49 protein-coding genes, 1 rRNA gene and 1 pseudogene are annotated in these 57671 nt (G+C 73.2%); 10 read left to right on the top strand and 41 right to left on the bottom strand.

What is annotated here, in order from left to right; all coding sequences use genetic code 11:
* Positions 1-65: 65 nt before the first annotated feature.
* The 8 genes and pseudogenes from IG94_RS0124090 to IG94_RS0124055 all read right to left on the bottom strand — a co-directional run bounded on the left by IG94_RS0124090 (position 66) and on the right by IG94_RS0124055 (position 9638).
* Positions 66-1148: a S1 family peptidase gene (locus IG94_RS0124090; protein WP_031040837.1), complete on the bottom strand. Its 1083-nt coding sequence runs from the start codon at positions 1146-1148 to the stop codon at positions 66-68.
* A gap of 532 nt (positions 1149-1680) precedes the next feature.
* Complete coding sequence (locus IG94_RS0124085) at positions 1681-2583, bottom strand: S1 family peptidase (RefSeq protein ID WP_031040834.1); 903 nt, start codon at positions 2581-2583, stop codon at positions 1681-1683.
* Between the two features lie 206 nt (positions 2584-2789).
* On the bottom strand, positions 2790-3593 hold the full coding sequence (locus tag IG94_RS0124080; RefSeq protein ID WP_031040832.1) for a DUF1684 domain-containing protein: 804 nt from the start codon (positions 3591-3593) through the stop codon (positions 2790-2792).
* A gap of 3 nt (positions 3594-3596) precedes the next feature.
* On the bottom strand, positions 3597-4922 hold the full coding sequence (locus IG94_RS0124075; RefSeq protein ID WP_031040828.1) for an NtaA/DmoA family FMN-dependent monooxygenase: 1326 nt from the start codon (positions 4920-4922) through the stop codon (positions 3597-3599).
* Positions 4923-5026: 104 nt separating this feature from the next.
* A complete protein-coding gene (locus tag IG94_RS0124070) occupies positions 5027-6118 on the bottom strand; it encodes an LLM class flavin-dependent oxidoreductase (protein WP_031040825.1) in 1092 nt (363 codons plus the stop codon).
* A gap of 46 nt (positions 6119-6164) precedes the next feature.
* A pseudogene (locus IG94_RS38835) lies at positions 6165-6946 on the bottom strand (amino acid ABC transporter ATP-binding protein).
* Positions 6943-8784 carry an FAD/NAD(P)-binding protein gene (locus IG94_RS0124060; RefSeq protein ID WP_078892412.1) on the bottom strand — a complete coding sequence of 614 codons (1842 nt, stop codon included), beginning with the start codon at positions 8782-8784 and terminating at the stop codon, positions 6943-6945. The pseudogene IG94_RS38835 and the gene IG94_RS0124060 overlap by 4 nt, the downstream one beginning before the upstream one ends.
* Entirely contained in the window at positions 8781-9638 is an 858-nt protein-coding gene (locus IG94_RS0124055; protein ID WP_031040819.1) for an amino acid ABC transporter permease, read from the bottom strand. Before IG94_RS0124055 ends, IG94_RS0124060 begins: the two co-directional genes overlap by 4 nt.
* 474 nt (positions 9639-10112) lie before the next feature.
* Between IG94_RS0124055 and IG94_RS0124050 the strand changes: the two genes are divergently transcribed.
* Entirely contained in the window at positions 10113-11060 is a 948-nt protein-coding gene (locus IG94_RS0124050) for an ABC transporter substrate-binding protein (RefSeq protein WP_031040817.1), read from the top strand.
* Positions 11061-11112: 52 nt separating this feature from the next.
* On the opposite strand, the gene IG94_RS0124045 is transcribed toward IG94_RS0124050, so the two are convergent.
* Complete coding sequence (locus tag IG94_RS0124045; RefSeq protein ID WP_078892411.1) at positions 11113-12318, bottom strand: DUF5685 family protein; 1206 nt, start codon at positions 12316-12318, stop codon at positions 11113-11115.
* 287 nt (positions 12319-12605) lie between these two features.
* Between IG94_RS0124045 and IG94_RS0124040 the strand changes: the two genes are divergently transcribed.
* On the top strand, positions 12606-13043 hold the full coding sequence (locus tag IG94_RS0124040) for a cell division protein SepF (RefSeq protein ID WP_031040812.1): 438 nt from the start codon (positions 12606-12608) through the stop codon (positions 13041-13043).
* Between the two features lie 44 nt (positions 13044-13087).
* Here IG94_RS0124040 and IG94_RS0124035 read toward each other — a convergent pair whose 3' ends face one another.
* Together IG94_RS0124035 and IG94_RS0124030 are read right to left on the bottom strand one after the other, a co-directional pair.
* Positions 13088-14281 (bottom strand): acyl-CoA dehydrogenase family protein, encoded by a 1194-nt coding sequence (locus IG94_RS0124035; RefSeq protein ID WP_031040810.1) that lies wholly within the window; start codon positions 14279-14281, stop codon positions 13088-13090.
* Positions 14282-14483: 202 nt separating this feature from the next.
* Entirely contained in the window at positions 14484-16097 is a 1614-nt protein-coding gene (locus IG94_RS0124030) for an MFS transporter (protein WP_031040808.1), read from the bottom strand.
* Between the two features lie 323 nt (positions 16098-16420).
* On the opposite strand from IG94_RS0124030, the gene IG94_RS0124025 reads away from it, so the two are divergent.
* Together IG94_RS0124025 and IG94_RS0124020 are read left to right on the top strand one after the other, a co-directional pair.
* Complete coding sequence (locus IG94_RS0124025) at positions 16421-17608, top strand: glycosyltransferase family 39 protein (protein ID WP_031040807.1); 1188 nt, start codon at positions 16421-16423, stop codon at positions 17606-17608.
* Positions 17609-17860: 252 nt separating this feature from the next.
* Entirely contained in the window at positions 17861-18880 is a 1020-nt protein-coding gene (locus IG94_RS0124020; RefSeq protein WP_031040805.1) for a phosphatase PAP2 family protein, read from the top strand.
* 10 nt (positions 18881-18890) lie between these two features.
* On the opposite strand, the gene IG94_RS0124015 is transcribed toward IG94_RS0124020, so the two are convergent.
* Positions 18891-19106, bottom strand: coding sequence for an I78 family peptidase inhibitor (locus IG94_RS0124015; protein ID WP_031040803.1), 216 nt, complete (start codon positions 19104-19106; stop codon positions 18891-18893).
* A gap of 293 nt (positions 19107-19399) precedes the next feature.
* Complete coding sequence (locus IG94_RS0124010; RefSeq protein ID WP_031040802.1) at positions 19400-20245, bottom strand: hypothetical protein; 846 nt, start codon at positions 20243-20245, stop codon at positions 19400-19402.
* A 344-nt stretch (positions 20246-20589) separates the two neighbouring features.
* On the opposite strand from IG94_RS0124010, the gene IG94_RS0124005 reads away from it, so the two are divergent.
* Positions 20590-21393, top strand: coding sequence for a hypothetical protein (locus IG94_RS0124005; RefSeq protein WP_031040799.1), 804 nt, complete (start codon positions 20590-20592; stop codon positions 21391-21393).
* A 76-nt stretch (positions 21394-21469) separates the two neighbouring features.
* Positions 21470-21757 (top strand): hypothetical protein, encoded by a 288-nt coding sequence (locus IG94_RS0124000; protein ID WP_031040794.1) that lies wholly within the window; start codon positions 21470-21472, stop codon positions 21755-21757.
* A 72-nt stretch (positions 21758-21829) separates the two neighbouring features.
* Here the strand turns inward: IG94_RS0124000 and der are convergent, their stop codons facing one another.
* The 16 genes from der to pyrG all read right to left on the bottom strand — a co-directional run bounded on the left by der (position 21830) and on the right by pyrG (position 39311).
* Positions 21830-23311, bottom strand: coding sequence for a ribosome biogenesis GTPase Der (gene der, locus IG94_RS0123995; RefSeq protein WP_031040792.1), 1482 nt, complete (start codon positions 23309-23311; stop codon positions 21830-21832).
* Positions 23312-23387: 76 nt separating this feature from the next.
* Entirely contained in the window at positions 23388-24035 is a 648-nt protein-coding gene (locus IG94_RS0123990; protein ID WP_031040789.1) for a lysophospholipid acyltransferase family protein, read from the bottom strand.
* Positions 24032-24727, bottom strand: a complete 696-nt coding sequence (cmk, locus tag IG94_RS0123985) for a (d)CMP kinase (RefSeq protein WP_031040786.1) — start codon at positions 24725-24727, stop codon at positions 24032-24034. Before cmk ends, IG94_RS0123990 begins: the two co-directional genes overlap by 4 nt.
* A gap of 139 nt (positions 24728-24866) precedes the next feature.
* On the bottom strand, positions 24867-25952 hold the full coding sequence (locus tag IG94_RS0123980; RefSeq protein ID WP_031040782.1) for a prephenate dehydrogenase: 1086 nt from the start codon (positions 25950-25952) through the stop codon (positions 24867-24869).
* Positions 25949-26287 carry a chorismate mutase gene (aroH, locus tag IG94_RS0123975; RefSeq protein ID WP_031040779.1) on the bottom strand — a complete coding sequence of 113 codons (339 nt, stop codon included), beginning with the start codon at positions 26285-26287 and terminating at the stop codon, positions 25949-25951. The genes IG94_RS0123980 and aroH overlap by 4 nt, the downstream gene beginning before the upstream one ends.
* Positions 26288-26422: 135 nt before the next feature.
* Positions 26423-27442: an ADP-ribosylglycohydrolase family protein gene (locus tag IG94_RS0123970; protein ID WP_031040774.1), complete on the bottom strand. Its 1020-nt coding sequence runs from the start codon at positions 27440-27442 to the stop codon at positions 26423-26425.
* Positions 27439-28233, bottom strand: a complete 795-nt coding sequence (locus tag IG94_RS0123965; RefSeq protein WP_052410839.1) for an NUDIX hydrolase — start codon at positions 28231-28233, stop codon at positions 27439-27441. Before IG94_RS0123965 ends, IG94_RS0123970 begins: the two co-directional genes overlap by 4 nt.
* Positions 28234-28295: 62 nt before the next feature.
* Positions 28296-29459: a pseudouridine synthase gene (locus IG94_RS0123960; protein ID WP_031040768.1), complete on the bottom strand. Its 1164-nt coding sequence runs from the start codon at positions 29457-29459 to the stop codon at positions 28296-28298.
* Positions 29459-30112, bottom strand: a complete 654-nt coding sequence (gene scpB, locus IG94_RS0123955; protein WP_031040765.1) for an SMC-Scp complex subunit ScpB — start codon at positions 30110-30112, stop codon at positions 29459-29461. Before scpB ends, IG94_RS0123960 begins: the two co-directional genes overlap by 1 nt.
* On the bottom strand, positions 30109-31200 hold the full coding sequence (locus tag IG94_RS0123950) for a segregation and condensation protein A (RefSeq protein WP_031040762.1): 1092 nt from the start codon (positions 31198-31200) through the stop codon (positions 30109-30111). The genes scpB and IG94_RS0123950 overlap by 4 nt, the downstream gene beginning before the upstream one ends.
* 18 nt (positions 31201-31218) lie before the next feature.
* Complete coding sequence (locus IG94_RS0123945) at positions 31219-31785, bottom strand: hypothetical protein (protein ID WP_078535824.1); 567 nt, start codon at positions 31783-31785, stop codon at positions 31219-31221.
* On the bottom strand, positions 31770-32900 hold the full coding sequence (locus IG94_RS0123940; protein WP_078535823.1) for a ParA family protein: 1131 nt from the start codon (positions 32898-32900) through the stop codon (positions 31770-31772). The genes IG94_RS0123945 and IG94_RS0123940 overlap by 16 nt, the downstream gene beginning before the upstream one ends.
* Before the next feature lie 412 nt (positions 32901-33312).
* Positions 33313-34437 carry an alanine dehydrogenase gene (gene ald / locus IG94_RS0123935; protein ID WP_031040756.1) on the bottom strand — a complete coding sequence of 375 codons (1125 nt, stop codon included), beginning with the start codon at positions 34435-34437 and terminating at the stop codon, positions 33313-33315.
* A gap of 133 nt (positions 34438-34570) precedes the next feature.
* On the bottom strand, positions 34571-36607 hold the full coding sequence (locus IG94_RS0123930; RefSeq protein WP_043484417.1) for a tetratricopeptide repeat protein: 2037 nt from the start codon (positions 36605-36607) through the stop codon (positions 34571-34573).
* 298 nt (positions 36608-36905) lie between these two features.
* On the bottom strand, positions 36906-37541 hold the full coding sequence (locus IG94_RS0123925; protein ID WP_031040749.1) for an NUDIX domain-containing protein: 636 nt from the start codon (positions 37539-37541) through the stop codon (positions 36906-36908).
* Between the two features lie 102 nt (positions 37542-37643).
* Entirely contained in the window at positions 37644-39311 is a 1668-nt protein-coding gene (gene pyrG, locus IG94_RS0123920; protein ID WP_031040746.1) for a CTP synthase, read from the bottom strand.
* Positions 39312-39930: 619 nt separating this feature from the next.
* Between pyrG and IG94_RS0123915 the strand changes: the two genes are divergently transcribed.
* Both IG94_RS0123915 and IG94_RS0123910 read left to right on the top strand, forming a co-directional pair.
* Positions 39931-41733 (top strand): glycoside hydrolase family 15 protein, encoded by a 1803-nt coding sequence (locus tag IG94_RS0123915; RefSeq protein WP_031040743.1) that lies wholly within the window; start codon positions 39931-39933, stop codon positions 41731-41733.
* Positions 41734-42027: 294 nt separating this feature from the next.
* The gene (locus IG94_RS0123910; RefSeq protein WP_031040738.1) at positions 42028-43674 is read left to right on the top strand and encodes a PucR family transcriptional regulator; all 1647 of its coding nucleotides are present in this window, start codon (positions 42028-42030) and stop codon (positions 43672-43674) included.
* A gap of 168 nt (positions 43675-43842) precedes the next feature.
* Here IG94_RS0123910 and IG94_RS0123905 read toward each other — a convergent pair whose 3' ends face one another.
* The 5 genes from IG94_RS0123905 to IG94_RS0123885 form a co-directional block, all read right to left on the bottom strand.
* Positions 43843-44991: a glycosyltransferase family 4 protein gene (locus IG94_RS0123905; RefSeq protein ID WP_031040735.1), complete on the bottom strand. Its 1149-nt coding sequence runs from the start codon at positions 44989-44991 to the stop codon at positions 43843-43845.
* 502 nt (positions 44992-45493) lie between these two features.
* A complete protein-coding gene (gene recN, locus IG94_RS0123900; protein ID WP_031040732.1) occupies positions 45494-47236 on the bottom strand; it encodes a DNA repair protein RecN in 1743 nt (580 codons plus the stop codon).
* 163 nt (positions 47237-47399) lie between these two features.
* Positions 47400-48305, bottom strand: a complete 906-nt coding sequence (locus tag IG94_RS0123895) for an NAD kinase (RefSeq protein ID WP_031040730.1) — start codon at positions 48303-48305, stop codon at positions 47400-47402.
* Complete coding sequence (locus IG94_RS0123890) at positions 48302-49117, bottom strand: hemolysin (RefSeq protein WP_031040727.1); 816 nt, start codon at positions 49115-49117, stop codon at positions 48302-48304. Before IG94_RS0123890 ends, IG94_RS0123895 begins: the two co-directional genes overlap by 4 nt.
* Before the next feature lie 7 nt (positions 49118-49124).
* The gene (locus IG94_RS0123885; RefSeq protein WP_031040725.1) at positions 49125-49451 is read right to left on the bottom strand and encodes a hypothetical protein; all 327 of its coding nucleotides are present in this window, start codon (positions 49449-49451) and stop codon (positions 49125-49127) included.
* A 40-nt stretch (positions 49452-49491) separates the two neighbouring features.
* Here IG94_RS0123885 and IG94_RS0123880 point away from each other — a divergent pair, with 40 nt between their 5' ends.
* The gene (locus IG94_RS0123880; protein WP_031040723.1) at positions 49492-49839 is read left to right on the top strand and encodes a sterol-binding protein; all 348 of its coding nucleotides are present in this window, start codon (positions 49492-49494) and stop codon (positions 49837-49839) included.
* A gap of 71 nt (positions 49840-49910) precedes the next feature.
* Here IG94_RS0123880 and IG94_RS0123875 read toward each other — a convergent pair whose 3' ends face one another.
* The 4 genes from IG94_RS0123875 to IG94_RS0123860 form a co-directional block, all read right to left on the bottom strand.
* The gene (locus IG94_RS0123875) at positions 49911-50798 is read right to left on the bottom strand and encodes an ABC transporter ATP-binding protein (RefSeq protein WP_107060658.1); all 888 of its coding nucleotides are present in this window, start codon (positions 50796-50798) and stop codon (positions 49911-49913) included.
* Positions 50795-51886 (bottom strand): FecCD family ABC transporter permease, encoded by a 1092-nt coding sequence (locus IG94_RS0123870; RefSeq protein ID WP_107060657.1) that lies wholly within the window; start codon positions 51884-51886, stop codon positions 50795-50797. Before IG94_RS0123870 ends, IG94_RS0123875 begins: the two co-directional genes overlap by 4 nt.
* A complete protein-coding gene (locus IG94_RS0123865) occupies positions 51883-52929 on the bottom strand; it encodes a FecCD family ABC transporter permease (protein WP_031040715.1) in 1047 nt (348 codons plus the stop codon). The genes IG94_RS0123870 and IG94_RS0123865 overlap by 4 nt, the downstream gene beginning before the upstream one ends.
* 113 nt (positions 52930-53042) lie before the next feature.
* Positions 53043-54074: an HAD hydrolase-like protein gene (locus tag IG94_RS0123860; protein WP_031040712.1), complete on the bottom strand. Its 1032-nt coding sequence runs from the start codon at positions 54072-54074 to the stop codon at positions 53043-53045.
* 72 nt (positions 54075-54146) lie between these two features.
* Between IG94_RS0123860 and IG94_RS0123855 the strand changes: the two genes are divergently transcribed.
* On the top strand, positions 54147-55442 hold the full coding sequence (locus IG94_RS0123855; protein ID WP_031040709.1) for a DUF1015 domain-containing protein: 1296 nt from the start codon (positions 54147-54149) through the stop codon (positions 55440-55442).
* Positions 55443-55544: 102 nt separating this feature from the next.
* On the opposite strand, the gene IG94_RS43180 is transcribed toward IG94_RS0123855, so the two are convergent.
* The 3 genes from IG94_RS43180 to rrf form a co-directional block, all read right to left on the bottom strand.
* The gene (locus IG94_RS43180; protein WP_206269864.1) at positions 55545-56294 is read right to left on the bottom strand and encodes a tetratricopeptide repeat protein; all 750 of its coding nucleotides are present in this window, start codon (positions 56292-56294) and stop codon (positions 55545-55547) included.
* Positions 56186-57271, bottom strand: coding sequence for a hypothetical protein (locus tag IG94_RS43175; RefSeq protein WP_224326296.1), 1086 nt, complete (start codon positions 57269-57271; stop codon positions 56186-56188). Before IG94_RS43175 ends, IG94_RS43180 begins: the two co-directional genes overlap by 109 nt.
* A 99-nt stretch (positions 57272-57370) precedes the next feature.
* Positions 57371-57487 (bottom strand): 5S ribosomal RNA (gene rrf, locus IG94_RS0123840).
* Positions 57488-57671: the final 184 nt, after the last annotated feature.

Genomic DNA, 57671 nt, shown 5'->3' with positions numbered 1-57671 from the left:
GCGGAAGTCCCGCCCCTCGCGCGCGGGACGGGACTTCACGGGTGTGCGGGTGGTGCGGGTGTCGCTCAGCCGATCTCCGTGCCGGTGGCCTCCAGGGCCTCCGTCACCGGCTGGAAGAAGGTCTCGCCACCGGCGCTGCAGTCACCGCTGCCGCCGGAGGTGAGGCCGATGGCCTGGTCGCCCGAGAAGAGCGAACCGCCGCTGTCGCCGGGCTCGGCGCAGACGTCGGTCTGGATCAGGCCGTTGACGATGTCGCCGTTGCCGTAGTTCACGGTGGCGTCCAGGCCGGTCACCGTGCCGTCGTGCACCTGCGTGGTGGAACCGCTGCGGGTCACTTCCTGGCCGACGGTGGCCTCGGAGGCGCCCGAGATGGCCTGCGAGGAACCGTCGTAGAGGTTCACCTCGCTCGGGTGGTCCACGTCGCCGGTGTACTTGACCAGGCCGTAGTCGTTGTCCGGGAAGCTGGACGACTCGTTCTCGCCGATGACGTTCCCGGAGGAGTCCGACCAGCTGGAGATGGACTCGGTGCAGTGGCCGGCGGTGATGAAGTACGGCTCGCCGCCCTTGGTCACGTTGAAGCCCAGCGAGCAGCGCCCGCCGCCTCCGGTGATGGCGTCGCCACCCGCGATGAAGGGCTTGTACTCGCCCTTGGTCCGCTTGAGCTCGGCCTTGGCGCCCAGTCCGTCGACGACCTTGGTCAGCTTGGCCAGCTCGGCCTTGGAGACCGTGCGGTCCGCGGTGACGACGACCTTGTTGGTGGTCGGGTCGGTCGCCCAGGACGTGCCCGGGATGGTCGCGTCGTCGGTGAGGGTGGTGCGCGCGCTCTTCAGGTCGGCGAGCGAGTTCTCGACGATTCTGGCCTTGGCGCCGGCCTCCTCGACGGTCTGCGCGGCGCTCTGGTCGAGCACGTTGACGACGAGGCTCTTGGCCTGGGCGTCGTAGTACGTGCCCGCGGCGTCGGTGCCGAGGTCGCCGATCAGCGTGGAGGCGAGCTTTCCGGCCGCCGTGACCGACAGGGTCTCGGGGGCGGAGGTCGGCTCGGACTCACTGGCGTTCGCAGTCTGGAAGGTGACTCCCGCCGCGACGAGTGCGGTGATGCCCGCACCTACGACTGCTGCACGTCGCCTGGGTATGCGTCGGTGCTTCAACTCACGTCCTCCTGTGGGGGGTCGGTCCGAGAGGTTGTGGGGACCTCGCGAACCGGAAGGCTGGTTGACGAGCGCTAACTCTTCCGATTCCACAGGGAGCACACAAGGTCGACTTCAGGACGTGCGCACGACAACTCCAGCGCGGTCACACGTCCTTCACCACTCATGTCCCTTCCAGCGGGATTCGCGTCGCGGACGCACCAGCAAACGCTACGAGCGAGTAACCGAGGTCCGGCCGACGGGGACATGCCCTGTCCTGAATTCACCTCTTGCGGACCTGGCCCTCTACGTGCGTCTACGCGCGCTGGTGGCGTCGCGACCCGAACACACGACCCGAACACGCGGACCGGACACGCGACCCGAGCACGGTCGCACGCGGACCGAACACGGGAGAGCCCCCGCACCGTTCGGTGCGGGGGCTCCACGCGCTGCCGGCTGCGCGTGCCGTGCGTACTGCGCTTGCTCTACGCGCGTGCTCTACGCGCGTGCCATGCGTGCGTGCTGTGCCTGCGTACCTGCGTGCCGGGGACGACTAGTAGACGCTGACGCCGTAGGCGCTCAGGGCCTCCGTCACCGGCTGGAAGAACGTCGTACCGCCGGAGGAGCAGTTGCCGCTGCCGCCGGAGGTCAGACCGTACGCGGTGCCGTTGCTGCCGTAGAGCGGGCCGCCGGAGTCGCCGCCCTCGGCGCAGACGTTGGTCTGGATCAGCCCGGAGACTATGTCGCCGCTGCCGTAGTTGACCGTGGCGTTCAGGGCGGTGACCCGGCCGCTGTGGGTACCGCTGGTGGAGCCGTCACGGATGACGGTGGTGCCCACGCTCGGGGTGGCCGCGCGGGTGATGTCCACGCCGTTGGCGGTGCCGGGCCGGGAGACGGAGCCGGTGTACTGCACGATGCCGTAGTCGTTGCCGGGGAAGCTGGAGCCCGCCGTCTGGCCGATGACGGTGCCGCCGGAGCTGGAGCGCCAGGCGCCGGCGCCGTCGGTGCAGTGACCGGCGGTCAGGAAGTACTCGGCGCCGCTGCTGGTGCGGACGTTGAAGCCGAGGGAGCAGCGCCAGCTGCTCGCGTAGATGGCGTCGCCGCCCTGGATGAGCTTGTTGAGCTTGCCGGGGGTGCGCTTGATCGTGAGCGCGTCGGACTTGTCGCCCGCCTGCTCCTTGATCTTCGCGATCTCGGCCTGGGAGACCGTGCTGTCCACGGTGACGAGCACCTGGCCGGACTCGCTGTCGACGGCCCAGGCGGTGCCCGGGACGTCGGCCTGGAGCACAGCGCCGCTGGCGCTGCTCAGTTCCGCGGCACTGAAGGTGGCCGGGGTGGATGCCGCGTTGGCGCTGGGGATCGCCACGGCGGCGGCGGCCACGAGGCCGGTGGATACGGCGATCAGCCGAGTCCGTCTCGTGATGCCGCTTCGGGGGGTGGTGCGCTTGATCCTCACTTTTCGTTCCTCCACAGGGGAAGTCGGGGGCCCCTCGTGTGGGGTCGGGGCCCGTGAGGCGCAGCCAGGGACGGACCTCCGGGTTCCGGATACGTCGTGCCCCTGACAAGCGCTGAGGTTGGAGTATTCGGCCGAACGACCGGTCGGCGCAAGGGTGCCTTTCGGCCGTCACCCCGGGGGCGGCTTCCGCCAACCCCCGCCGGACCTCAGCGCAGTTCCCGCTCCCCCGCCTCCACGCGGACCGCCAGGGTGTTGCCCGGTGGCGGGAAGGGGCAGACGAAGTGGTCGGCGAACGCACACGGCGGCAGCAGCGCGCGGTTGAGGTCGACCGTCGTACGGCCCCCGGCGTCGGGCGCGGCCGGGCGCAGGAACCGGAAGCGGTAACTGGTGCTCCCGCTGGTGGCGTCGGCGAAGACCGCCCACAGCGAGCCGTCGTGCTCGACGCTCACCTGGAGTGTGTGCGTCCGGCCGTCGAGTGCGAAGGCCAGCTCCCCGCCGAGCGCCAGCCCGCGCTCGCGCCCGTCCGCGTTCGGCACCCGCACACTGCGCCGCCCGGTGTCGTACGGGGTGAAGCGGCCCGGCACCGACCAGCGCGGATCGTACGGCGTGGCCGCGACACCGCGGAACGCCCGCCGTGCGGGGGCGGCCGGGTCGAAGTCCCGTACGCCCCACAGGTCCTCGCGGACCAGGACGACCAGCCGCCGCTCGCCGTGGGCCACCCGGGCCTCGCCCGGCCCCGGGTCGGCCGTGAGCCGCGCCTCGCCGTCGAGGGGGCGCCCGTCCACGGTGAGGCCGTCCGCCGGACCTGCGCTCAGCAGCACCGCGTCGCCGGCCGCCGTCCACCGCCCGGGGGCGTCGGGGAGCCGCCCGTCGGGGTGGTCCGCCAGCCAGTGCGTGCCGGTCAGCGCGAGCGGCCCGTAGGGCGCCGAGACCGCGGCGACACGCTGCTCGTGCCAGCGCTTCCACGCGCCGGATGCGTCGTTCTCGCCGTCGGATGCGTCGCTCGTCATGGCTCAACCCTTCCACACCGGCTCGGCCAGACCGAGGTGCGCACGCAGGGTGGCGCCCTCGTACGCGGTACGGAACGCGCCCCGCTCCTGCAGCAGCGGGACCACCCGGTCCACGAACTCGTCCAGGCCGCCCGGGGCCGGATGCGGTACGAGGACGAAACCGTCGGCGGCGTCCCGCGCCACGGACTCCGCCAGTTCGGCGGCGACCGACTCGGGCGTGCCGACGAAGGACTGCCGGGCGCCCGCCTCGAACACGGTCTGCCGGATGGACAGCCCCCGCTCCCGCGCCAGGGCCCGCCACTTCTCGGCGGTCGCGACGCGGTCGCCGTGCCGGGCGCGGCCCGGGCCGAGCCGCGGGTCCGGCACCGGGTCGATGTCGGGCAGCGGGCCGTCGGGGTCGTGTCCGGAGAGGTCGACGCCCCAGATCCGCTCCAGCGCCAGCAGCGCGGTCTGCGGGGAGACCTGCTGCCACCGGATCTCCTCGGCCCGTTCGTGCGCCTCGGCGGCACTGTCCCCGAGGACGACGGCGGCATTGGCCATGATCTTGAGATCGCCGGGACCGCGGCCGTACTTCGCCAGGCGGCGCTTCACGTCCGCGTAGAAGGCGCGGCCGGCTTCCGGACAGCCCCCGGCCCACCGGCCGGAGAGGAGCACGTCGGCCGAGGACGCGGCGAACTCCCGGCCCTCCTCGGAGTCGCCCGCCCGGACGACCACCGGGTGCCCCTGCGGGCAGCGGGGCAGGGTGAACTCCCCCGCGACGTCGAAGTGCCGCCCCTGGTGGGTGAAGGGGCGGGGCGTGCCGTCGGGGGTCCAGGAGTCCCACAGTTCCCGGGCTGCGGCGACGAACTCGGCGGCGCGGGTGTACCGGTCGGCCCGGTCGAGGTGGCCGCCGCGCCGGAAGTTCTCGCCGGTGCGGGCGTCGGAGGAGGTCCGCACGTGCCAGGCGGCCCGGCCGCCGCTGAGGTGGTCCAGGGTGGCGAGCCGGCGGGCGAGTTCGTAGGGCTCGTGGAAGGTGGCGTCGGCCGTGGCGGCGAGCCCGAGGCGGTCGGTGACGGTGGCGAGCGCGTTCAGCACGGTCAGGGGCTCGGGGCGGCCGACCACGTCCGGGTCGCGGATGCGGCCCCTCTGCTCGGGCAGCCGGAGCCCCTCGTCGAGGAGTAAGAAGTCGAACAGGCCGCGTTCGGCGGTGCGGGCGAGGCGCTCGAAGGAGGCGAAGTCGCTCGGCGAGCGCGAGCCCGAGCGCGGATCCGTCCGGACGGTGTCGGTCCGGACGGTGTCGGTCCGGACGATGGTGCCGTCGACTGCGGAGAGGTGCGCGGCGAGGTGCATCGGCCTGGTTCGGCCCGGCGTCGTGTGCCTCGGCGTCGGGTGGCCCGGCTTCGGATGGCCCGGCGTCGTGTGCCCCGGCTTCGGCTGCCCCGGTTTCGGTCCCGTCATGACGCTCCCTGCGCGACGGCGGCGTACTGGTTGGCGGGCCGGGCCAGGTCCAGGTGGTCCCGGAGCGTGCTGCCCGGGTAGAACGTGCGGAACAGTCCCCGGTGCTGGAGCAGGGACACGGTGCCGTTGACGAGGCGTTCCAGGTCGCGGCGCGGCTCGACCGGGGCGAGGTGGAAGCCGTCGACGGTGCCCTCCCGGTGCCAGGCGGTGATCAGTTCGGCCAGGTCGACGGGGCCGCCCCGGTACAGCGGGCCGCGCGGGGTGGGGCGGGGGCCGCCCCCGCCGTGACCGGGGGCGGCCGCGTACTCGCCGTCCCCGAGGTCGACGTCGAGGGCGGCGAGGACCCGCAGGTCGTCCGGGTTCCGGCCGTGCGCCGCGGCGGACGCCCGCAGTTCGGCCCGCGCCTCGGCGGCCTGGGCGGGGTGCGCGGTGCGGACGAGGACCACGTCGGCGTACCGGGCCGCGACCGCGCGCGCGGGCCGCGCGGTGGCGTCGACGAGGCGTACGGGATGCCCCTGCGGAGGCCGCGGCAGGACCGAGGGGCCCCTGACCGAGAACGCCGAGCCGGTGAAGTCGACGCGGTGCAGCTTGGCCCGGTCGACGAGGCGGCCGGTGGCCGCGTCCCGTGTCCCGGCGCCGTCCTCCCAGCTGTCCCACAGGCGCGCCGCCACGTCGGCGGTCTCGCCGGCCTCCCGCCACAGCGCGTCGGCGGGCGCGGCGGGCCGGCGGCCGAAGAGGCGGGCCTCGGCCTCGGTGGCGGACACCTCGATCCGCCAGCCGGCCCGGCCGCGGCTGATCCAGTCGAGGGTGGCCACGGCGGCCTGGACGTGGAAGGGCTCGGTGTGGGTGGTGGTGACGGTGGGGACCAGGCCGATGCGCCGCGTGGCGGGTGCCACCCTGGACAGGACGGCGAGCGCGTCGGGGCCGGGGCGGGCGAGGCCGTCGTCCGCGGTGACGAAGTCGAGCGCGCCGCGTTCGGCGAGCCGCGCGGCCGCGAGGTACTCGCCGGCGTCGTACACCGACCGCTGGTCGAGCGCGGCGGCCAGGTGCAGTCGCCGCCGGCCGGTGAAGGGGGGCGCGGGGGTCATGGGCGGGCCGTCCTCTTTCTCTCTCGAAGCACCCTGGGCTTCCCTTTCAGAGCACCTTGGAGAGGAACGCCCGGGTGCGTTCGTGCCGCGGGCGGTCCAGTACGTCGCCGGGCGGGCCCTGTTCGACGATGCGTCCGTCGTCCATGAAGACCACCGTGTCGGCGACCTCGCGGGCGAAGCCGATCTCGTGCGTGACGACGATCATGGTGGTGCCCTGCCGGGCCAGGTCCTTGATGACGTCGAGGACCTCGCCGACCAGCTCGGGGTCGAGCGCGGACGTGGGCTCGTCGAACAGCAGCAGCCTCGGCCGGAGCGCGAGCGCCCGCGCGATGGCCACCCGCTGCTGCTGTCCGCCGGACAGGTGGCGCGGATAGGCGCTCGCCCTGTCCGCGAGCCCCACCCGCTCCAGCAGCCGGCGGGCCGCCTCGACGGCCTCGCGGCGCGGGCGGCCGAGCGCGGAGACCGGCGCCTCGGTGATGTTCTCCAGCACGGTCAGGTGCGGGAAGAGGTGGAAGTTCTGGAAGACGAAGCCGATCCGGGTGCGCTGCTTGAGCACCTCGCGCTCGGGCAGTTCGCGCAGCCGGTCGCCGGTGCGCCGGTAGCCGACGAGGGCACCGTCCACGCGATCGTCCCCCGGTCCACCTTCTCCAGGTGGTTGACGGTGCGCAGCAGCGTCGACTTGCCGGAACCGGAGGGGCCGAGGACCACGGTCACCTCGCCGGTGCGCACGGTGAGGTCGATGCCCTTGAGCACCTCCAGCGGTCCGAAGCTCTTGTGGACGGACCGGATGTCGACCATGACGCCGGTCGAACCGTTCGGGACGCTCATCGCGAGGACTCCTCCAGCAGGGGGCGGTGCGGTGCCGCGGACTCTCCGGGCGCCCGCAGGAAGGTCAGTACGGCCCGTGCGGTGGCGTCGTTCTGCCGGAACGCGACGCCGCCGGTACGGGGCCGGGTGAACGCGCCCGAGCCGCGCGCGTCGGTGTGCGGGCCGAGCGCGAACCGGCGCGGGTGCGGCCGCCCGTCCCGGTCGAGGACCCGCCCGTCGGTCCGGTCCACGGCCAGCAGCCCGTCCGGCGTCGCCGCGGCGCCGTCGGCGTGCAGCGCGCGCAGCAGCGGGTCGCGGGTCCGCTCGACGGTGGGGTACGGCAGCCGCGCCTCGACCAGGGTCCGCGCCTCCACGACCGTGTCCGGCACTCCGGCGCTCCTCGCCCGGAACACCCCGTCCTCCGCGGTGACCGACAGGCCGGCGCCGAGGAAGCGCACCACCCCGGCGCGGGACAGCGCGAGCAGTTGCCGCAGGCGGGGTCCCGGCGGCCCGGAGGCGAGGTAGCTGAAGAAGCCGTGCCACCAGCCGCCGATGTCGCCGAGTCGGACCAGTTGCCCGTAGACGGAGAGCAGGGCGAGGAAGACGGCCAGGTCGGGGCTGTGGGCGGGGTCGTGGCGGCGCCGCAGGTCCGCCTCGACGTACCGGCGCAGCCCTTCCTGGAGTTCCTCGGGCGAGCCGTACCGGATCCCGTCGAGGGGGCGGTCGAGCGCGGCGAGGTCCAGCCGGTCGGCCGGGTCGGGCACGGTTGCGGCGACGAGGACGGCCCGCTCGTCGGGACCTGCGGTGGCGTACCGCGCCTCGAAGGCCGCCCAGTCGCCGGTCACCCGCTCGGGGTGGGCGGTGAACAGGCGGTGGTAGTGGGCGAAGCCCAGCTCCTTCTCGACCAGCGGCCACACGTCCCGGCGGAAGTCGAAGCCGTCCGGCCGGGCGAGGAGCGCCTCGGTCTCGGCGGGCCCGAAGAACCTCGGCAGCGGGGGCCGGTCGCCGGTCCAGTCGTAGCCGATCTTGGCGTGGTACGGCACGCCGCGCCGGGAGCCGACGTACAGGACCGGCTCCCGTCCGGAGGGCACGTACGTGTCGCCGTCGTACCGGCCGCCCCTGCCCTCGGTCAGCAGCGCCATCAGGTCGACGAAGGCCAGCCCGAGGCCGCGCACGAGGACCGGCTCACCGGGCCGCAGCCGGGACAGGTCGCTGTCGGCGGTGAAGTCCGGCGGGAGGTGGACCAGGCCGTGCTCGCGGGCGTACGCGGACAGCTCCCGCTGCTCGTCGTCGGGTTCGGCGTCGAGGTGGCCGAGGGTGAGGACGACCAGGTCGGCGAGGAGGGGCTGCTCGCGGCCCTGGAGCCACACCCGCTGGCGTCCGCCGGGCGGGCCGTCGACGCGCACCGCGTGGCGCGCGTGGTGGTGCACGACGACGTCCGCGGGCAGCTGCGCCACGGCGCGCTCGTACACCCAGCGCAGGTAGGCGCCCTGGACCGGGCGTTCGGCGAAGGTGCTGCCGTCCAGGCCCGCCCACTCGTGCAGGGTGGGTCCGGGCCGTACCGGGCCGGCCATCTCGACCGTGTCGTCGGTGAACATGGTGACGTCCTCGGCGTGCGAGTTCATCCACAGCAGCGGCGACTGCTCCGCGCGCCATATGCGCCCGGGGCCCGGCGGGTGCGGGTCCACGAGGTGGATGTCGAGACCGGAGCCGCAGTACAGCTCGGGGGCGTTGGCGGCGAGGCGCTCCAGCAGTCCGGTGCCGCGCGGCCCGGCGCCGACGACGACCAGCGCGGGACGGTCGCCGGGCGCTGGGCGGTCGCCCGGTGCGGGGCGGTCGCCGGGCGCTGGGCGGCTCATCGGGTGCGCTCCGTGCCGCGGGCGTAGTGCTTCTCGACGTAGTGCTGGCCGATGCCGAGCAGCGAGGTGACGACGGTGTACCAGACGGTGGCCACCATCAGCAGCGGGATGACCTGGTAGGTGCGGTGGTAGACGAGCTGCACGGAGTAGAGCAGGTCCTGCACGGCGATGACGCTCACGATGGAGGTGCCCTTGAGGGTGCCGATCAGCATGTTCCCGGCCGGCGGCACGATGGAGCGCATGGCCTGCGGGAGCACGATCCGCCGCCAGCGGCGCCACCGGCTCAGCCCGAGCGCCTGCGCCGCCTCGATCTGGCCGCGGTCCACGGCGAGGATGCCGCCGCGCACCACCTCGGCGGCGTACGCGGCCTCGTGCAGGGTGAGGCCGATGACCGCGACGGTGACCGGGCCGAGCAGGTCGACGGTCTTCACGCCGAGGATCTGCGGGTAGAGGGCGCCGATGTTGAACCACAGCAGCAGCTGCACCAGGATCGGTATCGACCGGAACAGCCACACGTACCCCCAGCTCACCGCGCGGAGCACGGGATTGGCCGAGAGCCGGAACGCGGCGAGCAGCGTGCCGAGCGCGAAGCCGAGGACCATGACGACGGCGGTCAGCCACAGGGTGAGCCACAGGCCCCGCAGGACGGCGTCCGAGGTGAAGTAGTCCGCGACGACGCCCCACTGGAACGCGTCGTTGCGCAGCACGGAGTTGACGGCGAGACCGAGGAGGACCAGGACTACGGCGGCGGCCGTCCACTGGCCGAGGCGGCGCTGCGGGACGATCCGCGGGAGGTCCGGGCCGTCCGGGGTCTCCGGTACGGCGGCGGACTGGGCGAGGGTGTCGGAGGACATGCGAAGGCTCCGTGACATCGAGTCAGTCGGACACGGTGGGTGGTGCCTTCACACGGCCGAGCCCCTCAGCAAGGCCGTCCACCGAGAGTACGGGGGCGCTTCGCCCCGCTGTCAAGGCTGTCCACACTGTGAGCAGCACGTCTCAGGTCGTTGACGCGGAACCGGATGCCTGTTCCACTTGGCCCATGCATCCACAGCAGTGGCTGGTCACGCGCTCCCACATCGACTTCGGTCGAGTGTGGTCCTGTTCCTGTTGAGCCGACCTCGCCGCCTGCCCTGACCGACTGACCCGTCGGGCCTTCGGGTTCCCGCCCTTCTCCGGTCACCCGCCTCTCCGGCCACCCGTGCATCAGGTCACCCGTGCATCAGGTCGCCGGTCTCTCCCACTCCGCCCCGCGCCCTGTCCCGCGCCGCCTTCACACGCGCCCTCCCCTCGCGCCGTTCCCTGCTTCCGGCCTCAGGAGACCCCTGACCATGCGTACGCCCGCGCGTGCCCGAAAAAGGCTCTTCGCGCCCTCCGCCCTCCTCGTCTCGGCGGCCCTCCTGCTCACCGCCTGCGGCTCCGGCGACCCCGCCGCGGACGCCGCGGGGGCGGCGGGCGGCCCCGACGCGATCCCGACCACGGACGTCGTCTCCGGCATCGGCGAGAACGCGGACGCCGTGCGGCTGCTGCCGCCCGGCACCAAGGAACTCACCCTCGCGGTCAGTGTCGGCGGCAACCCGCCGGGCAACGCCTATCTGCCCGACGGCAAGACGCTGACCGGCCAGGACGTCGACTTCGCGCACGCCGTCGGCAACGCGCTCGGCATCTCGCTCAAGACCGAGCAGGCCTCCTTCGAGGCGGTCCTGCCCGCCCTGGACAGCGGCAAGTACGACATCGGCGCCAGCAACTTCGGGGTGACCGAGGAGCGGCGCAGGACCATCGACTTCGTCACCTACATCAACGACGGCCAGGGCTTCGCCGCCCGCGAGGACAGCGAGCTGTCCGAGGTCACCGACCTGAAGCAGCTGTGCGGCCTGAAGGTGGCGACCGGCGCCGGCACCACCTTCGAGGCGACCCTGGAGGAGAGTCGGCACCTGTGCACGGACGCGGGCGACGAGGCCTACTCCGTGCAGACCTACAGCGAGCCGGGCGCGCTGTGGTCATCGCTCCAGCAGGGCCGCAGCGACATCGTGATGTCCACGATCAACGGCCTGCGCTACGCGGTGGCCCACCAGCAGGGGCTGAAGTTCCTCAACGAGTTCCACCGCCTCGACGTCGGCTTCGCCCTCAAGAAGGGATCGAAGCTGGCACCCGCCCTCCAGGCGGCGGTGAACGGCCTGATCGCCGACGGGACGTACGCCCGCATCCTGAAGAAGTGGGACACGACGGAGTCGGCGATCGAGAAGTCCGAGATCTCACCCCCGGAACTGAAGGACTGACGACCCTGACGACCCTGACGACCCTGACGACGCCGGCAGCACCGCCGACCGCTCAGCAGCTGCACCCGCAGTCGCACCCGCTGCAGCCGTCGCAGCAGCATCCGTCGCCGCAGTTGCTGCAGCAGTCGCAGCACTCGCAGCAGTCACCGCAGCTGCCGCAGTCGCAGTTGGTGCACAGGCCCTCCTTGCGCTGGCCGCTCCACGGGTCGTGGTAGGTGCCGCAGCACATCTGGCACGTGCAGGCCAGCCCGGCCCACACGGCGCACCCCGCGAGCAGCCCGCGACGGTTGCGGTGAGGCGGCTCCGGGGGCGGCGTCGGTCCGCCGGGGCCGCCGGGCGCACCCGGGGTGCCGGGCGCGCCGGGAGGGGCGTACGGATGGCTGCCGTGGGCGCACGACACGGTGCCGAACGCGCGGTTCACCGATTCATCCAGCTCGTGCACGAGCAGCCGGTGCACGAGCCGCCCGTCCCCGAACTCCGCCTCGCGCAGGGCGAGCCGCACCCCGTGCACGGCGTCGTCGGCGAGCCGCCGGGCCTCGGTGAGCGGGGTCCCGGTGGCGGTGAGCGGGTTCCAGGCGCCGGCCGCGGCGTCGGCCTCCCGGTCCTCCACGGCGTCCAGGAGGTGTGCGAGGCGGCCGAAGAGGCGCCCGGCCTCGGCGAGCGGCTCGGCGTTCTCCGGCCGTCCGGCGAGGTGCGCGGTGTGCGCGAAGGCGGCGGCGGTCGCGCTCTCGGTCGGCTCGGTGACGGCGAGCAGCGGTGTGCCGGGCCCCGCGAGCGCCTCGATGCCGCCCTGCCGGTCCACGGCGTCGACCAGGACGGCGGTGTCGAAGCCGACGGCACTTCCGCCGCGCGCGCCGGCCGCGTCCCAGCCGGTGGCGATCCGGCGGGCGGCGAGCGCCACCGGCCTGCGGGCCAGCAGGCCGTCCCCGTCGGCGACGTGGTCGCGCACCTTGGCCGAGGCCAGCACCAGCGAGACGGCCGCCGCGAGGCGGGCCCCCTCGCCGTGGGCGACGGACGCGGTGCGCATCCCGCGCAGCGGGCAGGGCCCGGCGGTGCGCCGTCCGCCGCCCGCGCCGCCCGGCGCGGCCTGAGCCTCCGTCAAAACCGATATGAGCAGCCCGTCATAGTTCGTCACAATCCGCGCGAACTGTCCGTGGTCCTTACGGAGCGCGAGGCACAACCCGCACAAATGCGCCATCCACTGGCTCGTGAGGCTCTCTCCGAGCCGGTGCCTGCATGGCCTGACGATTCCGAACACGACGCTCCCCCGTGGTTGGTACAACGCTGAGCTGCGGCATCGTAGCGACCATGACGTTCACCCGTACGCCCCCGGCCTCACCCGTACGCCGAAAAGAATCATATTTCACTCACAGTCAGCAGCCGTTTGGGATACGACCCTTGGGACACAAGGACTCTCGACGTATTGGCCGTGCACCAGTACCGTCACAAACCCCCTGCGCGGCGTCTATCCACTTGGCGCGACGTCCGCATCATGGATGACCATAGATGCGGAAGCACGAATGACCGCTGTGAGAGGAGGCGTCCATGGGATCGGTACGCAAGGCGAGTGCGTGGCTCGGCCTCGTCGACGACAACGATGACGAGCGTTACTACGACGACGACTACTCCGAGGGCAACGAGCCCGGCGACGCCTGGGTCACCGACCCGCGCGTCAAGGTGGCCTCGGACGTGGCCGAGGAGAAGGGCCGGCGCATCGCGACCGTCACCCCGGACAGCTTCCGGGACGCACGGTCCGTCGGCGAACTGTTCCGGGACGGGGTTCCGGTCATCATGAACCTGACGGCCATGGAGGGGGCCGACGCCAAGCGCGTGGTCGACTTCGCCGCCGGCCTGATCTTCGGCCTGCACGGTTCGATCGAGCGGGTCTCCACCCGGGTCTTCCTGCTCAGCCCGGCGGACACCCAGGTCATCAGCGGCGAACCCGCCGCGCACCGCTCCGACGGTTTCTTCAACCAGAGCTGAGGCGGGGCCGCACACCACGGCCCCGCCCCCGCCCGTTCGGGCTCCTACCGGAAGGCGTCAAGTCCGGTGAGTGCCTTGCCGAGCACCAGCTGGTGCATCTCGACGGTGCCCTCGTAGGTGAGCACCGACTCCAGGTTCGTCGCGTGCCGCATCACGGGGTATTCGAGGGAGATCCCGTTGGCGCCGAGGATCGTGCGGGCCGTACGGCAGATGTCGATGGCCTCGCGTACGTTGTTGAGCTTGCCGAAGCTGACCTGCTCGGGACGCAGGCGGCCGGCGTCCATGCGCCGCCCGAGGTGATGGGCGAGCAGGATCCCCTTGTGCAGTTCGACCGCCATGTCGGCGAGCTTGGCCTGGGTCAGCTGGAACCCGCCGATGGCCCGCCCGAACTGCTCCCGCGACTTCGCGTACTCCAGGGCCGCCTCGAAGGAACTGCGGGCCGCGCCCATCGAGCCCCAGACGATCCCGTAGCGGGCGTGCGAGAGACAGCTCAGCGGCCCGCGCAGCCCCCTCGCCTCCGGCAGCACGGCATCGGCGGGCAGCCGGACGTCGTCGAGGACGAGTTCGCTGGTGACGCTGGCCCGCAGGGACCACTTGTGCTTGATCTCGGGCGCGGAGAAGCCCGCGCTGTCGGTCGGGACCACGAACCCCCGGACACCTTCCTCGGTCTGCGCCCAGACGACGGCGACGCCGGCCACCGAGCCGTTGGTGATCCACATCTTGCGCCCGTTGAGCACCCAGTCCCCGCCCGCGTCCCGCTCGGCGTGCGTGCGCATATGGGCGGGGTCGGACCCGTGGTCGGGCTCGGTGAGTCCGAAGCAGCCGATGACCTCGCCGGCGGCCATGGGCGGCAGCCAGCGCTGCTTCTGCTCCTCGCTGCCGAAGCGGTGGAGGGCGTACATCGCGAGGGAGCCCTGCACGGAGACGAGGGAGCGGATGCCGGAGTCGGCCGCCTCCAGCTCCAGGCAGGCGAGGCCGTACTGCACGGCGCTCGCACCGGCGCAGCCGTAGCCCTGCAGGGACATGCCGAGCGCGCCGAGGGAGCCGAGCTCGCGCGCCAGGTCCCGGATGCCGGGCAGCTCGCCCTTCTCGTACCAGTCCGCGACGTACGGCAGCACGCGGTCCGCGGCCCAGTCCCGCACGGTGCCCCGGACCGCCAGGTCCTCCGGTTCGAGCAGGTCGTCGAGGCCGAGGGGGTCGGCGGGGTCGAACGCGGGCGGCTTGGGGGACGCGGACATGGGACACCCTCCGGGGACGCTGAAAACTAGCACTGCTAGTTAGGGCTCTCGTGCCGACGTTACGACGCGAGACCCCGCACGTCCACCATGCCCGTCTCCCGGCCGCGCGGGGACACGAGCCACGGCGCTCGGCCACCCAAGGGGGACGTCGGCCTCTCGCCCGACGGCGAACGAGTGGTGCGTGGGCGGGAGGCCCCTCCGGTCACACCGACACGCGGGACTCCACCGCGTCCCTCGGCCCCGGCACCGCCACCGCGCCCTCGTCCTCCCCCTCGCACTGCATCGCCCGCGGCAGCCGCAGCGCCATCACCGCCCCCAGCAGCAGCAACCCCGCGCTCACCACCAGCGTCACGTGCAACCCGTGCACGAACGCGTCCCCCGCGGCCCGCCGCAGGGCGACCCCCGCCGGCCCCCCGAGCTGCCCGGCGATCTCGTACGCCTCCCCCAGCGAATGCCCCGCCGCCGAGGACGCCGACGCCGGAACCCCGGGCACGCCGCCCGTCAGCCCGGGGGCGTAAGCCGCGTTCATCACGCTGCCCAGCAGCGCGATCCCGATCCCCGCGCCCAGCTGGTACGAGGTCTCGCCGATCGCCGCCGCCCCGCCGGACTGCTCCTGCGGGGCCTCGCTCAGCATCGACTCGTACGCGCCGAACAGCGTCGTCTCCAGGCCGAAGCCGAGCAGCACGAACCCGGTCAGCAGCAGCGCGGAGTTGTCGTCCCGGCCCATCGCGGTCAGCAGCGCCACCGCGAACGCCGTCAGGCAGAACCCCGCGCTCACCATCAGACGCGGCCCGAACCGCCGCAGCAGCCGCGCCCCCGCGAGGCCCGCCGCCATCGCCGCGAAGGTCAGCGGCAGCAGCCGCAGCCCGGTCTGGAGCGGGGACAGGCCGAGCACCAGCTGCAGGTACTGCGCCGCGATCAGCTCCAGGCCCACCAGCGCCAGCATCGCCAGCACGATGCACCCGACCGACGTACTGAACGCCGGCCGCCCGAACATCCGCAGGTCCACCAGCGGATACGTGCGCCGCCGCTGCCGCCGTACGAAGCCGGCCAGCAGGGCCGCGCCCAGCACCAGCGGCAGCAGGGTGAACAGGCTCGGCACCGGCTCGCCACCGCCCAGCCGCTTCACACCGAGGACGACGCCGAACAGCCCGGCCGCCGCCATCAGCGCGCCGACCACGTCCCACGGCCCTCGGCCGTCGCCCTTCGACTCGGGCAGCAGCAGCCGCCCCACCGGCAGGCTGACCAGCATCAGCGGGATGTTGACGAGGAAGACCGAACCCCACCAGAAGTGTTCGAGCAGGAAACCGCCGAGCAGCGGCCCGACCGCCGCGCCGACCGCGGCCACGGCGCTCCAGACACCGATGGCCAGCGCCCGCTCCCGCCGGTCGGGGAAGACCTGGCGCAGGATCGACAGCGTGGCCGGCATGATCATCGCGCCGCCGACGCCGAGCAGCGCGCGGGCCGCGATCAGGACCTGGGCGTTGTCCGCGAGCGCGGCGAGCGCGGAGGCGACACCGAAGAGGGCGTAGCCGAGCAGGAGGACCCGCCTGCGGCCCACCCGGTCGCCGAGCGTGCCGAACAGGATCAGCAGCGAGGCGCAGACGAGCGGGTAGACGTCGACGATCCAGAGCAGCTCGATCGCGCCGGGCCTGAGGTCCTCGGTGACCGCGGGGACCGCCACGTGAAGCACGGTGGCGTCGACGGCGACGAGCAGCAGGCTGACGCAGAGGACGACCAGGACGACCCAGCGGTTGGCACCGGCCCCGGCCGTCCGACGGCGCAGCGCTGCGGCGGCCGTGGTCGTCCCGGACATGTACGTACCTCCAAGCGGTTCCCCCGCGTCCGGCAGGCTGCGCGCGGGGTGGGGACTCCCCGGCGGCCCGGCCGGAGAGGAGCGGGGTCTCCGGGCCGTGCGACGGAACGCGAGTGACTCGTCAGGTTACGCGAGACCCGCCGACGCACACGTGGCGGGTCTCACACATCACGCGTCACTCGTGTGGCATGCGCCACTGCGTTCCCGGCCCCCGGGCGGCCCGGGCACCCTGCCGCTCGCGGGCCCGGCAACGCCACTGCGTTCCCGGCCCCCGGGCGGCCCGGGCACCCTGCCGCTCGCGGGCCCGGCAGATAATCGAGCCCGTGACCGATCTCGACACCCGTGCGGCGGGCCGCCGGGGTGCCCTGCGCCGGGCCGCCCCGGCGCTCCTCGGCTACGCGGCCGTACGCGCCCTGGGCCTGCTCGTCCTGGCCCTGTGGAGCGCCGCACGCGGCAAGAGCGCGTACACGCTGCTGACGGCCCGCTGGGACTCCCTCTGGTACACCGGGGTCGCCGAGCTGGGGTACGGCTACGAGGTGCGGCTGCCCGACGGCGACGTGCACTCCAATCTGGCGTTCTTCCCGCTGCTGCCCTGGCTGGAGCGGCTCGGCGCGGCGGTGGGGCCGCTGTCGTACGCGGACGCCGGGTTCGTCGTCTCGCTGCTCGCCTCGCTCGCGGCCGCCTGGGGGATCTTCGCGGTGGCGGAGCACGTGTACGACCGCCGCGTCGGCCTGTGCGCGGTGCTGCTGTGGGCCGTGCTGCCGGTCGGGGTCGTGCAGTCGATGGCGTACAGCGAGTCCCTGTTCACGGCGCTGGCCGCCTGGTCGCTCTACGCGGTGCTGACCGGGCGCTGGGTGACGGCCGGGGCGCTGGCCGCGCTGGCGGGGCTGACCCGCCCGGTGGGGCTGGCGGTGACGGCCGCGGTGTGGGCGGCGGCGGTCGTGGCGTTCGCGCGGGACCGCAGCCGCGCCGGTGCGGAGGGCGCCCACGGCCCGCCGTACGCTCTCGGCGAGGGCGCGCGACGCGTGCTCGGCATGCTCCTCGCGCCCCTGGGCGCCGCCGGTTACGTGCTGTGGGTCGGCCACCGCACCGGCGACGGCCCGCTCGGCTACCTCGACGTGCAGGCCGGCTGGCGCAACGGCTTCGACGGAGGCGCGGCCTTCGCCCGTTTCGTCGCGGAGAAGTTCACGTCGTTCCCGGCGGCCCTGGCGGGCGCCGCGCTGGTCGTCGGGGTCGCGCTGCTCGTCCGGCTGTACGTGGCCGGCGTACGGCAGCGCCAGCCGCTCGCGCTGCTGGTGTACACGGGGATCGTCGTGCTCCTCGCCCTGTGCGCGTCGAGCTACTTCGGCTCCAAGCCCCGGCTGCTGCTGCCGGCCTTCCCGCTGCTGCTGCCGCTCGCCCGGGCCCTGGCGCGGGCGCGGACCTCCAGGGCGGCGGCGGTGGTGTGCGCGGTCGCGGTGGCGGCGGCGGTCTACGGGGCGTTCTGGCTGAACGGCTCCGGCCCGCCCTGACGCGGCGGGGCCGCACCGGTGGCCCCAGCGGTGACCGCGCGGCCAATTCCACACCAGCATTCGGTGAACGAATTCATAATCACGATAAAACCGCCGACCGGACCGATCAAAGGAATTGAAGTCCGCGGTCCGCGCGGGATTGCGGATCAGCTGGAAATAAAGGCTCTCCTGAGAGCAATCCCACATCACATCGTCATCACAAAGCCGTTGATTCGGCCGGGATCACTCCTCACTCGCTGTAACGTCGATTGGGTGCGTACCGAACGGAAGCCCACCCGGCTGGACCGGGTGTTCGCGAGACTGGACCGGGAGCCGGAACGACCGGCGCTCCTGGACGTGCCGGAGATGTCCCGGCACCGGCTCGCGCTGTTCGCCGGGACCCTCGCGTTCTACCTCGCCATCGTGTGGGCCGTGCTGATCACCTCGTGGCTGGTCCGGCTGGACTGGCAGGTCATGTTCTTCCGGCCCTACCAGCAGTGGCCGGAGATCCACGCGTTCGTCGACTACTACGTGGTGCTCGGCCAGCGCGGGCCGACCGCCGTGATGGTCGCGGCCTGGCTCGGCTGGCGCTCCTGGCGGCAGCACACCCTGCGTCCGCTGCTCGCGCTCGGCGTCTCACTGCTCCTGCTGAATGTCACCGTCGGTGCCGCCAAGTACGGCATGGGCCGCCTCGGACCGCACTACGCGACCACCATCGGCGCCAACGAGATGGGGCTCGGCGGCGATATATTTCCGAGCGGTCACACCGCGAACGCCGTCGTGACCTGGGGCATCCTCGCCTATCTGGCCTCCACGCACCGGACCCGCCAGTGGCTGTCCGCGGTCTCCGCTGTCACCTCGCTCGGGGTGGGCATGTCCACCGTGTACCTCGGTACGCACTGGCTCAGCGACGTGCTCCTCGGCTGGGTGGCGGGGCTGCTGATCCTGCTGGCGCTGCCCTGGTTCGAACCGCTGATCACGCGCGCCGAGGCGTGGATCCTCGGCGTCCGCGACCGCTGGTACGCCCGCCGCGGCCGTGCGGTGGAGACCGGGCGGCCCACCGGCCGGCCCGCGCCCCTCGCCCCGCCCGCCTCCGGCCGCGCGGAGACGCCCGCCCGCGAGCCGGTCGCCGCGCCCCGCACCGCCCGCGCCCCGGTGCACCTGGCCCCGGGTCCGCACACGGCCCGCTCGGACCGTACGCCGGTGACTCCGGCCGGCAGCCGCAGGCCGCCGCACGCCGACCGTCACCCGCGCAGCTCCGCCCCGGCGGCGCGCCCCCTGTCGGGCGGCTGAGCGCCGGGCGTCAGCCCTTCCAGGACCGGGCCACGCGGCCGTCCTTCACCTCGAAGTTGAGGCGGCCCACGCGGTACTCCATGGTGATGACCGTGCCCGGCGCCAGTGACCGCACCGTGGACCAGCCGCGTTCCCGCGCCAGCCGTTCGGCCGTTTCGGAGTCGAGGCCGACGTAGCCGTCGGGACTGTCCTGGGGTTCGGCCGGAGGTGTCGGAATCGGTGCCATGCCGCCACGCTATGCCCTGCCCCCGGGCCGGGGAAGCCCACACCGGTCGTACCGCGTCCCCGTGCACCTACGGTCACATTTCTGTCACAGGATCATGGGGCGCGTTTTGCGGTAACTCCGTCACACGGACGGACGGTTTTGCGTCAGTTCCGCAGCCGAGGGCGCTGAATTGCCGGAGATTTCCGGGCTCCTCGAATAAGCGGTCGGAAAAACGTTCCGAAGCGCCTGCCGGGCACCCCCGCATTCCACGGCCGAACCCCCGGAACGGACATGTGCACACCATGCGCGCACTGTCAGGGCTCCAGCGGGGCGACGGTCAGCGAGAGATCGTTGTCCCGCGTGTAGTGCGGACCGGCCGTCACGGGGCCGTGCGGGGTCTCCACACGGGCGCGGGGGTACGTGAGGACGGGGTGCTTGTCGGCGATGTCGTCGAGCAGCCGCGCCAGGCGCACGCGCGGGCCCGACTCGCCCGCGGGCCGCAGCCACACGTCCCACACGCCCGGCGCCAGGCCGGCGTAGGGCACGGTGAAGACGAACTCCGACCGCTCGACCGCCACGGCCGGCCGCCGCACGCCGCCCCCGCCGGCACCCGGCCGGGCCCTCAGCTCGGCGTGGGCTCCGGGCGCGAACCGGGTGCCGTACACCCGCCCGCGGACGGTCAGGCCGCCGTCCTCGGGGCACAGGTCCGTCGTCTCGGCGTGCGGGGCCCGCAGCCAGCTGCGGACCGTGAGGTTGCCCTGCCGGGTGGCGTACGGGATACGGACGGCGACATGGCCGAGGAGCCCGCCGGGGGTGCGGTCGGCGAGGGAGCGCAGGTCGGTGACGCCGGGCACCAGGCGGCGCGGTTCGCCGTCGGACAGCAGTGCGTAGGCGTCCCAGCGGCCCTCGGGCAGAGCCACGCTGCTGGGCAGCGCGGCCCGCAGCCGGCCCTCGGCCACCGGGGCGAGCGGCAGGCTGACCGTGTCGTCGGCGCCGTCGGGGGCGTCGGCGGCGCCCGCCGCGTCGGTGGCACGGCGGCGCAGGACGAGCAGGGCCGCCCCGGTGGTACCGCGCGCGGCGACGTCGAAGGTCAGACCGCCCGCGGAGTCGCCGATGCAGTCGGCGCGCAGCGGAGCGGCCGGCGTGGCCGACGGCGTCATACGGTGCTTCTTCCTCCCTGGACTCCCTGGACCGGCTTCCCGCCCGGGGCTCTTCCCGCTGCCCGGAGCCTGCCGGGGACTTGCCGGGTCCGTGCCGGGTCGCCGATACCTTGCCGAGTCTTCTGCTGGATCCCCTGCCGTCCGGTTAGACCCGGAACCCCGCCTTCTGGTTGTCTGTGTCCGATTGCGATGTGGTCACGGCCACATGAGGGGCTCACATTGCCCGTGGGGCGTTACTCCCGCCACTGGTCACCCGTTGTCCATGCATGAGCCGGGGACCCGCCCGGACCACGGACCGGGAGCCGCCCGGTCCGGCCACGCACCGCATCCCGAGGGAGCCACCCGTGCCGCGCATGCTCGACGTCGGCGACGACGTACGCGCCGAGATCGGCGACGAAGAAGCCGACCGCCTGCTCGCCGGGGACTCCGCCCCGGGCAGCTACGACTGCACGTCCTGCCGCACCCCGGGCGACTGCGAGCAGGAGCGCACCAGCACCGTCCTCTTCATCGGCGACGAGACGGCGGTCCTCGCCTTCGCCCACGCCGGCTGCCTGCCCTCGCAGGTCGTCAAGGTCACCGAGGAGCAGCTCCAGGGCGCCGTCCGGTCCATCAGCGCCGACCAGCCCCACCAGGAGGCCGCCCCGGCCGCGCCCGCCCCCCGGAAGGCCGTGCCCGAGCAGGCCGTGCTCGGGGTGACCAGCGGGCTGATCCTGCTCGCCGGGGAGCTGCACCCGGCCCTGGTGGTGGAGCCCACCGCCCCCATCGCGCGGCCCGGTACGGCCGGGGCCGGCGACGACTTCCTGCCTCTGCTCATCGAGCAGGGCTTCATGCCGGTCACCGAGCTGTCCGCCGCGCCCGCCGTCCTGCACGGCTGGTCGGTCCTGCTCGCGATGGGGCAGCTGCACGCGGTGCTCCAGCCCGGGACGGACGGCGGCCGCCCGGTGGCCTGGTGGCAGGCGCACCAGCCGCTGCAGGTGACCGAGGGCTGGCGCACCGCGGCCAACAAGCACCAGCAGGTGCTGATGTTCGCCGCGCCCGTCGGGTCGATCGGCCGGCAGCCGCGCGAGGACCTGCTGCGGGACGCGCTGGACAAGGCGGCGGCCAACGGCCAGCTGGTCGCGGCGGCGCTGCCGCTGGCCGGCACCTGAGCCCTTTCACACGGGTGCCGGGCGGCCGCGGCCGCCTGGCCCGCATCCCTTCCCGTGCGGGGTCGTTTGGACATACGTGTACGCATACGACGCCTTCCACCGCCACGGTGGCCCCTCGGCCACACCGATCTACGACGCGCTCGTCGCCGAGTACGTCAGGTCCTTCCGGACACTTCCGGGCGATCGCAGCGGCGAGGAGGACCTGGGGTTCACCGCCTTCAGGAGCATGCCGCGCGGCAGAGGCTCGTACAGCGGCACGTACAGCGCCTACAGCGCGGGGGCGCAGAGCGCCCGGGTCGGCCAGCAGTCGGTGTGGCAGCGCGTCCCGGCCGCGCTGCCGCCGGCCCCGCGGTCGGGCACCTGAGGCCCGGTGAGTGACGAGAGCGGGCGACCCCGGCCGGGGTCGCCCGCTCTCGTACGTCCGCGCGTGCGGCGGCTACTTCTTCTTGGCGCCGCGCTTCTCGCGCACCCGCACGGAGATGTGGATCGGCGTCCCGTCGAAGTCGAACTCCTCGCGCAGCCGGCGCTCGATGAAGCGCCGGTAGCCCGCCTCGATGAAACCGGAGGCGAAGAGCACGAACCGCGGGGGCTTGGTGCCCGCCTGGGTGCCGAAGAGGATGCGCGGCTGCTTGCCGCCCCGCACCGGGTGCGGGTGGGCGGCGACCAGCTCGCCGAGGAAGGCGTTCAGCCGGCCCGTCGGAACCCGGGTCTCCCAGCCGGCCAGCGCGGTCTCGATCGCGGGGACCAGCTTCTCCATGTGCCGGCCGGTCTGCGCCGAGACGTTGACCCGCGGGGCCCACGCCACCTGGCCCAGCTCGGTGTCGATCTCCCGCTCCAGGTAGTAGCGGCGCTCCTCGTCCAGGGTGTCCCACTTGTTGTAGGCGACGACGATCGCGCGGCCCGCCTCGACGGCCATGGTGACGATCCGCTGGTCCTGGACCGAGATCGACTCGGAGGCGTCGATGAGGATGACGGCGACCTCCGCCTTCTCGACGGCGGCGGCGGTGCGCAGCGAGGCGTAGTAGTCGGCGCCCTGCTGGAGGTGGACGCGCTTGCGGATGCCCGCCGTGTCGACGAACTTCCAGGTCACCCCGCCCAGTTCGATCAGCTCGTCGACGGGGTCGCGGGTGGTGCCGGCGAGTTCGTTGACGACGACGCGCTCCTCGCCCGCGACCTTGTTGAGCAGCGAGGACTTGCCGACGTTCGGGCGGCCGATCAGGGCGATGCGGCGCGGGCCGCCGAGTCCGGACCCGCCGAAGGACTCGCGGGGCGCGTCCGGGAGGGCGTCCAGGACCCGGTCCAGCATGTCGCCGGTGCCGCGGCCGTGCAACGCGGAGACGGGGTGGGGTTCGCCCAGGCCCAGCGACCACAGGTAGGCGGCGTCGGCCTCGCCGCTCTGTCCGTCCACCTTGTTGGCGCACAGCACGACGGGCTTGCCGGCCTTGCGCAGCAGCCGTACGACGGCCTCGTCGGTGTCGGTGGCGCCGACCTTGGCGTCCACGACGAAGACGACGGCGTCGGCGGCCTCGATGGCGTACTCGGCCTGCGCGGCCACGGACGCGTCGATGCCGAGGACGTCCTGCTCCCAGCCGCCGGTGTCGACGACCTTGAAGCGGCGGCCGGCCCACTCGGCCTCGTAGGTGACGCGGTCACGGGTGACGCCGGGCTTGTCCTCGACGACGGCTTCGCGACGTCCGATGATGCGGTTCACCAGGGTCGACTTGCCGACATTCGGGCGGCCGACGACGGCGAGGACGGGCAGCGGGCCGTGCCCGGCCTCCTCGATCGCGCCCTCGACGTCCGCCAGGTCGAAGCCCTCTTCGGCGGCCAGCTCCATGAACTGCGTGTACTCGGCGTCGCCGAGCGCCCCGTGGTCGTGCTCCCCGCCCGAGTCCTCGGAGTGGATGTGGTCGTTCATGAAGTCCGTACCTCGTTCATCGTGGTGATCGGTGGCGCACCCCTCGGTTCCGGGTGAGCCACTACTCGAGTCTTACTCAGCGCCCGGTGAGGCGCCTGGCGTTTTCCAGGTGCGCGGTGAGCTGCTTCTGGATGCGCTCGGTCGCCTCGTCCAGCGCCTTGCGGGTCCGCCGTCCGCTGCCGTCGCCCGCGTCGAAGGGGTCGCCGAAGACGACGTCGACCCGTGCGCGCAGGGGAGGCAGCCCCTTTATCAACCGTCCGGGACGGTCGGTGCTTCCCAGCACCGCGACCGGCACGATCGGGGCGCCGCCGCGCACCGCGAAGTAGGCGAGCCCGGCACGCAGCGAGGCGAAGTCGCCCTCGCCTCGGGTGCCCTCGGGGAAGATGCCGAGCACACCGCCGTTCGTCAGCACGCCCAGGGCCCGGGCGATCGCCGTGCGGTCGGTGGAGTGGCGGTCCACCTGCAGCTGGCCGATGCCGGTCAGGAAGCGCCCGAGCGGTCCGACGAACGCCTCCTTCTTGATCAGGAAGTGCGTGGGCCGGGGAGCGACGCCCATGACCATGGGGCCGTCGATGTTGTGCGAGTGGTTGACGGCGTAGATCAGCGGGCCGGTGGCGGGCACCCGCCAGGCGCCCAGCACGCGCGGCCTCCACAGCCCGTACATCAGGCCGACGCCGATGCGCCGCCCGACCTCGGCGCCCCGCGCCGACGCGACCTCGGTCACTTTCCGGCCCGCTTCTCCTCGACGAGGGTGACGACGCACTCGATGACCTGCGGGAGCGTCAGGGCGGTGGTGTCGACCTCGACCGCGTCGCCGGCCTTGGCCAGCGGGGAGGCCTTGCGGCTGGAGTCGGCCGCGTCCCGCTTGATCAGGGCCTCGCGGGTGGCGTTGACGTCGGCGCCCTTCAGTTCGCCGCTGCGGCGGGCGGCGCGGGCCTCCGCCGAGGCGGTGAGGAAGATCTTGAGGTCGGCGTCGGGCAGCACGGTGGTGCCGATGTCGCGGCCCTCGACGACGATGCCGAGCGGCGCGGTGGCGGCGATGGTGCGCTGCAGCTCGGTGATCCGGGCCCGGATCTCCGGCACGGCACTGACCGCGCTGACCTTGGAGGTGACCTCCTGGGTGCGGATCGGGCCGGCCACGTCCACGCCGTCGACCGTGATGGCCGGGGCCGCCGGGTCGGTGCCGGAGACGATGTCGGGCTTGCCGGCCGCGGCGGCGACGGCGTGCGGGTCGTCGGTGTCGATGCCGTTGCTGACCATCCACCACGTGATCGCCCGGTACTGGGCGCCGGTGTCCAGGTAGCTCAGTCCGAGCTGCGCGGCGACGGCCTTCGACGTGCTCGACTTGCCCGTGCCGGAGGGGCCGTCGATGGCGACAATCACGGCCGGTACGGTCGGGGCGGCGCCGTTTTCCACGAGGGGACACCTTCCTGGTGCGGTGCGGTGGGTGGTGTGCGGGACGCGAGCGCGTCCCGCACAAGGTTACCGGGCCCGTGGAGGCCTTCCGACAGGCGTCCGGAGGCCGACGATCACTGGCGGATCGCCCAGCCCCGTATCACTGGCGGATCGCCCAGCCCCATTCCCTGAGGGCCGCCGTCAGCGCGGCGGCGCTCCTCGGCTCCACCATCAGCTGCACCAGACCCGCCTGCTGCCCGGTCGCGTGCTCGATGCGCACGTCCTCCACGTTGACCCCGGCCCGTTCCGCGTCCGCGAAGATGCGGGCCAGCTGGCCGGGCTGGTCGTCGATGAGGACGGCCACCGTCTCGTAGGCCCGCGGGGCCGAGCCGTGCTTGCCGGGGACCCGGACCTGTCCGGCGTTGCCGCGCCGCAGCACGTCGGCGATGCCGGTGCCGCCCTCGCGGCGCTTGTCCTCGTCGGAGGACTGCAGGGCGCGCAGGGCCCGTACCGTCTCCTCCAGGTCGGCGGCGACGTCGGTGAGCAGGTCGGCGACCGGACCCGGGTTGGCGGAGAGGATGTCGATCCACATCCGCGGGTCGGAGGCGGCGATCCGGGTGACGTCGCGGATGCCCTGCCCGCACAGCCGTACGGCGGCCTCCTCGGCGTGCTCCAGGCGCGCGGCGACCATGCTGGAGACGAGGTGGGGCATGTGGGAGACGAGGGCCACGGCGCGGTCGTGGGCGTCCGCGTCCATCACCACGGGCACCGCACGGCAGTGCGAGACCAGTTCGAGGGCGAGGTTCAGCACTTCGGTGTCGGTGTCCCGGGTGGGGGTCAGCACCCACGGACGGCCCTCGAAGAGGTCGGCGGTGCCGGCGAGCGGGCCGGACTTCTCGCGGCCGGACATGGGGTGCGTGCCGATGTACGCCGACAGGTCGAGGCCGCGCGCCTCCAGCTCGCGCCGGGGGCCGCCCTTGACGCTGGCCACGTCGATGTAGCCGCGGGCGAGCCGGCGGCCCATGGCGTCGGCGAGCACGTCGGCGACGAGGGCGGGCGGGGCGGCGACGATCGCGAGGTCGACCGGTTCCGCGGGTGCCTGGTCGGTGCCGGCGCCGAGGGCGGCGGCGGTACGGGCCTGCTCGGGGTCGTGGTCGACCAGGTGGACGGTGACGCCCCGGCCGGTGAGGGCGAGGGCGGCGGAGGTACCGATGAGGCCGGTGCCGATGACGAGTGCGGTTCTCACTGGGCGATGTCCTTGCGCAGGGCCGCGGCGGCGCCGAGGTAGACGTGGGCGATCTCGGCGCGGGGCCGGTCGGACTCGATGTGGGCGAGGATCCGCACGACGCGCGGCATGGCGCCCTCGACGTCCAGTTCCTGGGCGCAGATCAGCGGCACGTCGGTGATGCCGAGGCCGCGGGCGGCGACGGCCGGGAAGTCGCTGTGCAGGTCGGGGGTGGCGGTGAACCACAGGCTGATCAGGTCGTCGGGCGTCAGCCCGTTGCGTTCCAGGACGGCGGTCAGCATCGACCGGCGTACTGGTTGTACGTGGTCGGCGCCCGGTGCGGCGAGTGGGGGCACCTCCCACGCCCTTAAGGCAGTGGGGGAGCGTGCATGGCGTCGCCGGGCAGACGGGAATGTGACGACAGGCCCTAGTCAGCCTCCCGCGCGGGCCGGCCGGGCGCCCGCCTCCTGAGACGCCCGGCCAGGGGGTGCTCAGGCGTCCCAGAGCGCTCCGAGCGCCAGCAGGTCGCCCCGGTACTCGACGCGGTCCGCCCAGTCGGCCGGCCAGGCGGCGGCACCCAGGTGCGCTCCGGCGAAGGCGCCCGCGAGGCAGGCGACGGAGTCGGAGTCGCCCGAGGTGCAGGCGGCTCGGCGCAGGGCGGTCAGCGGTTCGTCGACGAAGAGCAGGAAGCAGAGCAGCCCGGCCGCCATGGCCTCCTCGGCGATCCAGCCCTGGCCGACGGCCAGGCAGGGGTCGGTCTCCGGCGAGACGGTGCGCACGGCCTCCTGGAGCCGGTCGAGTGTCGCGAGGCACTCGTCCCAGCCGCGCGCGATGAAGTGCTCGGGCGTCGGGTCCTCGGCGCGGGTCCACAGGTCGCCGAGCCAGCGCTCGTGGTAGCGGGTGCGGTGGTCGTAGGCGTACGAGCGCAGCAGTCCGACCAGTCCGGTCGGTTCGGCCCCCTGGGCGAGCAGCCGTACGGCGTGTGCGGTCAGGTCGGAGGCGGCGAGGGCGGTGGGGTGGCCGTGGGTGAGCGCGGCCTGCAACTGGGCGGCCCCCGCACGCTGTTCGTCGCTGAGGCCCGGGACGAGCCCGAGGGGCGCGACGCGCATGTTGGCGCCGCAGCCCTTGGAGTGGATCTGGCTGGCGTCCTGCCAGGGGCGGTCCGGCCGCTCCAGGAGGTCGCAGGCCCTGAGGCAGGTGGTGCCGGGGGCCCGGTTGTTCTCCGGGGACCGGTTCCAGGCGATGAACTCCCGCCGTACGGGTTCGGTCATCCCCTCGGGCGTCAGGACGCCCCGGTCCGTGGCCGTGCGCAGCCCCTTGCCCAGGGCCAGCGTCATCTGTGTGTCGTCGGTGACGCGGGCGGGGTCGGGCAGCGCCGTCTCGCGCCAGGGGCCGTACTTGGCGAGGATCGACGGGACGTCGTCGAACTCGGTGGGGAAGCCCAGCGCGTCACCGAGGGCGAGGCCGGTGAGCGCTCCGGTGGCGGCGTGCTTGGTGGCGGTCGTGGTCATGCGGGGCGTCCTTCCCGAGGGCTTCGGAGCAGGGGCGGGTGCAGGGCGGTGGCGGGGCCCGCGCGGTACACGGCGGCGGGCTTTCCGCGGCCCGAGGTGAGGCGGGCGGCGCCCGGGACGGGCTCCACGAAGCCAGGGGCGGCGAGTACCTTGCGGCGGAAGTTGGGCCGGTCGAGGGCCGTTCCCCACACCGTCTCGTAGACCTGCTGCAGCTCGCCGAGGGTGAACTCGGGCGGGCAGAAGGCGGTGGCCAGGCAGGTGTACTCAAGCTTGGCGCCGACGCGGGTGCGGGCGTCGGCCACGATCCGGTCGTGGTCGAAGGCGAGGCCGCGCGCCGCGTCGTACGGCGTCCAGCGGGCCTGTGCCGCGTCACCGCCGCCGTGTGGTTCGAGCGGGGCGGGGCGGGGGTCCCCCCGGACGGGGTCCGGGTGAGGGTCGGGCACCAGGGCGGCGAAGGCGACGGAGACGACCCGCATGCGGGGGTCGCGGCCGGGTTCGCTGTAGGTCCGCAGCTGCTCCAGGTGCAGCCCGGTCACGTCCGCCAGGCCGGTCTCCTCGGCGAGTTCCCGGCGGGCCGCCTCCTCCGCCGACTCCTCGGGCAGCAGGAAGCCGCCGGGCAGCGCCCAGCGGCCCGCGTACGGCTCCTGGCCCCGCTCGACGAGCAGCACGTGCAGCGCGCCCGCGCGCAGGGTCAGGACGGCCAGGTCGACGGTGACGGCGAACGGCTCGAAGGCGTACTTGTCGTAGCCGCGCCCGTCCGTGTCGTGGCCGGACCCGTCGTGGTCGCGCACGAACACCCACCCCCTTTAATAGTCATGACGACTATAAAGAGGGCGGGTGTCTGGGGCAACCCCTACAGGTCCACCTCCGACATCAGCATCCCGACCTCCGTGTTCGACAGCCGCCGCAGCCAGCCCGACTTCTGGTCGCCCAGCGTGATCGGGCCGAAGGCGGTGCGCACCAGCTTGTCGACGGGGAAGCCCGCCTCCGCCAGCATGCGGCGCACGATGTGCTTGCGGCCCTCGTGCAGGGTGACCTCGACCAGGTAGTTCTTGCCGGTCTGCTCGACGACCCGGAAGTGGTCCGCGCGCGCGTACCCGTCCTCCAGCTGGATGCCGTCCTTCAGTCGCTTGCCCAGGTCGCGCGGGATCGGGCCCACGATGTGCGCGAGGTAGGTCTTCTTCACGCCGTAGCGCGGGTGGGTCAGGCGGTGCGCCAGCTCGCCGTGGTTGGTGAGCAGGATGACGCCCTCGGTCTCCGTGTCGAGCCGGCCCACGTGGAAGAGGCGGGTCTCGCGGTTGGTGACGTAGTCCCCGAGGCACTGGCGGCCCTCCGGGTCCTCCATCGTGGAGACGACCCCGGCGGGCTTGTTGAGCGAGAAGAACTGGTAGGACTGCGTGGCGACGGTCAGGCCGTCGACCTTGACCTCGTCCTTTTCCGGGTCCACGCGGCGGCCCTGTTCGAGCACGATCTCGCCGTTGATCTCGACCCTGGCCTGCTCGATCAGCTCCTCGCAGGCCCGCCGGGAGCCGTAGCCCGCGCGCGCGAGGACCTTCTGCAGCCGCTCGCCCTCCTGCTCGGCGCCCGGGAAGGTCTTGGGCAGCCGCACGTCCTTCTTGCCCGCGTACCGCTCGCGGTTGCGCTCCTCGGCCCGGGTCTCGTACTCGCGGGACGTGGCCGGGGCGCTGCGCCCGCGCTGCTGGGGCCGCTTCGGGCCGCCCTTGGCGCCGCCGCGGGCCGCGCCGCCGCGCCCGGACTTGGGCCCCTCGGGCGAGGCGCCGGGACCGACGTCGTAACGGCGCTCCTCGGGACGCGGCCTCTTCGGACGGCCGCCCGGCTTGTCGTCGCGGTTGCCGCCGGCGCTGCGGGGGTTGCCGCGACCGCCGGCGCTCCCGCCACGGCCGCCCGCGCTCCCGCCGCGGCCGCCGCCACTGCCGCTCCCGCCGCGGCCGCCGCTGTAGCCACCACGGCTCCCGCCGTTGTTTCCGCTGCTGTTGTTGCCGCTGCTGCTTCGCATCAAAGTTCCGTCTTGTCGTCTGCTTCCCCGGTGTCCGGGGCGTCCGGATCGAACGACGGCACCGCTTCCAGCGTGTCGGCCTCGATCGCCGCCGCCTCCGGCAGGAAGGGCGCGAGCTCCGGGAGCTCGTCCAGACCGCGCAGGCCCATCCGCTCCAGGAAGTAGTTCGTCGTCACGTACAGGATCGCACCTGTTTCGGGTTCCGCGCCCGCCTCCTCGACCAGACCCCGCTGCAGGAGGGTGCGCATCACCCCGTCGCAGTTCACGCCGCGCACCGCGGAGACGCGGCTGCGGCTGACCGGCTGGCGGTAGGCGACGACGGCGAGGGTCTCCAGGGCGGCCTGGGTGAGGCGGGCGTGCTGGCCGTCCAGGACGAAGCCCTCGACGGCCGCGGCGTACTCGGGGCGGGTGTAGAAGCGCCAGCCGCCCGCGATCAGGCGCAGCTCGAAGCCGCGGCCCTGGACGGTGTACTCGTCGGCCAGCTCGCGCAGGGCGTCCGCGATCCGCCGGCGGGGCCGCCGCAGTATCTTCGCCAGCTGCTCCTCGGTCGCGGGTTCGTCGACGACCATGAGGACGGCTTCGAGGGCGGGCTTGAGGTCGAGGCCCGCGACACCGTCCGGGCCGTCCGCGACCTCCGTGGTCTGTTCACTCACGCCTTCTGTTCCTCCTTCGGCACCTCGGGCGGCCGGTCGAACTCGTCGGTCACCGCGGGCTCCGCGTCTCCCTCGCCGCCGGTCCAGCGCACCAGCAGATCGCCGAGCGCGCTCTCCTGGTCCAGTTCGACGGCCTTCTCCCGGTACAGCTCCAGCAGGGCCAGGAAGCGGGCTACGACGGTCAGCGTGTCCTCGGTGTCCTCGACCAGCAGGCGGAAGCTGACCTCTCCCAGCTCCTTCAGGCGGGCGACGACGATCCCGGCCTGCTCCTGGACGCTGACCAGGGGCGCGTGGATGTGCTCGACGTAGACCTGCGGCTTGGGCCTGGGCTGCATCGCCTTCACGGCGAGCCTGGCGAAGCCCTCGGGCCCGATGCTGATGACGACCTCGGGCAGCAGCTCGGCGTGGTGGGGCTCCAGCCCGACGGTGCGGGGGTAGCGGCGGGCCTCGGCCTCCAGCCGGTCGTTGAAGATCTCCGCGATCTGCTTGAAGGCGCGGTACTGCAGCAGCCGGGCGAAGAGCAGGTCGCGGGCCTCGAGCAGGGCGAGGTCGGCCTCGTCCTCGACCTCGGCGGCGGGCAGCAGCCGGGCCGCCTTCAGGTCCAGCAGGGTGGCCGCGACCACCAGGAACTCGGTGGTCTGGTCGAGGTCCCAGTCCGGCCCCATCGCCCTGATGTGCGCCATGAACTCGTCGGTCACCTTGGAGAGGGCCACCTCGGTGACGTCCATCTTGTGCTTGGAGATCAGCTGGAGGAGCAGGTCGAACGGCCCCTCGAAGTTGGCGAGCCGCACCTTGAAGACACCGTCGCCGGCGCCCTCGGGCGGGGTTTCCGGCGCGGAAGGAGCGGTGCCGGGCAGCGTCTCGTCCGGTGCCGCCGCGACCGGCGGCGCCTGCGGCGCGGGTGCGCCCTCCGCGTCGGACGGCGCCTCCGACGGGGTCTGCGCGATCGGTGGCGCCACCGGGGCCACCGGGGCTGCTGGGGCCACCGCGGCCGGCGGAGCCGACGGCTCGCCCGGGCCCCTGCCCAGCGCGCGCCGGCGGCCGGCGCGGGGGCCGGGGCCGGGGTGGGAGGCGTCGTTCGAGGTCATGGCCTCCGCAGGCTACCGCTACCGCCCGCGCAGCCGTCGTACGAGGATGCTGGCGTCTCCGCGGCTCTCCAGATCGGCGAGGACCACGGCGACCGCCTCGCGGACGATGCGGCCGCGGTCGACGGCCAGGCCGTGCTCGCCCCGGAGCACCAGACGGGCGTGCTCCAGGTCCATCAGCTCCTCGGCGGAGACGTACACGGTGATCTTCTCGTCGTGGCGCTCGCGTCCGCTGGGGCGGCGCGAGGGGGACCGTCCGCGCTTGCGCGGCTGGGCCGCGGCAGCGGAACCCTCCGGCGCGCCCGCGCCCGGGACCCGTGCGGCGCCGTCCGCGCCCCGGCTGCGCGGCTCGCCCGCCGTGCCCGGCTCCGCGTCCGCCGCGGCGTGTTCCGTGCCCTCGCCGTCACCGCCCTGCGCGGGCACCGACGGGGGCGTGTCCTCGGCGGCGGCCCGGTCGCTCTCCCCCGCCGGTCCCGGCACCCGGGCTTCCCCGTTGGCCGTGCGCCGCGGGGTGGACGCCTGCAGCGCCATACCCCCTGTCGTACGGAAGAGTTCGTCGGCCCCCGGCAGACTCACTCGGCGTGACACCGGGCGAGCACCTCCCTGGCGAGCTGGCGGTAGGCGGCGGCCCCGACGGAGTTGGAGGCGTACGTGGTGATCGGCTCACCGGCGACCGTGGTCTCCGGGAAGCGGACCGTGCGCCCGATGACCGTGTGGTAGACGTGGTCGTCGAACGCCTCGACGACACGCGCGAGCACCTCACGGCTGTGCACCGTGCGCGAGTCGTACATCGTGGCGAGGATGCCGTCGAGCTCCAGGTCGGGGTTGAGCCGCTCCTGCACCTTCTCGATCGTCTCGGTCAGCAGCGCCACACCGCGCAGCGCGAAGAACTCGCACTCCAGCGGCACGATCACCTTGTGCGCGGCGGTGAGCGCGTTGACCGTGAGCAGGCCGAGCGAGGGCTGGCAGTCGATCACGATGTAGTCGTAGTCGTCCATGAGCGGCTTGAGCGCCCGCTGCAGCGTGGACTCGCGCGCGACCTCGCTCACCAGCTGCACCTCGGCCGCCGACAGGTCGATGTTGCTGGGCAGCAGGTCCATGTTGGGGACCGCGGTCTTCAGCAGCACCTCGTCGGCCGCCATGCCCCGCTCCATGAGCAGGTTGTAGACGGTGAGGTCGAGCTCCATCGGGTTGACGCCGAGTCCGACCGACAGCGCGCCCTGCGGGTCGAAGTCGACGAGCAGCACCCGGCGCCCGTACTCGGCGAGCGCGGCACCCAGGTTGATGGTCGACGTGGTCTTGCCCACGCCGCCCTTCTGGTTGCACATCGCGATGATCTTCGCGGGGCCGTGTTCGGTCAGCGGGCCCGGGATCGGGAAGTACGGCAGCGGGCGTCCGGTGGGCCCGATGCGCTCACGGCGCTGGCGGGCCGCGTCGGGCGCGAGCGTGGCGGCGTACTCGGGATCCGGTTCGTACTCCGCGTCCGGGTCGTAGAAATGCCCCTCGGGCAGTTCGTCGTAGTCGGCGAAGTGGTTGCGGGGCGCGCCACTTCCGTCGCCGGCCATGGCGTTCACGTGTTGGCCATCCATACTCATGTGTACTGACCGAGTTGCCTGCGGACTCGGGTGGGCGGCTGCGTGGGTGCGTACAGCGACGGAGCCGACAGCCTCGAGACGCCCGGGGCTGTGGGCCCGTGCAGGCATTCCTGGTTGACCACCCCCGGGAGTAAATGTCGACTCATTCACAAGTCGTCTTACCTCCTTGGTGACCAGGGAACTTCTAGACAGGTCAGCGTGGCACCATGCCGACGTTCGGCGACTCTATGGCGTGTCGGCCGTCCGCAGCAACACAATCCGCCGGACCCGGCCCGATGTGTCGGCAATGGAACATCCCCCTGTCAAGGGCGTACGGCCGTCGCACAGCAGGTTTCACCGCTGTACGAATCGGTTGAAGACGTTACGTTCGAGACGAGTTGACCGAGCATCGCAAAGTGACCATACACACACCCGGCCGGACCTTGTCGGGCAAGGTCCGGCCGGGTGTGCTGGGTTGACGGCGCCTGTTGACGTATCGCCTTTCCCGGGTGATGACTTACCGACTTACCGGCCGCGCGGCTCAGGCGAGCAGCGAGGCGAGTCCGACGTGCTCCAGGCCGTGCGCCTCGGCGACCTCCTTGTAAACGACCTTGCCGTCATGGGTGTTGAGACCCCTGGCCAGCGCGGGGTCGCGGCGCAGCGCGTCGACCCAGCCGTGGTCGGCCAGTTCGACGATGTACGGCAGCGTGGCGTTGGTCAGCGCGTAGGTGGAGGTGTTGGGCACCGCGCCGGGCATGTTGGCGACGCAGTAGAAGACCGAGTGGTGGACCGGGAAGGTCGGCTCGGCGTGCGTGGTGGGGTGGGAGTCCTCGAAGCAGCCGCCCTGGTCGATCGCGATGTCGACAAGGACACTTCCGGGCTTCATCCGGGACACCAGTTCGTTGGTGACCAGCTTCGGCGCCTTGGCGCCCGGGACCAGTACGGCGCCGATCACCAGGTCGGCCTCCAGGCAGGCCTTCTCCAGCTCGAAGGCGTTGGAGACGACGGTCTGGACCTTGGTGCCGAAGACCTTGTCGGCCTCCTTGAGCTTGTTGATGTCCTTGTCGAGCAGGGTCACGTGGAAGCCCATGCCGATGGCGATCTGCGCGGCGTTCCAGCCGGAGACCCCGCCGCCGATGACGACGGCACGGCCGGCCAGGACGCCGGGGACTCCGCCGGGCAGCACGCCGCGGCCGCCGTTGGCCGCCATCAGGTGGTAGGCGCCGACCTGGGGGGCCAGCCGGCCCGCGACCTCGGACATCGGGGCCAGCAGGGGCAGGGCGCGGCCGGGCAGCTCGACCGTCTCGTAGGCGATCGCGGTGGTGCCGGACTCGACGAGGGCGTCCGTGCACTCCTTGGACGCGGCCAGGTGGAGATAGGTGAAGAGGGTCTGGTCCTTGCGCAGGCGGTGGTACTCCTGCGCGATCGGCTCCTTGACCTTCAGGAGCAGGTCGGCGGTGGCCCAGACCTCGTCGGCGGTGTCGAGTATCCGCGCGCCGGCGGCGACGTACTCGGCGTCGGGGATCGAGGACCCGGCGCCGGCGTCCCGCTCGACGACGACCTGGTGACCGTGACGCACCAGTTCGTGCACGCCGGCGGGTGTGATGGCCACCCGGAACTCGTTGTTCTTGACCTCGCGGGGGATGCCGACCTTCACGTGGATCACGGTCCTTGGCTCAGAGGATGGGCTGTTTCAAGGCATACCCGCTCAAGCACGGGCACACCGGGAGAGACCGCAGGACAATGTGCGGCAGAGCCAGTTTAATGAAGGCGTTCTCTGTGTCTAGCCTTTCAAAGCATCAATCTTCATCGGGTGCGCCGCGTGTTTCGCAGGCATCATCGGGTTCTTCCCTCAGCATGCGCTCGGCCGTGCTCCGCTGCAGGCCGGCCGCGACGGGATCGCCGAGCCGGTCGAAGGTGTCGGCGAGCCGCAGGTGGAGGGCGGCCTGGAGCCGGTCGTCCTCGGCCCGGCGGGCCCATTCGACGGCCTCCTGGCAGGTCCGCAGCGATTCCTCCGGCCGCCCGGCGTACTCCTGGACCCGGGCCAGCTCGGACAGCGACCGCGCGTGCGCGGCGACGTCGCCGCCCTTGCGGTGTCCGGCCACCGCCGCGCGCCAGGCCCGCACCGCCTCGCCGTAGCGGCCGGCATAGGTGTGGGCGGTGGCGATACGCCCGTACACCCGGGCGGCGTCGGCCCGCTCGTCCCGGGCCAGCCGCTGGGCGAGGGCCCGGCCGAACCAGTCGGCGGCGCGGTCGTAGTCCCCCAGTTCCAGGTGGGCGCCGCCCACGGATTCCATCGCGCGGCCGGTCGCGTACGGGTCGTTCGCCTCGCGTCCCGCGTCCAGCGCGGCCCGGTAGCGCACCAGGGCCTCGGTGGTGCGGCCGGTGCGGGCGTCGAGGTCGGCGAGGTTGAGCAGGGCCGCGGCCTTCTCGCGGGGCAGTTCGCGGCGTTCGGCCACGTCGAGCACGAGGCGGTGGATGCCGTACAGGTCGGGGGCCGCCGCGTGGGTGCCGAAGTGGGCCACCACGGCCCGCACCAGCTGGGACATCAGCCTGCGGGCGAGGGTGTCCAGTTCTCCGTCGGCGACCGCGAGGCGGGCCGAGGCGAGCAGGGCGGGGCGCCGGGCGCGCAGCCAGTCGGCGGCGGCCCTGGGATGCGGGAAGCGCAGGTCGCGCGGTGTGGCGAGGAGCTTCTCGCGGGCCTGCGGGCTGTCGGTCTCGGTGACCGCCCGGCAGGACTGGAGCAGCCGGACCGTCCGCTCCAGCATCCGGGCGCGGGCCAGTTGCAGCTCGGCGGGCCGGTCGTGCTTGCGGGCGAGCCGGCTCAGCCGGTCGTGCAGGCAGCCGGGGACCTCGTACTCGGGGGCCGCGGACTGCGGGGAGCCGGTCGCGCGCAGCAGCCCGAGGCCGACGAAGTCGTCCAGGGTGGTGCGGGCGCCGCTCAGCGAGCAGCCGGCGAGCGCGGAGGCGGTGTGCGGGTCGACGAGGCCCGCGGGGGCGAGGGAGAGCAGGCGCAGCATCCGCGCGGCGGGGCTCGGCAGGGAGCCGTAGACGAGGCGGAAGACGCGGCCGAGCGCGGTGCTCTCGTCGCTCTCGGCGTGGACGTGTCTGGCGAGGTCGGCGACGGCCGCCTGGGGTCGGGCGGCGAGCCAGCCGCCCGCCAGGGTCAGCGCGGCGGGCTGGGCCTGGCAGACCTCGACCAGCTGCTCGGCGGCCCGCGGGTCGACGGTGATGCGGACCGAGCCGGTGTACCGGGACAGCAGTTCCACGGCCGACTTGGTGTCCAGCCCCCCGAGGGTGCAGGGGCGGACGTCCGCGATGCCGGTCAGCGGGCCCTCGGCGACGGTGACGGCCAGGCAGTCCGGGGTGTCCGGCAGCAGGGCGTCGACCTGCTCGGCGTCGGCGGCGGCGTCGAGCAGGAGCAGGACCCTGCGGTCGGCCAGGGCGGTGCGCAGGACATCGGTGAGGTCGTCCTCGTCGGCGCCGGGCGGCGCGGACCGGTCCAGTGCGGCGAGCAGTTCGCGGGCGATCCGGTCCACCGGCACGCGCGTGCCGTCCGGCTCGCTGAGTCTGGCCCGCAGCACGCCGTCGGGGTAGTCGTCCGCGACCCGGGCCGCGAGTTCCTCGGCGAGCGCGGTGCGGCCGGAGCCGGGCCGGCCCGCGATGAGCAGCACACGCGCGCGGGGGGCCTTGCGTCCGGAGAGGGTGTCCAGGCCGGCGCGCTCGATGTCGGCGCGCAGCTCCTTCAGCTCCCGGGTACGGCCCAGGAACCGCCACTCCTCAGCAGGGTCCTCCGACAGCCGCACGCCGTCCGTGTCCACCGCCTGATCCGTCACGGGCCACACTCCCGATCCCACCGCACGCCGGCGCCCGCCGGAACCCCGGTTCGGGCGTTTCCCGAGCCTAGTTCACGCTCTGCGACGTTCCTGGCGGAGCGCGACGGGCACATCCCCCGATCGGATCAACCGATCGTCACACCGGCAGGGTGGGACTCACCCGAGGCGACCCGAGGCAGGCCCGGCGCGGGGCGCGGCGGCACGGGTCACCTTCGCCGGGACGCCGGACCGAGACGGGGCGCTGGAACGGGCCGGCTCACGCCGGGAACGGGACAGCTCACGCCTGGAACGGAACGGCTTACGCCTGGAACGGGCGGGCCGGCCACGGGGCCTCGGCCGGGCGCAGCGACTCGACACCGTCGCCCCGTTCCGCCGCGACCAGCGAGAGCACGCCCACCACCAGGCAGTTGTTGTGCAGCTCCCCCGCGAGCACGCCCCGGACCAGGTCCGCGACGGGCACCCGCTCCAGCTCCATGTCGGCCTCTTCGTCCTCGACCTCGAAGCGCTCGCCCTCGGCCTCGGAGAGGTTGCGGGCGAGGAAGATCCGCACGGCCTCGTCGCAGCCGCCGGGGGTGGTGTAGACGTCGGTCAGCACCCGCCAGTCCTCGGCCTTGACGTGCGCCTCCTCGTACAGCTCGCGCTGGGCGGCGTGCAGCGGGTTCTCACCGGGGACGTCGAGCAGCCCGGCCGGGATCTCCCACAGCTTCTCGCGCACGGGGTGCCGGTACTGCCGGATGACCAGGACCCGGCCCGCGTCGTCCAGGGCGAGGACGGCCACGGAGCCGGGGTGGACCTGGTAGTCGCGGGTCACCACGGAGCCGTCGGGCATGACCACGTCGTCCGTGCGGACCGAGGTCTTCTTGCCCTGGAACGGGGTCCGCGTGCCCCGGACCTCCCACGCCTCGGCGGTGTCCTTGATCGTCCTGCCCGTCATGCCTGACCTGCCCTTTCGAACGTACGCGAAAGCCGGGGCCCGTGACGTGAGTGCGCGGACCCCGGCAACCGTACAACTGGTGTGCCTGTGCTGCTCCGACCGCTACTTCGACGTCTTGCGCTCGACGGCGGCCTTGACCAGCCCGGCGAAGAGCGGGTGCGGGCGGGTCGGGCGCGAGCGCAGCTCCGGGTGCGCCTGGGTGGCGACCAGGTACGGGTGGACGTCGCGCGGGTACTCGACGTACTCGACGAGCTTGCCGTCCGGGGAGGTGCCAGAGAAGACGAGGCCGGCCTTCTTCTCCAGCTCCGCGCGGTAGGCGTTGTTCACCTCGTAGCGGTGGCGGTGCCGCTCCTCGACGTACTCCTTGCCGTCGTAGACCTCGCGCACGATGGAGCCCTCGGCCAGCTTCGCCGGGTACATGCCGAGCCGCATGGTGCCGCCCATGTCGCCCTCGCCGGCCACGATGTCCAGCTGCTCGGCCATGGTGGAGATGACCGGGTGGGCGGTGGCGGGGTCGAACTCGGTGGAGTTGGCGTCCAAGACGCCGGCGAGGTTGCGCGCGGCCTCGACCACGATGCACTGCAGGCCCAGGCAGAGGCCGAGCAGCGGGATCCGGTTCGTGCGGGCGTACTCGATCGCGCCGACCTTGCCGAGTACGCCGCGGTCGCCGAAGCCGCCCGGGATGCAGATCGCGTCGACGTCGCCGAGCTGCGCCTGGGCACCGGCCGGGGTCTTGCAGTCGTCGGACGTGACCCACTTGATCTTCACGCGGGCCCGGTTGGCGAAGCCGCCCGCACGCAGCGCCTCGGTGACCGAGAGGTAGGCGTCCGGCAGGTCGATGTACTTGCCGACCAGGGCCATGACGATCTCGTGCTCGGGCTTGTGGACGCGGTCGAGCAGGTCGTCCCAGGTCGTCCAGTCCACGTCGCGGAACGGCAGGTCCATCTTGCGGACGACGTAGGCGTCCAGGCCCTCGGTGTGGACGACCTTCGGGATGTCGTAGATCGAGCGGGCGTCGGGGCACGCGACCACGGCGGCCTCGTCGACGTCGCACATCAGGGAGATCTTGCGCTTGATCGCGGTCGGGACCTCGCGGTCGCAGCGCAGCACGATCGCGTCGGGCTGGATGCCGATGTTGCGCAGCGCGGCGACCGAGTGCTGGGTCGGCTTGGTCTTCAGCTCGCCCGAGGGGCCGATGTAGGGCAGCAGCGAGATGTGGACCACGAACACGTTGTCCCGGCCGACCTCGTGCCGGACCTGGCGGACGGTCTCCAGGAACGGCAGCGACTCGATGTCGCCGACCGTGCCGCCGACCTCGGTGATCACCACGTCGACCTCGTCCGTCGCCATGCGGCGGATGCGGTGCTTGATCTCGTTGGTGATGTGCGGGATGACCTGCACCGTGTCGCCCAGGTACTCGCCGCGCCGCTCCTTGGCGATGACGGCCGAGTAGACCTGCCCCGTGGTGACGTTGGCGGTGCCGTCCAGGTCGCGGTCGAGGAAGCGCTCGTAGTGGCCGATGTCCAGGTCGGTCTCGGCACCGTCGTTCGTGACGAACACCTCACCGTGCTGGAAGGGGTTCATCGTGCCCGGGTCGACGTTCAGGTAGGGGTCGAGCTTCTGCATCACCACGCGCAGGCCCCGGGCCTTGAGCAGCATGCCGAGGCTGGAGGCGGTCAGCCCCTTGCCCAGCGAGGAGGCGACACCCCCGGTGACGAAGATGTGCTTGGTCGTCGAGGCTGTGCTGTTTCGGAAAACAGAGGGCGGCATGGCCAAGAGGGGGCTCCCGTGGTCGCGGTCTTGGGTGCGGTGCGTTCGTCCTCCGCCCCGGTCGTCCCGGGTGTCGTCGGCGGCGCCGTCGCTGCGGTTCCGGGGTTTCTCTCCCACCGGTCCACGGGCTACCAGCGTATCAGCGCCTCGGGGCGGCGGCTCCCGGCCACCCTCCGCGTACATCCGGACACGCAGGTGGGGGCGTCACACTTTCCTCACCCCGTGGTCACTCGTTCGGCGGACCCCGCTTGCCGGGAGCGGCACACAGATCATCTACGTGCGTCGTATCCTGCTCGGACGTTCGCTGCCGAGCCCGTCCGGCGACGCGGCACCACCCCTCGCCCGTCAGCACCGGAACTACAAGAGCTCGTCAGGTCGTTGAGCAACAACTGTCGTTCGCGGCACCGCACCAATCGTCGTTCGCGGCGCAGCGTTTGGCTCCACGGCCGGACGGCTGCTTTGCTTCATGACTCAACGACACATGACATTCATGTGACGCACGACCCGCATTTCTCGACACACATCCTCTGCACACACACTTTCCTGACCCCACCCTTGACCGCACTAGCGACCGCCCCGACACATGCGGGGTGACGTGGCCGTTCGACTGGAGTTGCACGTGGCCGGGCGCATCGAAGACTACGCACTCATCGGAGACATGCAGACCGCTGCGCTGGTCTGCCGGGACGGCACAGTCGATTGGCTGTGCCTGCCCCGCTTCGACTCGCATGCCATCTTCGCCGGCCTGCTCGGCACCGAAGAGCACGGCTTCTGGCGGCTCGGTCCCGCCCACGCCTCCGACGCCGAGCCGCCCACCGCGGCCCGGCGGACCTACCGCGGGGACTCGCTGGTCCTGGAGTCCGAGTGGGACACCCCGCGCGGCACCGTCCGGGTGACCGATTTCATGCCGCCGCGCGACGGCGCGCCGCAGCTGATCCGGATCGTGGAGGGCGTCTCCGGCCGGGTGCCGATGCGCTCGGAGCTGCGCATGCGGTTCAGCTACGGCCGGGTGGTCCCGTGGGTGCACAAGCACGAGGGCCGCACGGTGGCCGTCGCCGGGCCCGACTCCGTGTGGTTCGACACGGAGGCCGAGACCTACGGCGAGGCGCTGACCACGTACGCGGACTTCACGGTCGCGCCGGGTGACCGGATCGCGTTCACCATCTCGTGGGAGCCCTCGCACAAGGAACCGCCTGCGCTGCCCGAGCCGGAGCAGTCCCTGACGGCCACCGAGGACTTCTGGCGCGACTGGGTCGAGCACTGTACGTACCACGGCCCCTACCGCGAGGCGGTGGTGCGCTCCCTGATCACGCTGAAGGCGCTGACCTACGCCCCCACCGGCGGCATCGTGGCCGCGCCCACCACCTCCCTGCCGGAGGAGATCGGCGGGGTGCGCAACTGGGACTACCGCTACACGTGGCTGCGCGACGCGGCGATCACGCTGTCCTCGCTGCTGCGCACCGGCTACCGCGAGGAGGCCCGCGCCTGGCGCGAGTGGCTGCTGCGCGCGGTCGCCGGGGACCCCGAGAACCTGCAGATCATGTACGGCATCGCGGGCGAGCGCGAGCTGGGCGAGGCGGAGCTCGACTGGCTGCCGGGCTACGAGAACTCCACCCCGGTCCGGGTCGGCAACGGCGCGGCGCACCAGCTCCAGCTGGACGTCTACGGCGAGGTCACCGAGGCCCTGCACCTGGCCCACATGACGGGTCTGGCCCGCAACGACTACGCCTCGGTGCTCCAGCTGAAGCTGATCCGCTACCTGGAGGACCACTGGAACGAGCCGGACGAGGGCATCTGGGAGGTGCGCGGTCCGCGCCGCCACTTCGTGCACTCCAAGGTGATGGCCTGGGTCGCCGTCGACCGCACCATCAAGCTGATCGAGTCCGGCGACGCCGACGGCCCGCTGGAGCGCTGGAAGCAGCTGCGCGACGACATCCACCGGGACGTGTGCGAGAAGGGCTACGACAAGGAACGCAACACCTTCACGCAGTCCTACGGCTCCCGTGAGCTGGACGCCTCGCTGCTGCTGATCCCGCAGATGGGCTTCCTGCCGCCGGACGACAAGCGGGTCATCGGCACCATCGAGGCGATCCAGCGCGAGCTGTCCACGTCGGACGGCTTCATCCTGCGCTACCCGACGGACGGCGACGACGAGGGCGTCGACGGCCTGCCGGGCGACGAGGGCGCCTTCCTCGCCTGCTCGTTCTGGATGGCGGACGACCTGGCGATGATCGGGCGGGTCGACGAGGCGCGCAAGCTCTTCGAGAAACTGCTCTCGCTGCGCAACGACCTCGGTCTGCTGGCCGAGGAGTGGGACCCCCGCCTGAAGCGCCAGGTCGGCAACTTCCCCCAGGCCTTCAGCCACGTCCCCCTGATCGACACGGCCCTCAGGCTGACGGCGAGCGGGGCGTACGGGGGCTGAGCGGGGCCGCCCGGGCGCGGCGCCGGGGCGTCGCGGCGGGCTCGGCGGGCTCGGCGGGGTGCGTCCGTTGGGCGTGCCGGGGCCTCCGGGGTCCGGCCGGCCCGGGCATCGGCCCGGGTCCCGGCCGTCGCCGGGGCCGGTGCGGTGTCGTGACCGCAGGTGCCCGTGCGGGGTGCTGTGCTCCTCGCGTGCGACGGCCACGACGGTGACGCCCCGGGATCGGTGCCCCCGCGGCGCGCGCCGGCCCGCCGGTGGGATGTCCGGGGTGCGTCCGCGCCGGGTAGCGTCCGGCTCATGGACAGCGGCAGGGACAGCGGACTCGACACCCGGGGCGCCGGCATCACCGTGCGGCGGGCGCTGGAGCTGCCGGGGCTGCTCAGCGGCCTGCCGGAGATCCTCGCGGGCGCCGACCGCCTGCACCGCACTGTGCGCTGGGTGCACGCCGGAGAGGTGCCCAACATCGCCTCGCTCCTCAAGGGCGGCGAGCTGCTGCTGACCACCGGGTACGGTCTCGGCACCCGGCCCGCCGAGCAGCGGGCGTTCGTCCGCACGCTGGCCGACCGCGGCATCGCGGCCCTCGTCGTGGAGCTGGGCCCGCGTTTCGCGCGGCTGCCCGCGGCCCTCGTCGACACCGCCCGAACGGCCGGGCTGCCCCTGGTCCAGCTGCACCGGGAGGTGCCGTTCGTGACGGTCACCGAGGAGATCCACACCGAGATCGTCAACGGCCACTACGCGCTGCTCCAGCGGGCCGAGGAAGTGGACCGGCGGTGCACGCGGGCCCTGCTGGACGGCGGCGGGGTGCCGCAGGTGCTCGGCATCCTGGCCGGCTTCGGCGACAACCCGGTCTTCCTGGAGACTCCCGACGGCCGCCTGCTGTACGCCGCCGGATCCGGCCCGGAGGGCGCCGACCCGCTCCAGGTCTGGGAGGGGCTGCGCGGCCCGCACAAGGACGCGCCGCCCCCGGCCGGCTCGGTCCTCGTGGACGTCCCCGGCGGCGGGCCCGGCACCGGGGCGGTCCGCGCGCGGCTGGTCCTGCTGCCGGTGCGGTCGCCGCTGGCGCCGGTGCACCGGATGGCGGCGGAGCGGGCGGCCGGCACCCTCGCCGTGGTGCTGATGCAGGCGCGGCAGGAGGAGGAGCTGGCGGCACGCGGGCGCGGCGACTTCCTCACCGACCTCGCCGAGGGCCGGGTCACCGCGGACGACGCCCCGGCGCAGGCCCGGGTCCTGGGTTTCAAGCCGGGCACCGGCCCGCTGCTGCCGGTGGTGATGCGGCTGGGCGACGCCCTGTCCCCCTCGGGCGGCGGCTGGGCGGTGCTGGCCCGCGCGGTCGCCGAGGAGCTGGCGTCGGTGGGGGTGCCGGCCCTGCTGGGCGTGCGGCCGGTGGAGGGCCGGGTACCGCTGCTCCTCGGGCTGCGCTCGGAGGCGGAGCGGCCGGCCGTCGCGGACCGGGTGGCGGCGGCGCTGCGGGCGGGTGCGGAGCGGGCCGGCATACGGCGGCCCGGCTCCCAGCCGCCGGTCGTGGTCGTCGGCGTGGCGGGCGGCTGGGCGGCGGCCTCGGCGGGTCTGCGGCACGCGGCGGAGACGGCGACGGCCGCACAGGGCCTGCCCGACCGGCCCTGGTACGACGCCCGGCGCCTGGACATCGACCTGCTGCTGTGGCGGCTGCGCGACCATCCGGATCTCGCGGCCTTCGTCGACCGGGCGATCGGCCCGGTGCGCGACCACGACGACCGTGCGAAGCCGCCCCTGCTGCCCACCCTCCAGACCTACCTGGCGCACGCCGGGCGCAAGGCGGAAACGGCCCGGGAGCTCCACCTCAACCGGCAGACGCTCTACAACCGGCTGGCGCGGATCGGCGAACTGCTGGGCACCGACCTCGACGACCCGCAGACCGTCCTGACCCTGAGCCTGGCCCTGCGCGCCCGCCGGCACGTGCCGTAGGGCGTGGGAGGTGCCCCCACTCGCCGCACCGGGCGCCGACCACGTACAACCAGTACGCCGGTCGACGCCCGGCACTCCCCCAGCCTCCGGCCGGGGGGGACCCCCAGAGCACGCGCCTGACGCCGCGAGGCCGCCCTTCGGGCGACGACGGGAATGGTCAGACAGGCCCTAGAGCAGCGGCGTGGGCTGCGTCAGCTCGTCGTAGACGCTGAGGACCTGGGCGACGGTCTCGTCCTCGGTCGGCCACGCGGCCGCCTGCCGCAGGCCCCTGTCCCGCAGCTCGTCCTGCCGCCCCGCGTCGCCGAGCAGCCGGACGACGGCGTCGGCCAGCGCCCCGGCGTCCCCGGGCGGGACGAGTTCGGCGGCGTCACCGACGAGCTCGGGAATGCCGTCCGCGCCGGCGGCGACGAGCGGCACGCGCGCGTGCAGGGCCTCCTGCACGAGGACGGAGCGGCCGGTCTCCCCGCGGCCGGGCAGCAGCGCGAGGTCGGCGGCGGCCAGCAGCTCGGGCACGTCGTCGCGGCTGCCGACCAGCGCCACCGGCAGTTCCTCGGCCTCGATCCGCGCCTGCAACTCCCCGCGCAGCGACCCCTCCCCGGCGACGACGACCAGCGGCGCGGGGTCGAGGCGGCGCCAGGTGTGCGCGGCGTCGAGCAGGACGTCGTACGCACGGTGCCGTTCCAGAGAGCCGACGGCGACCAGCAACGGCCGGTCGACGGCGCCCAGTTCGGCGCGGAGCTTCGGGCGCGGCCCGTCGGGGTCCTCGGGCCCGGCCGGTCCGCCCGTCCGGGTCGGCAGCGCCACGGGGCCGAGCCGGGCGTCCCGTGCCCCCGTGCGCCGCGCCTCGTCGACCAGCTCCGAGGTGGCGCCGAGCACCACGGTGGCGGCCTTCATCACCCGTCGTTCCAGCACCCGCAGCAGGGCGGCACGGGCACCCTCGGCGTGCACCGGCTCGTGCCAGGTGACGACGAGCGGTGTGCGCACCCGCCGCCCGCCGAGCGCCAGGGCGGCCCGGAAGGAGGCGTGCAGTCCGTGCGCGTGCACGATGTCGGCGTCGGCGCACACCGCGCGGAGCGCGGCCACCGACACGGGATCGCTGCTGCGGGGGACGTGCACGTGGTCGGCTCCGGCGCCCGTGAAGTCGTAGGTGCACTCCGCCTCGTCGGGGGCGCACACCGTCACTTTCACGCCCCGGGCGACGAGCCCCGCGGCCAGTGAGCGCACGTGTGCGCTGCTGCCGGCGTTGCCGCCGCCCAGCACCTGAACGGTGCGCAGCGGCGACTGGCCGTGCGGTGCGTGGCTGCTCACGGGGGTCAACTGGCCGGGGCTCCTGGTTCGGCGGGGTCGGTCACGAAGAACGTACAGAAGGACGGTGCGGAGCGCGCGCGCCGCACGCTCTTCCGGTCGTCACTCCGTCAAGGATGCCAGGCCGTACGGGTGTTCCGGCAACGGCGGACATCGCGCGCGAACGGCTCACGGGGCAACGGAACGGCACCAGTTCACTCGCACGAGTGACTGCCGGGGGTCTGGTACCGGGCTCTCACCGCCGCGCGCGGCACAAGAACGCGCCCGACACCGCAGGCCGCGCACCGCACCACGTGGTCGGCCCCACAGCGGTGACGACCTCGACAGCCGCCGTCCCCAGAGCCGCTCCCAGCCGTACGGACCCACGCACCTGAGGCGAAGGGCCGGGAGCCCGGGCCCGGGAGCCCAGACCAGAAGGCCAGAAGGCCAGGGGGCCGGGGAGCCGCAGGCCGTAACCCCACCACCCGCTGCCCGCTGCCCGCCCCCGCGTTCCTCCCCGCTCACCGCCGGAGGCCTACGCGTCGGCGCGTGCCGCCTCCAGCAGTTCCTCCGCGTGGGCGCGGGCGGTCTCCGAGTCCTCCTGCCCGGCGAGCATCCGGGAGAGCTCCCGCACGCGCTCCTCGCCCTCCAGGACCTTCACGCCGGAGCTGGTCACGGACCCGTCGTTGGTCTTCTCCACCAGCAGCTGCCGGTCGGCGAACGCAGCCACCTGCGGCAGATGCGTGACGACCACGACCTGCGCGCTCTTCGCGAGCCGGGCGAGGCGCCGCCCGATCTCCACCGCCGCCTTGCCGCCGACACCGGCGTCGACCTCGTCGAAGAGGTACGTCGGCACCGGGTCCGTGCCCGCGAACACGACCTCCACGGCCAGCATCACGCGCGACAGCTCACCGCCGGACGCGCCCTTGGCGATCGGCCGCGGCGGTGCCCCGGGGTGCGGGGCGAGCAGCAGCTCGACCTCGTCGGCGCCGGAGGGGCCGTACGCGACCGGCCGGCCGCCCACCTCCACGCCCTCCGCGTCCTCGGTCTGCCGGATCGCGAACGACACGCGCGCGTGGGGCATGGCGAGCGAGGCCAGCTCGGCGGTCACCGCGGCGGCGAACCGCTCGGCGGCCTCGGTGCGCGCGTCCGTCAACGCCTGCGCGAGGCCGCCCAGCTCCGCCCGCAGCGCGTCGCGCTCCGCGGTCAGCTCGCCGATCCGCTCGTCGTCGCCGTCCAGCTCGGTCAGCCGCGCGGCACCCTGCTCGGCCCAGGTCAGCACGGCGGTCACGTCCTCGCCGTACTTCCGGGTCAGCGCGGTGAGCGCGGCCCGGCGCTCCTCGACCGCCGCCAGCCGCAGCGGGTCGGCGTCCAGGTCGTCGGCGTACCCGGCGAGTTCGCCGGCCACGTCGCGCAGCAGGATCCCGACCTCGCCGATCCGTTCGGCGAGCGAGGCGAGCGCCGGGTCGTGCGACCGGACGGCGTCCAGGGCCCGCTGCGCGCCCGCGACGAGCGTCGCCGCGTCCACGCCCTCGGGGTCCTCGGGGTTGCCCGCGAGGGCGGCGTGGGCGGCCGTGGCGGCCGACGCGAGCGCCTCGGCGTGGCCCAGCCGCTCCGCCTCCTCCGCCAGCTCCACGTCCTCACCGGCGCGCGGCTCGACCGCGGCGACCTCGTCGAGGCCGTAGCGCAGCAGGTCCGCCTCCTGGGCGCGTTCCCGCGCGCGCGTGGTGATCTCGTCCAGCTCGGTGGCGACGGCCCGCAGCCGCCGGTAGGCCTCGGTGTACTTGGCGAGCGGTCCGGCGACCGCGCCCCCCGCGTACCGGTCCAGGGCCTGCCGCTGCCGGGACTGCTTGAGCAGCCCCTGCTGATCGGTCTGCCCGTGCACCGCGACGAGTTCGTCGGCCAGCTCGGCGAGCATCCCCACCGGCACCGACCGCCCGCCCAGATGCGCGCGGGAGCGCCCTTCGGCGGAGACGGTACGGCTGATCAGCAGCGCCCCGTCGTCCAGCTCGGCCCCGGCCTCCTCGGCCCGGACGGCGGCCGAGGCGTTTCCGGGCACGCCGATACGCCCCTCGACGACCGCGTTCTTGGCCCCGATCCGCACCAGCGCCGCATCCGCGCGTCCGCCGAGCAGCAAGCCGAGGCTGGTGACCACCATGGTCTTGCCGGCCCCCGTCTCACCGGTGACAGCGGTGAACCCGGGCGACAGCTCGACCACGGCGTCGTCGATGACACCGAGCGACCGTATCCGCATCTCCTCAAGCACGGACACGACCATACGAGGTCGAGGACGGGAAACGCACACAGCCCACCCTTGTCACGCGGGGAAGGCCCATGCCGCCAGGGGCGCGGGACCGTGCTGACAGCGGCTGCGCCGCGGGGCGCGACCAGCCACGACGCACCCGCACCCCGTGACGCACCGAACCACCCTTTCGAGACCGCTAATGCGGCGCCCCGCGCCACCCGGAAACGGGCAACGCGAACTTCGCCACCAACCGATCAGTGAACGAAGCGTGGTGCAGCCGCGCCAGCCGCACCGGCACCGCCCCCCGCCGCACCTCCACCCGCGCGCCCGGCGGCAGCTCCACCGTCCGCCGCCCGTCGCACCACAGCACCCCCGGAGGGATGTGCGGCAGCACCTCCACCGCGAGCACCGAGTCCGGCGAGGTCACCAGCGGCTTCGCGAACAGCGCGTGCGCGCTGATCGGCACCATCAGCAGCGCCTCCACCTCGGGCCACACCACCGGCCCGCCGGCCGAGAAGGCGTACGCCGTCGAGCCGGTCGGCGTCGACAGCACGATGCCGTCGCAGCCGAACCCCGTCACCGGCCGCCCGTCGATCTCCAGGACGACTTCGAGGAGCTTCTCGGCGCCGGCCTTCTGCACGGCGGCCTCGTTCAGCGCCCAGTCGGTGTGCACGATGTCGCCGTTGCGGTGCACGACGACGTCGACGGTCATCCGCTCCTCGACCTCGTAGGCCCGGTGCACCACCCGGTCGACGACCTTGTCGAGGTCGTCGCGCTCGGCCTCCGCGAGAAATCCGACCCGGCCCAGGTTGACGCCCAGCATCGGCACCCCGGAGGCGCGGGCGAACTCGGCGCCGCGCAGCAGCGTGCCGTCGCCGCCCAGCACGATGAGCAGCTCGCATCCGTCGAGGCACTGCGGCGTGGCCTCGCTGATCAGCTCCACCTCGCCCGGCAGCGGCAGGTCGCGCGCCTCGGCCTCCAGGACCCGTACGCCGATCCCGGCCTGCAGCAGCCCCCCGACCACCAGCTCCGCGCTGCGGATGGCGGCGGGACGCCCGGTGTGGGCGAGCAGGAAAACGGTTCTCGCTCGGTTCTGTGTCAACGCGGCCCCTCCGCCACTGCACGGTCAACGTCGGCCGGGTCCGGTGCGTCGGCCCCGGCCCGCAGCCACAGAAAGTACTCGACGTTCCCGGAGGGGCCCGGCAGCGGACTGGCGGTGACCCCCTTCACGCCGAGCCCCAGCTCCCAGGCCCTGCGGGCGACGCCCGTCACGGCCTCCGCCCGCAACTGCGCACTGCGGACCACTCCCCCGCTGCCCAGCCGCTCCTTGCCCACCTCGAACTGCGGCTTCACCATCATCACCAGGTCGGCGTCCGGGCGCGTGCACCGCAGCAGCGCGGGCAGCACCAGTCCGAGCGGGATGAAGGACAGATCCCCCACGACAAGATCCACGGGCTCCCCATCGATCGCTTCCAACGTCAATTCGCGTACGTTCGTACGGTCCTTCACGGTGACGCGTTCATCCTGCCGCAGAGTCCAGGCGAGTTGTCCGTATCCGACGTCCACGGCGACGACGTGCGCGGCGCCCGACCGCAGCAGTACGTCGGTGAAGCCGCCGGTGGAGGCGCCGGCGTCCAGCGCCCGCCGCCCCTCGACCAACAGCCCCTGCGGCACGAAGGCCGCGAGGGCGCCGGCGAGTTTGTGGCCGCCGCGCGAGACGTAGTCGGGATCGCCGTCGTCGGCGCTCACCACGATCGCCGCGGCGGTCTCCACCTGCGTGGCCGGCTTGGTCGCGACGGTCTTGCCGACGGCGACCCGCCCGGCGGCGATCAGCTGGCTCGCGTGCTCGCGCGAACGCGCCAGCTTGCGGCGCACCAGCTCCGCGTCCAGACGGCGGCGTGCGACTCCTGCCACGTTCGGTTCAGCTCCTGCGGTCGTACGGTGCGGACGGCGACGGGGGTGCCGGGGTCCCCGGAGGTCCCGCGGGCCCCGGGCGGGCGTCGAGCGCGGTGAGCGCGTCGCGCAGCCCCCGGTGTACATCCTCGTACACCTCGACGTGTCCGTCCGTGGCCAGGTGGTCGGCGTCGGCCAGCCGCGCCAGCCGCGCGTCGACCCCGGCGTCCCCGGTGGGGGTGCGCGGGACGTCCAGCGGAGCGGGGGCCGCGGGCTCGTACCCGGGGCTCTCGGGCGGCCCGGACTCCGCCTGCTCGGCTGCCGGCTGCTCCGGCTCCGGTACTGCGTCGTTCATGCCCCGACGCTACCCCGTGGCTGGGGTACGGTCGGTCCCGATGGCGACGACGGAGGAGTGCCGTGCCGCACTCGACAGGCTCTCGGAGAACATGCGCGGCGCCGAGGGGGAGGTGCGGGCGGCGACGGACCTGGACCGCTCGGTCAGCTGCCACGTCACCGACCTGGACGTCACCTTCGCCGGACGCATGACGGGCGGCGGGATCGACGTGCGCGAGACCCTCCAGGGGCCGCCGCGGGAGAAGGCGGAGATCAGGCTCGCGATGACCGGCGACGACCTGGTGGCCCTGGTGGCGGGCGAGCTGAACTTCGCCAGGGCCTGGGGCTCGGGCCGGGTGAGGCTGGAGGCGGGCCTGCGCGACCTGTTCCGGCTCAGGAAGCTCCTGTGACCGGCGGCTCTCCGCACCCGACCGGCCGTCAGGACATCCGGCCGGCTCCAGGTCACCCGGCCGGCTCGGCTTCAGGAGGCCTTCGCGGCGGCTGCCCTCTCCGGCGTGCCGGTGACCGCGCCCCGTGCCTTGCGCGCGGCCGGCACCACCAGCGGCGTACCGGTCTCCGGGTCGTCGATGACCTGGCAGCGCAGCCCGAAGACCCGCTCGACCAGGTCGGCCGTGACGATGTCCTTCGGCGCCCCCTCCGCGATGATCTTCCCCTCGCGCAGGGCGATGAGGTGGGTCGCGTAGCGGGCGGCGTGGTTGAGGTCGTGCAGGACGGCGACGAGGGTGCGGCCCTGTTCCTCGTGCAGCTCCGCGCAGAGGTCGAGGACGTCGATCTGGTGCTGGATGTCCAGGTACGTCGTCGGCTCGTCGAGCAGCAGCAGCGGGGTCTGCTGGGCGAGCGCCATGGCGATCCACACGCGCTGGCGCTGGCCGCCGGAGAGTTCGTCGACGTAGCGTTCGGCCAGTTCGGAGATGCCGGTCTGGGCCATCGACTCCTGGACGACCCGTTCGTCCTCGGTCGACCACTGGCGCAGCAGGCCCTGGTGCGGGTAGCGGCCGCGGCCGACGAGGTCGCCGACGGTGATGCCGTCGGGTGCGATGGACGACTGGGGCAGCAGGCCGAGAGTCCGCGCGACCTGCTTGGCGGGCGTCGACTGGATGACCGACCCGTCGAGCAGCACCCGGCCCTCGCTCGGCTTGAGCATCCGCGACAGGGCGCGCAGCAGGGTGGACTTGCCGCAGGCGTTCGGCCCGACGATCACCGTGAAGGAGTTGTCGGGTATCTCCACCGACAGCTGCTTCGCGATGACCCGCTGGTCGTAGGCGAGGGTGACGTTCTCGGCGGTGAGGCGGTTCACGTTGCTCCTTTGCTTCTCGGGCCCGCGGCGGGTGCCGGCACCGGCGCTCATATCCGGCCCGCCCTGCGCTCGGTGACCAGCAGCCACAGCAGGTAGACACCGCCGAGCACGCCGGTGACGACGCCCACGGGCAGTTGGTCGGCGCCGAAGGCCCGCTGCGAGATCCAGTCGGCGCTGACCAGCAGGGCGGCGCCCATGCACAGGGACGGCAGGAGATTGGGGCCGGGCGAGCGGGTGAGGCGCCGGGCCAGTTGCGGCGCGGTGAGCGCCACGAAGCTGACCGGCCCCGCGGCGGCGGTCGCGGCGGCGGTCAGCAGGACGGCGGCCACCATCAGCAGGGCACGCACGCGTTCGACGCGCACCCCGAGGGCGTACGAGACGTCGTCGCCCATCTCCATCATCCGCAGCGCCCGTCCCTTGGTGAGGACGAACGGCACGAGCACGGCGCAGAGCGCGAGGAGGGGCCAGACCTGGTCCCAGTCGCGGCCGTTGAGGGAGCCGGTCATCCAGACGACGGCGCGGGAGGCGTCGACGATGTCGGCCCGGGTGAGGAGGTAGCCGTTGGCGGCCGTGACGATCGCGGACACGCCGATACCGACCAGGACCAGCCGGTACCCGTGCACGCCCCGCTTCCAGGCGAGCAGATAGATGGCGAGACCGGTCACCAGGCCGCCGACGAGCGCGCCGGCGGTGACCTGTGCCGAGCTGCCGGAGAACAGGACGATCATGGTGAGCGCACCGGCGGTCGCGCCCTGGCCGAGGCCGAGCACGTCCGGACTGCCGAGCGGGTTGCGGGAGATGGCCTGGAACAGCGCACCGCCCACTCCGAGCGCGCCGCCGACCAGCAGCCCGACGAGGACCCGCGGCAGCCGCAGCTCGTTGACGATGAACTCCTGGCCCGGGTCGCCCCGGCCGACCAGGGTCTTCAGCACGTCGGCGGCCGGTATGTCGAAGTCGCCGGTGCCGATCAGGAGCACGCTCGCGGCCAGCGCGAGGAGCAGCAGCAGGGCGACGACGACCGCGGCCCGGACGTCGAGCCGGAACGACGACCCGCCCGGGCCGCGCACGGTCCGGCCGGCCTTGGCGGCACGCGTGGTCTTCCCGGTCTTCCCCGTCTTCCCGGTCTTCCCTGTCCTCACAGTTGGGCCGTCCTCCGCCGTCGTACGAGATAGATGAAGACCGGCCCGCCGAGGACGGCGGTGACGATGCCGACCTGCAGCTCCGCGGGCCGGGCGACGATCCGGCCGAGGACGTCCGCGCCGAGCAGCAGCACCGGCGACAGGATCGCGGCGTACGGCAGGATCCAGCGCATGTCGGGGCCGGTGAAGGAGCGCACGATGTGCGGGACCATCAGCCCGACGAACACGATGGGCCCGCAGGCCGCGGTCGCCGCGCCGCAGAGCACGGTCGCGGCCAGCATGGACAGCGCCCGGGTGCGGTTCAGGTTGGCGCCGAGGGCCCTGGCGGTGTCGTCGCCCATCTCCATGGCGTTGAGCGGCCGGGACAGCGCGAGGGCGAGGACCGTGCCGGCCACGAAGAAGGGCAGCACCTCCCTGATGGTGCCGTTCGTCGCCGAGGCGAGCGAGCCGACCGTCCAGAAGCGCATCCGGCCCAGTGCCGCGTCGTCCATGATCATGACGGCCTGGAGGTAGCCGAAGAGAGCCGCACTGATCGCCGTTCCGGCCAGCACCAGCCGTACCGGGGTGGCCCCTCGGCTGCCGCCCAGGAACCAGACCAGCGCACCGACCCCGGCCGCGCCGGCGAAGGCGAACCAGACGTACCCGGTCAGTGAGGTGACCCCGAAGAAGGTGATGGCGGTGACGACCGCGGCCGAGGCGCCCGCGTTGATGCCGAGCAGTCCCGGATCGGCCAGCGGATTGCGGGTGAGCGCCTGCAGCACCGCTCCCGCAAGGCCCAGCGCCGCACCGGCCAGCAGCCCGAGCAGGGTTCGTGACAGCCGCTCGCCCACCACGACGTCGCCGTACGTGCCGGTGTCGTGGAACAGGCCGTGCCAGACCTGTGCGAGTGTGAGGTCCTTCGCGCCGACGGCGATGCTCGTCAGCGCGACGAACACCAGGACCGCCACGGATACGGGCAGTCCTGCGGCGCGCAGGGCACGGCGCTTGGCGGGCGGCGCGGGAGCGGTCTCCGCGCGCTGTTCGGGGGGACTGTCGACCAACACGAGGTTAGGCTAGCCTACCCTGCCAAACGATCACGATCCCGAGCACGCCGCCCTGCCCCGCACCGGCCCGGTTCCCGGGCACACTCACAGGACCGACCCGCTTCCCGGCACACTCACAGGCCCAGCCGCGCCAAGGCCTTCCCCGCGTCCAGCCGGCACGCTGCCTCCCCGCCCGCCGTCCAGGCCGCGCCGCACAGCGCCCGCAGCCCGTCCAGCGCCGCGCCGTCGCCCTCCAGCTCCAGCCGCTCCGCACCGGCCGTCGCCGACCAGCCGCCGCACCGGAAGCCCTCGCCGGCGTCGCCGGTGACCTCCGGCTGCCCGGTGAGCAGCCCCCGCAGATCGGCGTCGACGTACGTCGGCCGGTGCTGCGGCGGCGCAGCGAGCAACTGCGCCCCGTCGGTCACGCCGGTCAGCACCAGCAGCGAGTCGACCTCGCCGTTGAACGCGCCCTCGATGTCCGTGTCCAGCCGGTCACCGACCACCAACGGGCGCCGCGCCCCGGTGCGCAGGATCGTCTCCCGGTGCATCGGCGGCAGCGGCTTCCCCGCGACCTGCGGCTCGGCGCCGGTGGCGATGCGGACGACCTCCACCGCCGCCCCGTTGCCGGGGGCGATTCCGCGGGCGCCCGGGATCGTGAGGTCGGTGTTGGAGGCGTACCAGGGCACACCGCGTGCGATGGCGTAGCAGGCCTCGGCGAAACGTCCCCACGGCAGCTCCGGGCCGCCGAAGCCCTGCACGACGGCCGCCGGATCGTCATCGGCCGACTCCACGGGCTCGAGACCGCGCTCGCGCAGCGCCACCCTGAGCCCGTCACCGCCGATCACCAGCACGCGCGCCCCCGAGGGCACCTGCTCGGCGATCAGCCGGGCCACCGCCTGGGCGGAGGTGATGACGTCGGCGGCGTCCGTCGCCGTCCCCAGCTCGGTCAGGTGCGCCGCCACGGTGTCCGGCGTCCGGAGCGCGTTGTTGGTGACGTACGCCAGGCGCATGCCGCCGTCGCGGGCCGCCGTGAGGGACTCCACGGCATGCGCGATCGCGCTCCCCCCGGCGTACACCACGCCGTCCAGGTCGAGCAGCGCCGTGTCGTACGCCTCGCTCAGGGTCCGCCCACTGCCCGCAGGCCTCGTCCCGACGCTCCGGCTCATTGCGCATCGCTCCTCATCAGACGCTTTTCCCCCGATCATCCCCCATGCCACCGACACACGTACGATGCCGGGATGAACTCTGCAGGTCCCCCGGAAGCAACGGCGCGCCGGGGCCTGGAACTCACCCCGTTCCGAGGCCTCCGCTACGACCCCGACCGGGTCGGCAGCCTGGCCGCCGTGACCTCCCCGCCCTACGACGTCGTGGTCCGCCCCGACGGCCTGCTCCACCTCGAGTCCGCCGACCCGCACAACATCGTCCGCCTCATCCTGCCCCAGGCCGCCACCCCCGAGGCCCGCAACGAGCAGGCCGCGCACACCCTGCGGCGCTGGCTGGCCGAGGGCGTCCTGACCACCGACCCCGATCCCGGCCTGTACGTCTATGAACAGCGCGACGGCGACGGCCTGCTGCAACGCGGCCTCATCGGCACCCTGCGCGTGTCGGACCCGGCGGACCAGGTCGTCCTGCCGCACGAGGACGTCATGCCGCACGTGGTCGCCGACCGCGCGGCGCTCATGCGGGCCACCTCGGCCAACCTCGAACCCCTGCTGCTGACCTACCGCGGCGACGACTCCACGAGGACGACGACCGCCCTCGTGGAACGCACCTGTGAACGGCCGCCGCTGCTCTCGACGACCACGGAGGACGGTTTCCACCACCGCCTGTGGTCGGTCACCGACCCCGACACCCTGGCGCGCGTCCGCGGCGAACTGGCCCGGCACCAGGCTCTCATCGCCGACGGCCACCACCGCTGGGCCACGTACCGCACGCTCCGCGCGGAGCACCCCTCGCCCAGCCCCTGGGACCACGGCCTGGTGCTCCTGGTGGACACGGCCCGCTACCCGCTGCGGGTCCGCGCCATCCACCGCCTGCTGCACGACCTGCCGGTGAAGGACGCCGTGGCCGCCCTGGAGGGGCACTTCCGCGTCCGCCGCCTGGCCGCCACAGCACTGCCGCAGGCCCTGGACGCCCTGGCCGAGGCGGCCGGCGCGGGCAACGCCTTCCTCCTCGCCGGTGACGGCGCCTTCCACCTCGTCGACCGGCCGGACCCCGGTCTGCTCTCCCGCACGGTCCCCGCCGACCGCCCGGAGGCCTGGCGCACCCTGGACGCCACCGTCCTGCACGCCACGCTCCTCGCCCACGTCTGGCGCGTCCCCGACGACTCCGCGGCCCACATCTCCTACATCCACGACACCGGGGCCACCGTCGCCAAGGCGGAACGCGACGGCTCCACGGCGGTGCTGATGCACCCGGTCCGCGAGGAAGTCGTTCGCGACCTGGCCCGACAGGGCGTCACGATGCCCCGCAAGTCGACGTCCTTCGGCCCCAAGCCCGCCTCGGGCCTGGTACTGCGCTCGCTCGACGTGTGACCGGGCGACGCCGCGGGTGACGCCGTGGGCGACGGCAGAATCGCCGATGGGGGCGGGCCGGCCAAACCGGTCCCGCCCCCATCGGCGTCAGGCCCGTCGGCCTCAGGCCTTGTCGGCGTCCTCGGCGGAAGAGCCCTCCGCGTCGTTTCCGGCGCCGGGGCCGTCCTCGTCCTCGTCAAGGGCGTCCATGAACTCGACGCCGTCCAGTTCCGCGAGCCGGTCGGAGGCGTCGGTGCTGCCGTCCCGGTCGGATTCCACGGCCTTCGCGAACCACTCCCGCGCCTCCCGCTCCCGGCCCGCGGCCAGCAGCGCGTCGGCGTAGGCGTACCGCAGCCGCGCGGTCCACGGCTGTACGGAGTTGGAGGCCAGCTCGGGGCTCTGCAGCGTCACGATGGCCGCGTCCAGCTGCCCCATGTCACGCCGGGCACCGGCGGCCACGAGCCGCATCTCCACCTGGCCGGCCTTGTCCAGCTTGTGCACCTCGGGAGCGCCCGCCATGTCCAGCGCCTTCTCCGGCCGTCCGAGCCCGCGTTCGCAGTCGGCCATGACCGGCCACAGCTCCACCGACCCGGTCATCCGCCGCGCGGCCCGGAACTCCGCCAGCGCCTCGCCGTACTTCTGGTTGGCGTACGCGGCGAATCCGGCCGCCTCGCGCACGGCGGCCACACGGGACGCGAGGCGCAGGGCCACCCTGGAGTAGCCGTACGCGGCCTCCGGGTCCTCGTCGAGCAGCTGGGCCACCATCACCAGGTTCCTGGCGACGTCCTCCGCGAGCGTCTTCGGCAGACTCTGCAGCTCCTGCCGCACGTCCTTGTCGATCTCGTCGCCGGTGACCTCCTCCGGGATCGGCAGCCGCTTGATCGGCTCGCGGTCGCGGTCCCGCTCCTCGCGGAAACGCCCACCGCCGCCGGGCCGGTCGTCACGCCCCCGGTATCCGCCGCCGGGCCGCCCGCCGCGGTCGTCACGCCGGGGTCCGCGTCCACCGCGATCGTCCCGGCCTCGGAACCCCCCACGGCTGTTGTCGTCCCGACGGAACCCGCCGCGGTCGCCCCGGTCATCACGCCGGAAGGCCGGCCGGTCGTCCCGACGCGCGTCCCGACGGTCATCACGCCGGTCGTCGCGCCGCTCATCGCGACGGTCATCACGCCGGTCGTCACGGCGGAACGACGGACGGTCGTCACGCCTGAACGGAGGGCGGTCGTCACGGCGATCGTCGCGACGGAACCCACCACGCTGCCCGCCCCGGTCATCACCCCGACGGTCGTCACGCCGCTCATCACGCCGGAACGAAGGACGGTCATCGCGCCGCTCATCGCGACGGTCGTCCCGACGGAACGACGGACGGTCGTCACGGCGGTCATCGCGCCGGTCGTCACGGCGATCGTCGCGCCGGAACCCACGGTCCCGGTCACGGTCATCACGACGCGGCCCACGATCACGGTCGTCCCGACGCCCGTATCCGCCGCCGCGGTTGTCACTCCGGCGGTTGTCGTCGCGTCGGTCGTCACGCCTGAACGGAGGGCGGTCGTCACGGCGATCGTCACGACGGAACCCACCACGCTGCCCGCCCCGGTCATCACCCCGACGGTCGTCACGCCGCTCATCACGCCGGAACGAAGGACGGTCATCACGCCGCTCATCACGCCGGTCGTCCCGACGGAACGACGGACGGTCGTCACGCCGGTCATCACGACGGTCATCACGGCGATCGTCGCGCCGGAACCCGCGATCCCGGTCACGGTCATCACGACGCGGCCCACGATCACGGTCGTCCCGACGGAAGCCACCGCGCTGCCCGCCGCGATCCCCACGCTGGCTTCCGCGGTCACCGCGGTCACCGTTGTCCCGTCGACGCTGGTCGCGCTCCGGTCGGTCGTCGGGAGAGTTGGTGGACATCGGTGACTCCTGTCTTCGGTACCGCAAGTCATTCTCGCGCAGCCGGGTACCCCCCACAGGGTCCCCCCTGCAGTACCATCGGCGCTGTAAGGCTTAGCTTCCGGGTTCGAAATGTAACCGGGCGTTTCCCCTACGCTATGACCACCGAAACCCTAATGGTTTCGAGCGAACAAGCACACTCTTCAATTGTTCTGTTCAGCTCGAAAGCCGGCAACGGTTCGTTGCCTCAGAACTAACACAGTGGACGCGAGCAACTGAGGACAAGCCCTCGGCCTATTAGTACCGGTCACCTCCACACCTCACGGTGCTTCCAGATCCGGCCTATCAACCCAG

The sequence above is a fragment of the Streptomyces olivaceus genome (genome assembly GCF_000721235.1).
GTDB lineage: Bacteria > Actinomycetota > Actinomycetes > Streptomycetales > Streptomycetaceae > Streptomyces > Streptomyces olivaceus.
This window is presented reverse-complemented; position numbering and strand designations above follow the sequence as displayed.

Bases quoted from the DNA above. Each gene is read 5' to 3' on its own strand.
- IG94_RS0124080 (WP_031040832.1), bottom strand. From the start codon at position 3,593: ATGACGAGCGACGCATCCGACGGCGAGAACGACGCATCCGGCGCGTGG.
- IG94_RS0124075 (WP_031040828.1), bottom strand. From the start codon at position 4,922: ATGCACCTCGCCGCGCACCTCTCCGCAGTCGACGGCACCATCGTCCGG.
- IG94_RS0124070 (WP_031040825.1), bottom strand. From the start codon at position 6,118: ATGACCCCCGCGCCCCCCTTCACCGGCCGGCGGCGACTGCACCTGGCC.
- IG94_RS0124060 (WP_078892412.1), bottom strand. From the start codon at position 8,784: ATGAGCCGCCCAGCGCCCGGCGACCGCCCCGCACCGGGCGACCGCCCA.
- IG94_RS0124055 (WP_031040819.1), bottom strand. From the start codon at position 9,638: ATGTCCTCCGACACCCTCGCCCAGTCCGCCGCCGTACCGGAGACCCCG.
- IG94_RS0124050 (WP_031040817.1), top strand. From the start codon at position 10,113: ATGCGTACGCCCGCGCGTGCCCGAAAAAGGCTCTTCGCGCCCTCCGCC.
- IG94_RS0124040 (WP_031040812.1), top strand. From the start codon at position 12,606: ATGGGATCGGTACGCAAGGCGAGTGCGTGGCTCGGCCTCGTCGACGAC.
- IG94_RS0124035 (WP_031040810.1), bottom strand. From the start codon at position 14,281: ATGTCCGCGTCCCCCAAGCCGCCCGCGTTCGACCCCGCCGACCCCCTC.
- IG94_RS0124030 (WP_031040808.1), bottom strand. From the start codon at position 16,097: ATGTCCGGGACGACCACGGCCGCCGCAGCGCTGCGCCGTCGGACGGCC.
- IG94_RS0124015 (WP_031040803.1), bottom strand. From the start codon at position 19,106: ATGGCACCGATTCCGACACCTCCGGCCGAACCCCAGGACAGTCCCGAC.
- IG94_RS0124010 (WP_031040802.1), bottom strand. From the start codon at position 20,245: ATGACGCCGTCGGCCACGCCGGCCGCTCCGCTGCGCGCCGACTGCATC.
- der (WP_031040792.1), bottom strand. From the start codon at position 23,311: ATGAACGACCACATCCACTCCGAGGACTCGGGCGGGGAGCACGACCAC.
- IG94_RS0123970 (WP_031040774.1), bottom strand. From the start codon at position 27,442: ATGACCACGACCGCCACCAAGCACGCCGCCACCGGAGCGCTCACCGGC.
- IG94_RS0123960 (WP_031040768.1), bottom strand. From the start codon at position 29,459: ATGCGAAGCAGCAGCGGCAACAACAGCAGCGGAAACAACGGCGGGAGC.
- IG94_RS0123950 (WP_031040762.1), bottom strand. From the start codon at position 31,200: ATGACCTCGAACGACGCCTCCCACCCCGGCCCCGGCCCCCGCGCCGGC.
- IG94_RS0123940 (WP_078535823.1), bottom strand. From the start codon at position 32,900: ATGCCTGCACGGGCCCACAGCCCCGGGCGTCTCGAGGCTGTCGGCTCC.
- IG94_RS0123925 (WP_031040749.1), bottom strand. From the start codon at position 37,541: ATGACGGGCAGGACGATCAAGGACACCGCCGAGGCGTGGGAGGTCCGG.
- pyrG (WP_031040746.1), bottom strand. From the start codon at position 39,311: ATGCCGCCCTCTGTTTTCCGAAACAGCACAGCCTCGACGACCAAGCAC.
- IG94_RS0123910 (WP_031040738.1), top strand. From the start codon at position 42,028: ATGGACAGCGGCAGGGACAGCGGACTCGACACCCGGGGCGCCGGCATC.
- recN (WP_031040732.1), bottom strand. From the start codon at position 47,236: ATGGTCGTGTCCGTGCTTGAGGAGATGCGGATACGGTCGCTCGGTGTC.
- IG94_RS0123885 (WP_031040725.1), bottom strand. From the start codon at position 49,451: ATGAACGACGCAGTACCGGAGCCGGAGCAGCCGGCAGCCGAGCAGGCG.
- IG94_RS0123880 (WP_031040723.1), top strand. From the start codon at position 49,492: ATGGCGACGACGGAGGAGTGCCGTGCCGCACTCGACAGGCTCTCGGAG.
- IG94_RS0123875 (WP_107060658.1), bottom strand. From the start codon at position 50,798: ATGAGCGCCGGTGCCGGCACCCGCCGCGGGCCCGAGAAGCAAAGGAGC.
- IG94_RS0123860 (WP_031040712.1), bottom strand. From the start codon at position 54,074: ATGAGCCGGAGCGTCGGGACGAGGCCTGCGGGCAGTGGGCGGACCCTG.
- IG94_RS0123855 (WP_031040709.1), top strand. From the start codon at position 54,147: ATGAACTCTGCAGGTCCCCCGGAAGCAACGGCGCGCCGGGGCCTGGAA.